The sequence below is a fragment of the Acetatifactor muris genome (genome assembly GCF_024623325.1).
Taxonomy (GTDB): Bacteria; Bacillota; Clostridia; order Lachnospirales; family Lachnospiraceae; genus Acetatifactor; species Acetatifactor muris.
Map to the genome: position 1 here is coordinate 54,665 of NZ_JANJZD010000012.1, position 57,671 is coordinate 112,335.

Genomic DNA, 57,671 nt, shown 5'->3' on the forward strand with positions numbered 1-57,671 from the left:
AGCTGCCGTTACAGACAGCTGCATAATATACAGGGTAAAAGCCTGTTTATTGGTCTTGTTATAAGTTCTGCTGTTTGACGGCTCTGAACTGAATTCTCACATAGTCTACTATCCAAAAGTCATTCTGATAAAGCCTGTTCCGCAATCTGGAGACGGTATCTGAAATAATTTCTTCTTCTAATTCTTTTTCTACTCCTTCAAAAGGCTTTTTTACAAACATGCGGATCCAGTTTGCAAGACCATCCGATCCATTTTGTGGTGTAGGTCTGTCAAAGAGCGCAGCATATTCTATCTTGAAGCCGGCCTTCTCAAGCATCGGTGCATACTGACCGATCGTGGGGAAATAGAATACTCTTCTATATACAAGTCCACGCTCGGAAAAACACTGTTCCAGTGTTTCATGGACGGCTTCCGCGCACCCGGAGCCGCCGAATTCGCAGACCAGCTCTCCGCCCGGGTTAAGGTTGCGATAGATATTTGACAGCATTGTCTGCTGATTCTTTTCATCGATCCAGTGGAATACAGCGTTTGAAAAAATCACATCCACCCCTTTCTCCAGATGGAAGCTGACAGCATTTCCCTGGAGAAAGCTTAAATCAGGATGCTCTTTTCTGGCCAATCGGAGCATTTCTTCCGAGTCATCTATTCCCGTTACGATGTATCCCCGCTCGGCAATGTGGGCGGTAAGAGAACCGTTGCCGCAGCCCAGGTCTATTACGCGGCTTTCCGGCTGCTTTGTGATCAGATCGATCACGGCTTCTCCATAGGCAGGGACAAATGAAAAGTTTTCCTTATAATCTGCGGCATCCCAGCTGATATTTGGCATGGCGGCATCCTCCTGAATATCTGAATTGTGTATATATCAGATTATAGTATGTTTGCCTGCCGTTTACAATGGGAAAATGCGTTTAAAATCGGGAGATCCCTGTCCTGTTTTTACTTCATAGGTAGTTTGACTATGTTGACATCAAAAGTAAAATGAGTATAATGAACTAATGAAACCACAATTTTACCGGAAATGCAAATCAAAGTAAACCGGAGGAGAAGCACGATGAATTTACTGCCAAAAGTAAAGCATATGGAAGTGAGAGCTGGATTCCTGGCGAAGAAAGTGATTTGCCCTGATGTGGACGGCATGGACAGAAGGCTGGCAGCTGCACTGGAGAAGTTGCCTTGTGATGCGGCCGGTACAAAGCTGAAGATCCATGTTTCAGGCCATGGAGGGGAAGGTTATGAACTTATTATCGGTGAGGCGTATATAGAAATCAGTGCAGAAAGCTCTGCGGGGGCCTTTTATGCAATTCAGACCCTTCGTCAGCTGCTTCGGGAGGAGCAGGTTCCCTGTCTGCAGATCCGGGACTGGCCTGATTTTGCTTATCGGGGATTTTATCATGATGTGACCAGAGGCAAGATTCCCAAAGTGGAGACCATCAAAAAGCTGGTGGACAACATGGCTTATTACAAGATGAATTCCCTGCAGCTGTATGTGGAGCATGTGTTTGAATTTCAGGAGACGAAGGCGCTTTGGAAGTCTGCCGGATATTTGACAAAGGCTGAGATGCAGGAGATTGATGCATATTGTCGGGAAAATTTTATTGATTTTGTTCCTTCTCTGTCCACATTCGGGCATCTGCATGATTTGCTGGAACAGGAACAGTATAAGCATCTGCGGGTGTTTCAGGGAGAGGAGAGGCTTCCGAATTTCTGGGATGCCAGAATGCACCACCATACGATTGACCCTTTGAATCCGGAAAGCTTTGAGGTGATAAAGAGCCTGATTGACCAGTATGCGCCCTGCTTCAGCAGCGAGTATTTCAATATTTGCTGTGATGAAACCTTCGATTTGAAATGCTATGGTGAGAAGGGGTATGATGTGGGACGGCTCTATGTGGATTTTGTGAAGAAAATCGTCGATTATGTGCAGAAAAAAGGTAAAAAGGTCATGATGTGGGCGGACATTGTATCGGAACATCCCGAGACAATCGCGGAACTGCCGGATGATATCTGGTTCCTGAACTGGCATTATGGCGACGATGCGGAAGGAATCAGGGAAGATGTTGAGAAATTCTCAATGTCGGGAAAATCCCAGATTGTCTGTCCCGGAACCAGTTCCTGGAATCGTTTCTGTGAGAAAACAGATCGGGCCGAGATGAATATCACTCAAATGATTGGAAATGGTTATAGATGTGGCGCCCTGGGAGTGTTGAATACCAATTGGGGGGACTGGGGAAATATAGGCAGTCTGGAGCTGGGAATGTACAGTATGGTGCTGGGGGCAGGGAAATCCTGGGCAGCGGATACGGAGCCGGACAAGGCTTTTTATGGAATGGTCAACAGCCTTTTATATGGAGCGGAAGACGGTGTCCGGGCCTTGAAGGCGGTCAGTGCGTTACAGGATCGGATAAAGTGGACTCAGGTATGTAAGAATTATTTTCTGCATCGCTATAACAACGGGGAAGGTATGGAATTTCTCTCCGGGGATGAAGTGCAGGCAATTCAGAGGGAATATCTTAAGATTTCCGGGGAATTGAGCGGGGAAAGCTGGGGAAATGATGAATATCGCCGGGAGCTGCTTCTGGCGGCGGAGGGCGTCTGTGTTATGGCAGAGCTGTCCGCAAAGCTGGCTGGATATGGACTGGAGCGGGTGAGCAATACAGAAGAATGGCTTTGCAAATATCGGGAGAAATGGCTGGAAAAGAACAAAGCCAGCGAACTGTACAGGATAGAGGAACTGTTTTTGTATTATGAACAGAAAGCATGCCGGGCTGTTTGACGGCATGCTTATTAAGGAGATGCGGCAGGAATCTGTGAGGAATATGGTGTACTGATGTGATATGTAAAAATAAGAAAAACAAAAGAAAATATCAAATTTCCTCTTGCCAAACGTGATAAATTATGGTAATATATCCTTCGTTAGGTTATCAGTTCGCTGGTAATCTCATGTCAGCAGAAAGAAGCCGGAAAGGCGAAAACAACGCGGCTCCATGGTCAAGCGGTTAAGACATCGCCCTTTCACGGCGGTAACACGGGTTCGATTCCCGTTGGAGTCATTTTTCCAAAGGCAGAGCATATAATAAATATAGAATAAGGCGCAGTAGCCAAGCGGTAAGGCGTGGGTCTGCAACACCCTGATGCACCGGTTCAAATCCGGTCTGCGCCTCTGAAGAACCCCGATTCATGCGGGGTTTTTTGTTGCCCTTTTTCCCTGCGCTGCCCATGTTTCCTTAAGTTCTCGTTCCTTTTTAAGTTTTTTCAAAAAATCTTCTTTTTTTCATAAACACCGTTTCAGACCGTTTAAAATCAGATAAAATCTTTTTATAAGGTGGTAAATAGGTGGGAAGGCATAGGTCTTACAGCTGGTCAACCAAATCATGCTTTCCACTGGTATCCGTATGAAGATATGTCTTGATAACGATGCTGTTATGTAGACAAAGCTGCTGATATAAGAGGAGTCGCCTCTCTCGGACAGCAGGAGCCGCTTCAACAGGACAAGGCGGGCACTGCTCCAGACGACGGAGCTGCTACGGCAGAAACTCCCCTCTGCGTTCATGATGCCATGCAGCAGGTTCTTTATCGTGGACAGTTTCCCGCTTGCCGTCTGCAAGTTCGGAAGGGCCCGCTACTGCCGCGCTTTCCGTGGCATCGGGGCGGACTATGGGATGTGCCCGTCCAAAAAGGAGACCTGCTTCGGCTATAAGGTCCATGCCATGGTTACCCTGGAGGGATATGTCATCGCATTCGAGGTCACGCCCGCATCCACAGACGACAGGGAGGGGCTGCGGGATCTGATCGATGGGCAGCATGGCCTGGTGGTGCCGGGGGGACAAGGGCTATGTCGGCGAGGCCCTGGCGGAGGACATGTCAGGACAGGAGATATGCCTCATGGCGCTCAGGCGCTCCAACAGCAGGACGGACTGGCCCAGGCCTGTACGGCAGCTGATATTCAGGTTGCGCAGACGCGTGGAGACTGTATTCTCTCAGCTGACTGAACAGCTGAATGCGGAACGTGTGCCTGCCAAAAGCTTCCAGGGGTTGTGCACACGTCTTGCGAACAAAATCCTTGCATATAACTTGTGCATGGTATTAAACAGCATCTTTGGCGAGGACTGCGAGCTTGCTCAGATAAAGCGGCTTGTCTTCTGATTCTCAAGGCATCAAAGCCGCTGCTTTTCAGGCATAGGGTATCTTTGCGCTTTCGGACGCTTTGGGTATTCCTACAAAGAATTAGCACAACAGGTTAAGTTATTTTTATGATGATGAGCGTATGCCTCAGGTAAAGTTAAGCTTGGAATATTTTTCTATTATTTCCTAAAGGATAGCACCAATGGAAAGCTTCTTGGCCTTTTTACAGAAGGGAAATATCGGTGTAATAACAGATGTGGAATTGAAATGCCAATAATGATTTTTGAACATGAGGAGGAAAGGAAGAACTTTGAAGAGTGGTTTTTGAGTGTTGATAGGGAGTTGAAGCAAAGTATACGATTAAAGGTTGAAGAAGACGCGATTATACAACATATTGTTAGAAAAGAAAAGCGGGATGCAAAACCGGAGCCAGGAGTAAAAGATGTCGCTCTTGCGTTTGCGCTGTATAAACGATGGAGAAAATTTTTACTGAAGAGTAATACTGTAAATTAACACGCATATTTGCGTTGTTATTTTGGGCTGTTTTGTATATAATAAAGGTTAGAAGGAGATGATGACTATGCCAAACATAAAACCAATATCAGATTTAAGAAATTATACAGAAGTGTTAAAAGAAGTAAGCACTAATCAGCCAGTATATCTTACCCGCAATGGCAGGGGGGCTTATGCCATTGTAGAGGTGGATGAATTGGACAGGCTGAAGGCAACGATAAAGCTTCTGGCTAAATTAGAGGAAGGAGAGCAGTCTGCTAGAGAAAAAGGCTGGTTGACAGCAGATGAAGTAGAGGCTGCACTGGGATTATAATATGCCAAAGCTAATTTATGCGCCTAAAGCATTAGATGATATACAGGGGATAAAAACATATGTTTCTAAGCAGTTCGGGGCGAATAAAGCGAAGGCTTGTATCAGAGACATTACATCAACGGTTCGGCAATTAGAAATATTTCCGGAAGAGGGCCTCTGCGTGGAAGATTTGATAGAATATCCAACAGATTACCGCTACTTGGTTGTAAAGCCTAACTATGTTTTTTACAGGATAGAGGACGATATAGTAAGAGTCATTCGTATCATAAATGAAAAACAAGATTTCTTGCAAATATTGTTTGGGATTAGCAGTATTTCTGATGAGGGTGAGGAGTATTGGGATAGAAATGAATGATACGAGAAGTGAATGGATGTTTGAATTCTATCAGCAATAGTGTTGGAGGTATATTATGTCATTGTTTTGTGAGCATTCTTCTCTTGTAACGGAAAGTGATGTTGAGCAAAAATTTCTATACCCATTCCTTACTGAGAAAGCACCTATGGGCTTATCGTTAGAAAACTCTGAGATTTTAACGAAGAGCAGATTGCGGATTTTGCCCTGTGGAATGAGGACTGGCTGAAACAGTATATCGAATTAAGAAACGGCGTGCCATCCCATGACACCATACAGCGAGCCATGGGAATGATACGGCCAGAGAATTTACAGCAGCTTCAGCGCAAATGGCAGGAGATGCTGGAGAGCAATGAAAGAGAAAAGCTGAAAAAGATTATCTGCGTGGACGGGAAGACCATGCGTTCCAATAAAAGAGAAGGAGCAAGGCCATGCCATATTGTATCGGCATGGAGCAGGGAAGAGGGATACTGTCTGGGACAGAAAGCAGTGGAGGAAAAGAGCAATGAGATAACGGCGATTCCCAAAGTGCTGGAAAGCATAGAGATAAAAGGCCAGGTTGTAACGATTGATGCAATAGGGACACAGACGGGAATCGTGGAGACAATACGGAAGAGAAAGGCGGACTATGTACTGGCGGTAAAGGGGAACCAGGGGAATCTGGAAACCGATATACGCGAATATTTTGAAGAGGCGCAGAAATGTGCAGAGCTAAAGAAAGGGAAAGGATATAAAAAAACAACCGAGAAAGCGCATGGCCAGATAGAGATAAGGGAGTACTATCAAACAGAAGATATAGGGTGGATGTACCGGAAAAAGGAGTGGAAAGGGCTGAAAAGCATAGGGATGGAGAAAAAGACCATCCGAAAGGGAGAGACAAAGAAAGAGGAACATGGGTATTATATCAGCAGCCTTATGGAAGATATCGAGCTGTTCAGTCGGGCAGTAAGAGGACACTGGGCAGTGGAAAGCATGCACTGGCATCTGGATGTGACATTTAAAGAGGATGCCAATACCACACTGGACAAGACAGCGGCCCAAAACCAGAATATCATAAGGAAATGGTGTTTAAGCATGTTAAAATTATTAGAGATAAGGGGAACAAAAATGTCGTTAAGAAGAAAGCGCTTTAACATAAGTTTCGCGCCAGCCCAGTTTATAGAGGAACTGCTAAAAATTTAAAAAAGTAAGAAATATATATTGGGATGGGGTTAGACATTCATGCGTATGTCGTGCACAAGAGGCTGAAAAACATTGCTTTCAGCCCCATGTAATGCTATAATCTGTTTGGTTTAGAAACTGACTGCCCCATACAATAAGGTGGACTTAAGGTGGTCATGAGGATTAGAGGAGCAACAAAGCCAGTGTGGATGCGGCGTTGCGGGTCTGGCGGCATACGTCTGCAACACCCTGATGCACCGGTTCAAATCCGGTCTGCGCTTCTGAAGAACCCCGATTCATGCGGGGTTTTTTTGTTGCCCTTTTTTCCTGCAATGCCCATATTTCCTTAAGTTCCCTGACGGAATGATATTTCTGAAGGAAATCATGGTATAGTGTGAGAAGAACTTTCAATCACTTGCAGCAAAAGCTACCCGTTGTAACATTTCGCGGACATTTGCCTGCTAAACTATAGTGAATAATCGGCCATTCCCTACATCCATCCGGGCATTCCATAACACATGCCTCTGGCGGGGCTGGCGGACTATCGTCCGATAAGGTATAAAAATATAAAGGAGTGGGATATGAAAAGGATTTTGCTGGTAGAAGACGACGCCCTTTTAAATAAAACGCTGACCTACAACCTGATTTCTGAGGGTTACGATACCGTATCAGCCCTGAATGCAGGCACAGCGGCCCGGTTACTGACCCAGACGGAATATGACCTGGTACTTCTGGATATCAACCTGCCGGATGGCAGCGGCTATGACCTGTGCAGGCTCATAAAGCCGGAGAATCCTGACACGCTGGTGATTTTCCTGACGGCCAATGACCAGGAGAGCGACCAGATCCGGGGGTATGAAGTGGGGGCGGTGGATTATATCACCAAGCCCTTTTCCATTGGGGCGCTGCTGCGGAAAATACGGGCAATGTTCGCCATGCTGGAACACCGTGGGTTTACAAAAGATTTCTATGATGACGGCAGGCTGTTTCTGGACTTTTCGCAGCAGTCCGCCTCGCTGAATGGTAAATCCCTTACCCTTACCCCTATGGAGTATAAGATGCTGTACCTGTTCTGCAAAAATCCCAAACAGATCCTGACCAGGCAGCGGCTTCTGGAACGACTGTGGGATGCGGATGAAAACTATGTGGACGAACACACCCTGACTGCCTCCGTCAGCCGGATACGGGGCAAGATTGAGGCTGACGGCGATACTTATATCAAAACGATTTACGGGATTGGGTATCAGTGGATGGGAGGCGAGAGAAAATGAGTCTGGGGCGGATCTCTGTAAAAAAGATATTCCTGCTGACCTGGGTTGGTATGGCGGCTTCCATGCTGGCTGTCTGTGCCGTTCTCTTATGGATGACAGGCGAGAGCTGGGTGTTGATCGGCGGCGGGCTGCTGATGCTCTGTGCTCTTGCCTGGATGTTCCTTCTGACAGTTGTTTTCAGTAAACGGCTTTCCTTATTTACCAGGGAGCTGTGCCGGGCAATGGATCAGATGATAAGCGGAAGCGGAGAACCGATGCATACTGCGGACAGTGAAACACTTTTTGCCCGTATCGGCTACCGTCTGTCCCGTCTGTACGATATCATGCAGGAGAGTAGACGGAAGGCAGATGAGGAACGGCAGGAGCTGCAGATGCTGGTGTCGGATGTCTCCCATCAGGTGAAGACACCGGTGGCAAATCTGAAAATGGTGACGGATACGCTGCTTTCAAAGTCTGTCACAGAAGAAGAGCGACGGGAATTTCTGCAGGGCATCCGGAACCAGACGGACAAGCTGGAATTTCTTTTTCAGGCCCTTGTGAAGACCTCCCGGTTGGAAACCGGGGCAATCCGGCTGGAGAAGAAAGAGGCCCCGCTGATCGATACGCTGGCTTTTGGCTTAAGCGGCATTGTATATGCGGCGGAGAAAAAAGATATTTGCGTAACGGTGGACTGCCCGGAGGGTCTCCTCCTTTCCCATGACAGCAAGTGGACGGCGGAAGCCGTGTTCAATCTGCTGGACAATGCGGTGAAGTATACTCCAGCCGGCGGGAGTATCTCTGTATCGGTGGCACAGTGGGAAATGTATGTGGAGATCAAAGTGGCCGATACTGGCAAGGGTATTTCCGAGAGCAATCAGGCCGCTATTTTCCGGCGCTTCTATCGTGAGGAAGAAGTACATGAACAGCAGGGCGTGGGTATTGGCCTGTATCTGACCCGCGAGATCGTAACGAGACAGGGCGGCTATATCAAAGTGGTTTCAGAGCCGGGCAGGGGTTCGGAATTTTCCATTATGCTCCCTATAAGATAACACATGGCAGACGGACATTCCCGGTTGTCCTGGGTAAATTTTTTTGCAGCAGTATGCCGACAGAGCTGTCAGTGGCAGGTTTTCGGCTGAAATGTCCGGGCTTTGTAACATTTCAGCCGCATTTTTTATGCCGCCTCGGACATTTCTGTGACATTTGGATTTTATAATGTCCGAAGAACGAAAGTTCCAAGAGCGAAAGCTTTTTATTGACAGGCAAAAAGCCCTGGAACACCACAAGGGTATATCTGCATGTCCTGAAAAACGGGATAGAGATAAGAAAAAGGAGCATCTGATTATGAATGTATTACAAGCAATCGATCTGAAAAAGTATTATGGCGCCGAGCCAAACATCACCCGCGCCTTAGACGGCGTCAACCTCTCTGTGGAACAGGGAGAATTTGTGGCGATAGTCGGAACATCCGGCAGCGGTAAATCCACCCTGCTTAACATGATGGGCGGGCTGGATACGCCCACGTCCGGCAATGTCATTGTCCGTGGGGATGAACTGGTTAAAAAGAATGATGAGGAGCTGACTATCTTCCGCCGCCGCAATATCGGTTTTATCTTCCAGAACTATAACCTTGTCCCGATCCTGAATGTCTATGAAAATATTGTCCTGCCTGTGGAGCTGGACGGCGACACGGCGGATGAGAAGTTCATGGACGAGATTGTGAGGATGCTGGCGTTGGAAGATAAGCTTCACAATATGCCAAACAACCTTTCCGGCGGACAGCAGCAGCGTGTCGCCATCGCCCGCGCATTGATTACTAAGCCGGCTATCATCCTGGCTGACGAACCCACCGGAAATTTGGATTCCAGGACCAGCGCCGATGTACTGGGACTTTTAAAGCGTACCGGCATGGAGTTTAACCAGACCATTGTCATGATTACCCACAACAACGAGATTGCCCGGCTTGCTGACCGGATCGTAAGGATTGAGGACGGCAGGATTGTGGAAAACAGCACCGGTACACCGGATGCCCAGAGCATTTTCGGACGCAGGTCTTTAGCGGCCGGAAATGACTCTGCCGGAAATGGTATCCGGTGTACCGGTGCGGAACTGAAATAGGGGGGTGGCAGACTATGACATGGCCTTTTGAGAATGATACCAGCGCTGTCATTAAAAAATTAGCGTCTGCTCAATTAAAGGAAGAGCGTTTGAAGAAGATTTTTACGATTATTGCAATTTCATTGGCAACATTTTTGATGTCGTCTGTATTGCTTCTGGTTTCCGGAATTATTACAGTGAACCAAAATGGAGGAAATAACATAACAGGGTCTTATCATGCGCTTATTTCCGGCATAGAAAAAGAACAATATGAAAAACTGTCTGATGATGCGCGTGTGGATTTATGCGGATTCACAGCTTCCATTGGCAGTGTGAAATCCGGAAATGACCGCCTTAATATTTCGTATTCCAACAAGGATGCACTTACATTAAATGGGCTGTCTGTTGACCAGGGGAAAATGCCGGAGAAAGCGAATGAAATCCTGATTGAACAGGAATACTTAATCCGGCAGAAGATAAATGCAGAAATTGGAGATACCATCCGACTGCCAGACCCAGACAAGGTTGGGGAAACATCCTTTCTTATAACAGGATACCTGAAAACAGGGGCCAAAGGCACTGACCGTTCCTTATATGCGGCTATGGTTTCTGAAGAATACTTCTCAGAAATGGATGGATGGAATCACTTTTCACCGGCAGTAATGCTTCGCGTAAATTTGGATGCGGACGCTGGGGATGTAAAAAACTTAATATCGCAGATAGCTGCTGACGCAGGCTGTAAAGCGGCTCCTTCTTATAATGAAGCGTATTTGAATCTTAGCCGGCCTTCGGCATTGATGGTCATGGCGGCTGTTGCCGGGCTGCTCGTTATCGTAATCGCGGGTATTTTGGTAATATACAACATTTTCTATATTTCCATCATCAACTCAATTAAAGAATATGGACAGCTCCGCACAATAGGGATGACGGCAAAACAGATTCAAAGGCTTGTTCTCAGGGAGGGGACTTTGCTGATGCTGCCTGCAATTCCGATTGGACTGATTGCGGGAATTGCAGTGGCTTATCTTTTGATTCCATATGGATTTGGATTATGGAATGTGCTATGGATATGCCCGGTTGTTATTGCGTTAACCTATGCCACTGTGCGCATGTCCATCAAAAAACCTGCTAAAACAGCAGCGGCCGTTTCACCCATAGAGGCTTCCCGCTATGAACAAAATAAGGGGCCTAAATGTAGACACAGGCAGCGCAGGCTGACGCCGGGGTCTTTGGCAGTGAATCAGGTTTTGCGATATAAGAAAAAGAATATACTGACAGTCGCCTCTCTTGTCCTGACAGTCGTTCTGCTGTTAGGTTTATCCTCTGTCCTTTCTTCTATCAATGCAGAAGATATGTCTTTATCCGGATTTGCAAGAGGACAGTTCGTTTTAAGAATCTCGAATCAGGAGCTGATGGAAAATCCTTTGGAGATTTTGCAGGAATCCAGTCCCTTTACGGAGGAAGTGGAAAAAGAACTCTTGCAATTATCAGGTGTGCAAAAGATCATAGACGATCAGCACCTCCCGGTTTCCTGTGATCTGCAGGCTCTGGAATCAGATGCTGAAATGGTAGGATTTGAGAAAGCAGATATGACTTTGCTGCAAAGCTGTCTCTTAAATGGAAACCTGTCAGATTATGGGCAAATGGCATCTGAAAATCAGATGGTTATTGGCAGGCCGGGGGACTTTGAGAAGTATTTTGGTATTCATCCAGAGGCCGGCTCGTCTGTAACGCTGAAGATTTTTGATGGGCAGCATACGGAGAACCTGGAATTTGAGATTGCGGCAGTCCTTGACGAAAGTAAGATTGGAAATCATGGCGATAAAATAGATATGCTGTTATTGCCGGTTGATTCCATGCAAAAAATCGCACACAGCAATTTGACATATCAGTATGTGATTCGTGTAGAGGATTCTTTGGAACAGCAGGCAGAAAATGAAATAGACCAGATTGTATCAGATAACCCGCGGCTGAGTGTGGATTCACTTTCTGCTGCCATTGCCCAGAATGAAAACTTCCTGCAGGGAACACAGTTAGCCCTTGCAATAGCCATTGTCCTAATTGGTTGTTTTTCCGTGATGAATTTGTTGAATACAACTTTGACGGGAATTATCGTAAGGCGCAGGGAATTTTCTCTCATGCGTTCCGTGGGAATGTCCCAAAAACAATTATCCGTGATGGTTCATAAAGAGGGACTGATCGTAGTCGGCATGGGACTTGTATTATCTGTGATAATTGGCGGAGGAATTGGATATGTTCTTTGCTCATTTTTGAAAAACAGCCTGATGAGCTATTTGAATTATCAATTTCCATTTGGTATTACAATCTTGAATTGTGCGGTTATTATTTTATGTAGTGTGCTGATTACAACAGGGGCCTTAAAGCAGCAAAGCAAGTCATCCATGATGGAAGCTTTGCGATAATAGAAGGAGGTGGCGTACCATGACATGGCCTTTTGAAAATGATACCAGTATAGTAGAAAAGAAGTTGGCAAACCGCAGTATGAAAGCGGACAGGCGCCGAAGCGTTTTTATCATTCTTACCATTGCCCTTGCAGTCTGTCTGATGGGAACCCTCTGTTTTATCTACTCGGCGCAGCAGAAGAAGACACTGGACAATATCCTGGGACAGTATCAGGCCGGCTGCGGGGGGCTGACCAGAGAAGAGGTCACAGGGCTTGCGGATACGGGCAGGTTTGAAAAATGGGGATATACAGCCGATGCCGGCTCTGTCCGCCATGAGGACAGCGTTTTGAACGTCAGCTTTGTAAGCCCGGAGATGATGGACCTGATGGGATACGGCAAAATTGCCGGGGCTTATCCCCAGGCAGAAAATGAGATCTGTATAGAGCGCTCTTTTTTCGGTTATTTTAACCTTCCGGCAGAAATTGGCCAGACGGTTACTCTGAACCTTGGCGGCGGTGAGAGGCTCTATACCGTCACTGGCATTCTGGAATCGGAGAGCAGCAGCCGGATTTTCACGGTCTGGATTCCGGAAATTGCTGTGGACACAGGCATCCACCAGGCGCCTTATGAACTGCGGTTCCGTTTTGAAGGGAGCCAGGTAATGGAGCCGGAAAAACTTCGTGCAGACATCGAAAGGTTCTTCATAGAAATGGGAATACCGGCGGATCGGACCTTTTACAGTTCCAGCTATTTTGGAATGGTGGATCTTTATCTGGGAAGCGGAATGGAGATTTATGTCCTGTCGGCGCTGATCGCCGTACCTGGTTACTGGTCCTGGCGTGACAATATCCGGTCTGCAGTGGTCATTCTGTTTCTGATTTATGGAATGGTTCTGGCTGCCACCAGAAAGCCCTTATCTATGGCAGGAAAAGTATCTGCTATTGAAGCCGTCCGGACCACTGCCTATTCCGGCTATCAGGGACGCAGTATTTCCGGACAACTGCACCGCCGCCTGAGCATAACAAGGCTGGCGCTGATGAACTTCTTCCGGAACCGCAAAAAGGCTTTTGTGACGGCTCTGTCCTTAAGTCTGACAGGGATTCTGCTTCTGTGTATTTCCGCCTATGCAAATTCGGTGGATGTAGAAGAAATGGCCCAGTCCCAGTTTGGAGACAGGAGCCAGTACCTTTTACAATATGAAGACTATGCAGGCCGGGAATTTTATGAGATGCAGAAAGATAATCCTTTGGGACAGGATCGGCAAAAGAGCTTGCCTCTATTTTGAACGTGGATTACGTCACGGCATACAGCATGGCCTGTGTGGAAATTCCTGCCATCAGCGAAATCCCGGGCAACCGTGAGCATGAGCCCTTTATCGTCAGGGGAATTGACCGGGAGGATATGGCGAAGATGTATGCCGATGGAGCGGTTCTTGAGGGAACTGCAGATTACCGGCAGCTGGTGGAGCAATGCGGCATTCTGGTCTGCCCGTCAGGCGGAGCGCTGAAAGAGATTTACAGGACAGACTATCAGCTGGGGGATACTGTTACCGTTTCCTGTTACAACGGACAGGGGAAGACTTATACCGTGATGGGTATTGTGGAGAATGTTCCGATCTGCAACACGGCTCATTTCTTTATTCTGCCGGAGGAAGAACTGTCCGTCCTTTATCCGGAAATACCGGATTTTACAGGCTGTGTCAATCTCCACACAGAGCAGGACAGTGAACAGCTGCGGCGGGCAGTATTCGGCGCTGTGCCCGATGAACGGGTGGGAATCTCCAGCCTTTATGATCTGACGGCTGAGCTTCAGACCGGCATGCGCGGGGAGCTGACCCGGCTCTACAGTATCCTGGTTTTTATCTTTGTGTTTGCCCTGATCAATCTTGCCAACACGCTGATTACCAATCTTCTTACCCGCCGGCAGGAATTCGGCGTGTTCCAGTCCGTTGGCATGAGCGGCCGTCAGCTGTCCCGGATGCTGTCCTTCGAGTGTCTGTACTATGTGGGGATCACGCTGCTTGTGACCCTGACACTGGGAACTGTGTGCAGTTTGGTTGTGTGCAGGGTATTTGACCAGATTGGTTTGTTTGGGAAACTCACGTACCATTTCCCGGTGTTCCAGGTTCTTTTGTTTGCAGCTGCTCTGCTTCTGGTACAGGCGGTATTCTCGGTCTGTGCGGTCCGTTATACCGGAAGGCTTTCCCTTGTGGAGCGGATCAGGGCTGCGGACTGAATTCTGCCCTGGGTAAAATGCAGCCCTGTGTGATTCCGATGGAGGGATTGATAGATTTTTTATTCAGCATTTCACGGCAACAGACAAACATTTCACGGCAATCAAGTTGTTTTGGCATTTCCAACAGGATATAATAAAGTATTTGATACCATGATGATGAGGAGGTAACGCATTGATTCGTATTGCAATCTGTGATGATGAAAAACATATGTCTGATCATATAAGGTCTCTTGTTTCTGATTTCTTTCGTAAAAAGAACCGGGAGATCAGCCTCCGTATGTTTTCCGGCGGCGAAGAGCTGCTGAGCTATACTGGGCAGATCGATATCCTGTTTCTGGATATTCAGATGAAGGACATGGACGGTATGGAAACGGCAAGGAAACTGAGGGCGGATCAGTTCCGGGGCTTTTTAGTTTTTATTACGGTGCTGAAAGAGATGGTGTTCCAGTCTTTTGAGGTACAGGCCTACGATTATCTGGTCAAGCCGGTGGATAAAAAACAGTTTGAGAAGACCATGGAGCGCCTTTACGCTTCCATGCAGAATGCCAGCGAAGACATCCTGCTGGTGCAAAAGGGATATGAGGGGCGCATCATCCGGGAGGATGAGATCGTCTTCTGTGAGATCATAGACAGGAAAATATATCTGAACCTGACTTCCGGCGAGGTTGTTGACTATTATGAGCGGATTGAGAATCTGGAGACAAAGCTGGACAACCGTTTTTACCGGTGCCACAGGAGCTATCTTATCAATCTGAAGCATTTAAAAGGCTATAAAAACGGGACTGCCTGTATGGATAATGGCAAGGAGATTCCCGTATCACGGCTGCGGAGCAGGGAGTTCTCCGGCGTTGTTCTGCAGTATATGAAAAATATCTGAGAATTTTGCATATAGGGGGGCGGGCAACTTGGAAGCGTATTTAGATTTTTTCAATATCTACATCATGGGCGTTATCGATATGTCTTTCCAGTTCTTTTTTCTGGCTAAAATCCTGAAAAAGAAAGTATGGCCTCCGGTTTATTTCCTGTTTGGAGTATGTGCGGTGCTTGCCACTGAATTTGTATCAATGGGCACGATGACGGGCTTCGCGGTGCTTGTATTTCTTTTCACCACAGGCGGGATTCTGGTCTGCCATGTGGATGCCAAGTCTTCCCTTCTGTATGCGGCTCTGACCACGGAAATCCTGCTGCTCTGCTATGGAATCGTGCAATCCCTGATAGGTCTTTTGCATGCATGGATGCCGGATTTCTACTATCATACGGCGGGTATCGCAGCCATGTTGATCAGTGAGGCCGCGTCCCTTTTGCTGACCGGGTTTTGTTATTCTATGGTGTATCGCTATTTTTCCAGGGATGTTTTTTATCCGGGGGATGGGGCGCGTTCCTTTTATGCCGCAGCCCAGATGCAGCAGATGTTTCTGGTCTTCATCCCGATTCTGATGATATCTATTATGGGCCAGTACATTAACATGATTGCATTTGAATTTCAGTATATGGTCTTAGAAGAGGATGGAACTTTCAAGTATCTGTTCAGCCATTGGCAGCTGCTTGTCCTGCATCTTCTGGGACTTTTAAGCCTTTTTTGCATCTTGTTCTCTTATAAGAAACTACAGCAGAATTTCCGCCTCAGTAAGGAAATATCACTGCTGGAGCAGGAGGAGCATTCCCTGAACCAGTATGTGGAGGAGGCGAAGGCCCGTTACGACCGGACGAAATCCTTCCGCCATGATATCAGGAACCATATCGCAGTGGTAAAAAGGCTCCTGCAGAGTGAGAAACTGGAGGAAGCCGTAACCTATATGGAGGATCTGGACGATATGGCGGAAAAAATGTCATTTCCCTGCAGCACCAATAACCCGGTGGTGGATATTCTGGTGGGGAACAAGCTGGGGATAGCCAAAAGCATGGGGATAGAGGCGGACTGTTCCCTTCTTCTGCCCTATCCCTGCGACATTAAGGACATTGATATCTGCATTGTGCTGTCAAATGCCCTGGACAATGCTATCCAGGCAGTAAAAAGCCTGGATGCCGGGATGGAGAAATATATCCATGTATCCGGGCGTATCCAGGGGGATTTCCTGATGATGGAAATCCGGAACAGCTTTCATGGGAAAGGCACGCTCAAAAAAGGGACAGGCCTGTCCAATATCCATAAGGTGGCTGAAAAATATGGCGGCGCCATGAGCATAGAGACCCAGGGGAATGAATTTGTCCTCCATGTGCTGCTGATCCTTTCACAGCATCCAGAAGACATCCTGCGGCAAATGGATTAACATGTCTCTTCCTCCAGTCGAAAAAGGAAATGAAAGCTGGCTGCAAGGCGCTTGACAGTAGCAAATCGAAGGAGGAACATGATTATGGTAATGCAGGTGAATGGAAACTATGACCATTCCGGAACCGACTACGCGGAAAGGGTGAAGGAAAAACAGGCCACAGAGAGGGCAGAACAAACAAAGGAAGCAGAGAAGGCCGCAGAGGGGAAAAGCTCCGGCAAGCTGTCCCAACCACAGGATGAATACATCAGCAGCGAAAAATCGGGGAAAAAACCTACGGGACTGTACCGGGTAGAGCAGGACGGGAACGGCAACCGGAGAATTTATTTTGATGATCCGAAAACAGCACAGGAAAAAGCTGTCCATGCAGAGGGAAGAGAAGCCCTGAAGGCAAAGGAAGACCGTTCCAGGGAAGGCAAAAATGGAAAGGATCCGAAGGTAAGCGGGAACAGCCAGGGAGAGCCGGAGGAGAAATGTGTGGCAAATACGGATAAGGTTGACCGGGAAATCAAAAAGCTGAAAGAGAAAAAGCGACAACTGGAACAGCAGATTCAGTCAGCTTCCGGAGATGAGAAGAAAATCCGGGAGCTGGAGAAAAAGCTGGCCCAGGTAGAAAACGAGTTAAGCCAAAAGGACAATGATACCTACAGGCGTCAGCATGCTTCTGTATCAGAATAAAAGAGATTCAGTTTTTCCGTGTTTTCAATTTCTTAAAAAGGATTGTGGCAGTTTTGCGTATAAAACAGTGTGCGGAACTAAAATAAGGAGAGATGTGTATGCATACGAAAACAATGGAAGGCCTTGCAGGGGCAAGCATGAGTATGAAACTGATGAATACACCGATGCGTGTCTATAAGGAAGCAGAGCGTAGAGGAGATACGGCTGTCATGGAGCGGGCAATGGGGTATGCCAGTGACTTTGCAGATGAGGCAGAGGACTACCGGAAGACAACCAAAAAAGGAATGAAGGAGGATGCAAAGGAGGCAAGAGAAAAAGCGAAAACAGAGCAGGAAAATGCGATTCAAAAACGCAGGGAACAACGAGAGGAATTGGAAAAGAGGATAGCGGAAAGCCGGAATGAGGATACGGATACCGTCAGCATCAGCGAAAGCGGGAAGGCCGCATTAGACGGGAAGTCTGATCTGGCTCAGGCTGGCACGAACGGCAGCATATCTACAGAGGAGACAGCGGATGATATTAAAAAGGAGCCTGTAATCTATACTATATCAGGAGAAGCGGCAGGCTCCGAACCTGGTGCAAGTTTTTCTGCATCTGTATAGAAAATGCAAAATAATCAAGTGGGAACAAACAAGGAAAAGGCGCTTTTGCTTCTGGTACAATAAATGTGCCAGGGCAGGAGCGCCTTTCTTCTTGACGCTGGAAGACCTGCCAAGGCGGATTCTATTGCAGATTCCCCTGTTTGCATTCCTGGCTGTACGCTCTTATTGCAGGCATGCATGGAATTGAACAGAATTTACGCTTGCCCTCACGATCCGGGTGTGATAGAAATTTGGCCATTTTGCGGCGGTTTTCAGAATGCCCGGACATTTCACGTCATTTAGAAAACCGTCTGCGGCAAAAAGGTTGCCCCGGTGTTTTGGGAATGCTAAAATTAAAATTTATAGGAAAGAGACAGGAATGGGATAGGCTAAAACAGCATACAGGGATATCTGGACCAACTTTACAAGCCTTTTTGTGCTGTTATGTATCATCAATACTGTCGTTTCTGTTTTTCAGAAAAAGAAAGGGAAAGGGAAAAAGGAATGACAGAGGCTGTCAATAAATGGATTCCGATTTTTGCAGGATTACTTCTTATACTACGCGGTCTGCTTTGGATTGTCGATGGAAAAAAAGGAAACAAGAGAAGCTATCCTTTTGGCATAGCCGCCATTGTGGTAGGAAGCCTCATGATCATAGCCGTGTTTTTAGGTTGATGGTTTCCATGTCATTTAGACAGGAACATAATACAAAACGGATTCTAACTTTTAAAAAAGTTTCTGTAAGAGATAATCGGGATGTGTATCGGGAGGATATGGAATGAAGGATAGGAATGAAACAATCATAGAAGCTATCATAAAAATGGCGGATGCTTTGTGCCCTGATTCTCTGGCCCTGATTGGTGTGTACGGCTCTGTAGCTACCGGAGATGAGCACGAAAAATCCGATCTTGATTTGCTGATTCTGATTCATGACGAAAAGGGACAGGTTCTGGCTGACGGATTTATTATAGATGATGTTGACATAGGATATGACCTTTACTGTACCAGCTGGGATATGCTTGAAAAGGATGCCCAGTGTGACCACGCACATTTGTCTAAGCTGTTGGATTCGAAAATCGTATATTGCAAGGATAAAAGCGCATTGGAAAGGCTGGATGAGATAAGAAGAAAGGCGGCAGAGCTGCTTGCATCGGATAGACGGTATGAGAAGGCCGACAATGCATATAGTGATGCAAAAAAGCTGCTTGCAGAGGTATATCTTGCACAATCCTTATCAAAAGCCAGAAGCTACGCAGGAGCGGCCATTGAGCTTATAGAAAATGCGGTCATGCTGCATAACGGCCAGTATTTCAGAAAAGGAACGAAAAGGGCTCTGGATGAGCTGAAACAGCTTGGACTTCCTTTTGATCTTGAGACGTCAATTCTTGCCGTTATTCAGGCGGAAACAGTGGAGCAGATACGGGCAAGACTGACGGAGGTTTTCGTTTTGACAGAGGGGTATTTGCAGGTTCCGAAGAAAAAGGAACTCCCTTCCGCAGAAAATCTGCGGGGCACATATGAGGAAATATATTCTAACTGGAAAAACAAAATGGCTGAGGCGGCAGGCAGAGACGACGTGTATTCTTCCTTTATGAATTTATTGTCTTTACAGTGGATGTTCTATGAGATTGCAGAATGCATCGCAGTGGATGGCTTTGAAATTATGGATAAATTTAACCCCAAAAATCTGGAAGAGAATGTGGATGTCTTCCATCAGGCTCTGAATAAGTATCTTGCAGAATATGAAAAAGTGGGAATTCGTCCAAAGCATTTTGAGAGCATAACAGAATTTGCGGAGGATTACAACAAAGAAATTTCTGAAGAAATATAAAGAGAAAGCGGGATTTGTGTAAAATTTTTTGTATCGTAAAGGGCAATTATGATGGCAGGCTACACAAGTAAGCTGAAAATCACAGCATGGGTTTCTGCTGTATATGTTTTATCGTTTATATGCTATGTACCTACATTGCTAGAACAAAACGGAATTATCATTCCCAATATATTGTTATACGTAAAATACTTATATGTGTGCATCCCCTCGATAGCTGCTGTTTTTCTGCTGATTTGCGGGCAGAATGTCAAGGTGTACTTTTTACAGATGTTTTCAGGGAAAATAACGGCCGTAAAAATTCCAGTTGACAGGAAGCCGCATATGAAAAAGAAATTGGTGCTGATGGAGGCAGCTATATATGGTAAGAAACATAAAATGTAAACCAACTAATATATGCATGATAATCTTTATGCTTTGCTTGTCTGTAAGGTTTGTGGAATACTTTTTAATTGAAACAGATAAAACAGCTATTGGAGAAAATGTGCTCCATAAAGTCGTTGGAATTATCTTTTTGGCGCTGGCATTGAAACAGATAAATCTTTCATGGCGTGATATTGGATTTCAAAGAAACAGTTTTGTAAGCGGTATTTTGAAAGGCTTGTTATTGGGAAGCGTGTGCTTTGCCGTTTCTTTTGGATTGGAATTGGCGATTTTTATTCTGCAGGGCAATCCCGCACATTTGGAAATCTATATCAGCAGCTTTTCTTTAACTGGCTCGCAGATGAAAAATACAGACTTCGTTTTCTTTCTATTATGCGTACTGTTCAATATCGTCAATGTATGGATGGAGGAGGGTGTTTTCCGCGGTCTGTTCCTGAAAACGCTCTCTGAAACAAAGCCATTTATGCAGGCGAATTTTATTGCAGCATTTTTATTTGGTATCTGGCACATTGTAATGCCCATCAGAAGCTATGTGAATGGCGAAATGTCGTTTGCGGCAATGCTTCTGATGGGGATCGGTTATATTATCCTTGCCGGGATTATGGGAATCAAATGGGGACTTCTTTACCGTATGACAGGAAATTTATGGGCAGGGCTTGGCGACCATTTATTTAATAATACCGTTGCTGCCAATATGCTGCATGTGGTTTCGCGGGAGGGCGCAGACGAACTACAGATTGTCCGGATTATGGCTGCACAGATTATTTCCTTCGTTTTTGTGTTGATGATTCATGCTTATCGAACTACTAATGTTCGATAAGATATTATTACAAGAACAGAAAAGGAAATAGATAGAAGCCTGGAAGGAATGCTTTGAAAAGGCGTGAAAATTCCCGTTGTGGGACAAAGGAGGAGAAATTCAATGAACGATTTAAAGGAATTAGGAAAACTGATGAAAGAGCACCCTGTCATTATTGTTGTAACATTGGCGGCCATGGCGGTAGGCGCTGGTTTGGGAGCGGTCGCGTTTTATCAGGGGTGGTTAGGATGAAGGAAGCGGCAAACAGCGGAAAAGGAAAAACGCTCCTGATTTCAGCCGGCATAGAAATCATGCTGATTATCTGCATTACGGCAGCGAATCTCAATCCAACGCCCATACTATATTTTGTTTTTTACAATCTTCTGTATGGGTTGGTATGCAGCCTTTTCATTCCCCTGTACTGTTTGTATAAGGAAAATGGAGTACCAGCTTCCGGCAGCGTATTGGCAGAAGCAGGTTTCAAAAAGCCGGGCATACGGCAATGGGTTGTTTTGGCGGTCTTTGTGGTATTTTCCGTTGGAGGACAGCTTATCCCGAAGATGGCTGTGGGTGAGCAGATTCCATGGCGTTTGCTGCCTATGGGAATTGCGCCGCTGATCATGACCACGTTTTTTGAGGAATTTTTATTCCGGGGATTTGTGCAGAGCCGGATTGACCGGCAATTTGGATGGGTATCGGCAATTCTGGTTTCCGGGGCAATGTTTTCCCTTTACCATTTGGGCTATCCGGGATTCCGCACCTGGGAGGACATTCTTCTGCTGTTTGCAGTAGGGATCGGATTTGCAACCGCATACAAACTATCTGGTAATAACCTGATTGTATCCTTCTTCGTGAACCTGCCAAATGCTTTTGTTACTTACATATTGAAATATGAGCAGTTCCCCGTTATGCGTGTCAGTTCTAACATAGCGGCGGCTGTCACATTGGTGCTGATTGTGCTGATTCTTTTATCATGCTATCATTGTGTGCGCTCCGGCGCACATGGAGTCAGAAGTTGACACGGTGCCTTTCCGGGTCAACATTATATTGAAATGCAGATCAAAGGAGACAATAGAATATGGAACTTGTAAAACTGACACACGAAAATATGGAAAAGGAGCACATCTGCTGCGCAATCTCCAATAACAAAGACATTCAGGTTATGTCCAAAAAGAACTGGCTGAAAGACAGGCTGGACGAAGGGCTTGTATTCTTAAAAGGCAATGTCCGTGGAAAATGCTTCATTGAATATATCCCTGCAGAATACGCATGGGTGCCCGTGGAGGCGGAGGGCTATATGTACATTGACTGCCTGTGGGTATCCGGGCAGTTCAAGGGGCATGGATACTCGAACCTTCTGCTGGATGCATGTATCAGGGACAGTAAAGCGAAAGGGAAAAAGGGGCTTGTGATCCTGTCCTCCAAAAAGAAAATGGGATTCCTCTCCGACCCAAAGTATATGGAACATAAGGGCTTTCAGACAGCGGATACAGCGGAGCCTTATTTTGAGCTGATGTATTTGCCTTTTGAGGAGGATGCCGCCCTTCCCCGTTTCCGGGACAGCGTGGGCAGACAAGAAGATATGCCGGAAGGATTTGTGCTGTATTACACAAACCAATGTCCCTTTACGGCGAAGTATGTACCTATACTGGAGGAGATGGCAAAGGCCAGGAACGCTGCGTTCCAATCCGTACATATCCAGACCAGAGAGGATGCGCAGAATGCCCCTTCGCCCTTTACGACATTTTCCCTTTTCTATGACGGGCAGTTTGTGACACATGAAATCCTGTCGGAGAAGAAATTTGATAAAATCTTAACAGATAAAGGAGTGTGAAAAATGATTCAATTAGTCAGACCAACAGAAGAACGGAAAGAAGAGGCAGTCGAATTCAGAAAGGAATTTTTTGATCATGGGGAATTCGTCATTAACGGAAGTGAATTATTTGATAAGACGGAGGATTATATAGAATGGTGCAGATCCATAGACGCAAACACGAAAGAGGAAACGGTGAATCCCAATTGGGTCATAACAGACACATTCTTTGCCGTTGATGATCGGGATAGAATTGTGGGAATCATTGATTCCCGCGGGCAATGAGCCAAGCGGATGCGCAAGCATCCATTTGGCGAATGCCGCGAGGGTCAACAACCCCACTGCTTGTAGCGGGGTTGTTGACTTAAGGCATACGCTGAACGACTTCCTGAAGGATCTGGGTCATTGCGGTTACAGCGTTCGTCCGTCAGAGAGAAGAAAAGGCTTTGCTACGGAAATGCTGCGGCAATTATTAGAGGTTGCCAAAAAAGCGGGGATGAACGAACTGTATCTTTCTGTGGAAAAGAAGAATGAACCTTCGGTAAAAACAATCACCCGGAATGGCGGCGTCTATCAGCGCAGCTTTGAGTATGACGGAGAACAGGCGGATATTTACAGGATCGCTTTCAGAAGACAGGGAGGTAAAAAGCATGCGTCATATTTATATTAGAGGAATTATTGGACTGATCTGGCTGGCTGCAGCCATTGTATGCGGGATATCGGGGGACTTCCCGATGATGGGGCTTTACATAGTTTTAGCGGGCGCCTTTCTGTATTCCGCATATGCGGCATGGAAAAAAGAAAAGGACGGCAAAGGGGGGAGGTAAGATGGGAGAAGCGCTCCTGACTGTGAAAAGCTTAAGCGCATGGTACAATGCTGGCTCAGAAAAGGCATTGCGCCAGCTGCTGATTCCGGGCACGTTAAAGCGTGGGAAAGTAAGGCACAGCAACGAGAAAATGATACTTTCGGATTTTTCTTTTGCGCTGGCCGAGCATGAAGTGGCGGGGTTGATCGGGCTGAACGGGGCCGGGAAGACCACATTTCTGAAGGTGCTCTCCGGTCTGCTCCCCACCTTCCGTTCAGAGGGTATCTGCTTTTGCGGTTCCCCTGTGGATTTCCGGAAGCAGGATTTTAAGCTCTGCCGCTATACGGTGTTTGCCGAGGACAATTCGTTTTCGTATTTTACTTTCCGGGAATACATGGCCTATGTATGCGCCGCCTATGGGAAAGAGGTTCCTGATGTGTCGGAGCTGATACAGGGATTCCATTTTGAAGAATATACGGACACCCTGTTAAGGGAGCTGTCAACCGGAAACCGGAAAAAGGCATTCCTGATCACGGCCTTTGCCCTGAAACCCAGGCTGCTCCTTCTGGATGAACCGGTGAACGGGCTGGACTTCCAGAGTACGGAATACCTGTATGAGCAGATTTCCGGATATAAGGAGCATGGAACCGTGCTGTTTTCCTCCCACATCCTGGAGAGCATCACGCTGACTTCTGACCGGGTATTTGTCCTGGAGGACGGCAGAATCCGGCAGACCTTTGAACGCGGGCAGATTAATGCCGAAGATATCCGGGAGGCTCTGCATGATGAAAATGACAGGTAGAGCCTTTGCCAAAAAGCTGTTTGGGGCAAACTATGAGCGGCTGCCCCGGACTCTTTTCATGGAGGGAATCGTATTTTGGGGACTGTACATTGCCGGCTTTCAGGTGCAGATTGCATCTTTTGTCCGAATCCTGATGATCAGCGCCTTTACCGCGGGTGTGATGTGGCAGGCCCTTTCTTCCAAAGATAACGAGGTGGAGCTTAGGGCTATGCTGATGCTGCCCCATCGACGCCGGGAGTTTGTTTTCTCCTATGTGGGGGTGCTGGGCGCCTATACGGTTCTTACAAAGACTGGGCTGCTTTTCGCGGTTCTGCTGGCCGTTTCTGCCTGGAAGCCGGTGGAACTGGCGGGAATGATCCTCTGCATGATCCATGGGGTCCTTATGGCTGCCGCGGTTTATTCTGTGAGAAAATACTGGTATGTGGGCGGGCTGTGGGCTGCCGGCATTGTGGCCGCAATTTTATTCATGACAATATATGACACCGGAATTCTGCCTCTGAATTCTGGTGTAGTAGACTCGCAAAGCGTGGATTCTATAGCATTTGGAAATGAGCTCCTGGTTGGCCTGTTGCTGCTTGTGAACAGTCTGTTTGCCATTCTGATTTTATGGAGGGTTGACGGATATGCCTTCTATCAGTGGGAGAGCAGGAAAAGCCATGTGGTTCGGCAGCGGAAGAGGGCAGCGCTTTGGCGGTATTTTTTCCGGTATCTGAGCTGCCATAAGAATTATCTGCTCAATACCGCTGTGATGTGGTGCGTAGCCCTTGCACTGCCCTGTTTCTTAAGAGAAATGGCCGGTCTGTCCGTGATTCCGGTTGGGTTTGCGATTCTATCCTTAAATACGCCTATCTGTATCCTGCTGTCCTGTGACCCTGATCTGGAGCAGACAGTCCGTTTCCTGCCCGGGCAAAGCCGGCGCTTTTGCATTCCATACTGCCTGTTTATCTTTCTCTGTAATATGGCTGCGGATGCGATATTCCTCTGCAGCTGGCAGATACAAATCGGCGGTGTCACCGTCCTGATGATTGCGGGGGCTGTCTTCTTTGCCCTGCAGAGCGCGGTGCTGTCTGTGCTGCTGGAATGGCTTTATCCCATCCGGGGCTGGAAGATTGAAAGCGACCTGTGGCACCATCCGCGGAAATATGTGGTTCCGGTGGTAATGCTCCTGCTAGCAGGGGCAGTCTCAGCCTGTCCGGTGCTGCTGCCTGTGCTGTTGGGCTTGCTGGCTGCAGAAGCCGTAGGTTTTCTTTTCCTATGTTGGAGGTAGCGTGCCATGAAAATCTTATTGGTGGAAGATGATATGGAAATCAGCGCCATGTTAAAAAGCTTTTTGCTTATAGGGTTTCGCCTGTCGCGGCAGTCAGCGGAGGTTCCCAGCTGACACCGCACAGCCTGACAGACAATCTGCTGGTGGGAATGCCTGGGGTTTCAAGCGCCGGTTGAATTTAAAAAGCAGAGATGATATGATGATATCATAACGAACAGGGAGGCAGAACATGAGGCAATATGAAACCTTTGAACTGACATTTACGGGATCGGAACCGGAGGGTTCCAGAGCACTGGTGGATTTGCAGGCAGAATTTACCCTTGCGGGAGAGACGAAGAGAGTGCGGGGCTTTTATGCCGGGGGTGGCGTCTATAAGGTTCGCTTTTATCCTTCCGCGGCAGGCGGCTGTAGCTGGAAGGTATGGGGCACAGTGAGCGGAGCGGGAGAGGAATTCTGCGAACCGGCGGTTTCTCACGGAATGGTCCGTGCGTCAGGCAGACATTTTAAATATGACGACGGTACCTGGTACCGGCCTTTCGGCACCACGGTATATGCGCTGGTGCATCAGGAGAGGGCATTGACAGATACTACTATGGAGACGCTGCGGAAAGCGCCGTTCAATAAGGTTCGATTCTGCGTGTTCCCGAAGCACTATGATTTCAACCACAATGAACCGGAATCTTATCCTTTTGAGAAAACGGACGGCAAATGGGATGTACATAAACCGGTGGCTGCTTATTGGGAGGCGCTGGAAGCGCGTATCAGGGAAATGGATGCCATGGGAATTCAGGGAGATCTGATTTTGTTCCATCCCTATGACAGGTGGGGTTTTTCCCGGTTTTCAATGGAAGACAGCTTTGTATACCTGGACTATCTCCTGAGGAGACTCTCAGCCATGCCTAATCTGTGGTGGTCACTGGCCAATGAGTATGATCTGATGCCCAATTACAAATGGGAGAACTGGGAGGAATTCGCCGGATTTGTCGCGGAGCATGATCCGTACGGACATTGTCTGAGCAATCACAATTGTATGGCTTACTGGGATTTCACGCAGAAGGAAATAACCCATTGCTGTATTCAGGATGTCAATGTGAATGAAGTGCCGGAACTGTGGGAGAGGTACGGCAAGCCGGTGGTTTTTGACGAATGCCGCTATGAGGGAAATATCATTCACGGCTGGGGCAATATTTCCGGAAGGGAGCTGGTACGGCGCTTCTGGACAGCGGTGTGCTGCGGCGGATACTGTACCCACGGGGAAACCTTTTACAGTGAAGACGAAGTACTGTGGTGGGCCAGGGGAGGTGTGCTGAAGGGAGAAAGTCCTGTCAGAATCGCTTTCCTGAAGGAGATTGTGGACTCTCTGCCGGGGCCGTTGGAATTTATGGGCGAGGGAAGCGGCGGCTACACCGAGGGACAGCTGCTGGCCATGAAGGAAAAGGGGGCTTCGGAGGAATTCCGGAAGAGCTTCTTCCTGACGGCCATGCTGAATATGCCTGAAAAGCAGGTGAAAGCTTTTCTCACAAAAGAGCGGGTGGCGTTTGGACACTGCGGACAGGAAGCTTATCTGAAATTCCTGGAGAGGCAGTGCGCTGCAGTGACAAGGATGAATCTGCCTGAGGAGGGAAGGTATCGCGTTGAAATAATCGATACATGGGAAATGACCAGGCAGACTGTGATGGAAAATGCATGCGGCAGTGTACAAATTGACCTGCCGGGCAGAGAGGACATGGCGGTACTGGCCATAAGAATGGGATAAGCTTAAATTTGAAGAGGTTATGACGCAAACAGGTCATAACCTCTCTGTATTCTTACATCTTGCCGGAATTACGGCTTACGGTCAGCAGTTTCTGGCGCATCTCATCTTCGATGCGGAGCAGTTCCTGTTCCGCACTCTTTCTCCTGGCACGCCCGTCTTCCTGAATCTTCATAACCTCGTCCAGGGTACTGATCAGTGTCTTGTTGGTAGCGGTCAGGGTTTCGATATCCACAATGCCGCGCTCGCTTTCTCTGGCGGTTTCAATGGTTGCAACCTTGAGAGTCTCCGCATTCTTTTTCAGCAGTGCATTGGTCATATCCGTGACTTCCTTCTGGGCTCTGGCGGCCTCGGTGGAGTGGTTCAGGCCGATGGCAATCACCATCTGACTTTTCCACAGGGGAATGGTATTGACCAGAGTAGACTGGATTTTCTCCGACATGGCCGTGTCGTTGCTCTGGATCAGTCGAATCTGAGGAGCCATCTGCATGGAGATGGTTCTGGTCAGCTCCAGATCATAGATTTTCTTCTCAAAACGCTCACACATGGAGGCATAATCATTGGCCGCCTGAGTATCTTCCGGAAGTCCGCTCTGTTCCGCCTTTGCCAGGAGCTTTGGAAGCTCTACGGTTCTGGCCTGTTCCAGCTTCTGCTTACCTGCCAGTATGTACATGGACAATTCCTTGAAATAATTCAGATTCAGCTCATACATTTTGTCCAGCATGGCGGCATCTTTCAGCAGAGTAATCTGATGATCTTCCATCACCTTACAGATACGGTTGATATTACCTTCTGCTTTGTCATATTTTATTTTCAGATTTTCCAGCTTATTGCTGCTCTTTTTGAAAAATCCCAGGAAGCCCTTTTCCTCTTCCTCGTTATTGAAATCCTTCAGTTCAGAGACTACACCTGCCAGCATCTGACCAATTTCCCCCATATCCTTGGTGCGCACATTGTTCAGCGCATTTTCGGAAAAATCGGCGATTTTCTTCTGACTGCCGGCACCATACTGCATGACCAGCTGGGTGTTGGTAATATCAATCTGAGCGGCGAAATCATTCACCATTTTCTGTTCTTCCGGGGTCAGAACTACTTCCGGCACTTTCGTTTCCGCTTCCTTCACCGCAGGCATTTCCGGCGCGGAGGGTTCGGCTGCCGTAAAAGGCTCAAAGGTCAGCGAAGGTGCTTCCTTCAACATTTCGTCTAAATTATCGCTCATTTGGTTTCCTCCATTTTGATTTATGATGTATCAGGACTCTCTGCCCAGAGCAGCGAACTCCATTTCTCTTGTCAGTCCTTCCTTGGCCAGCATTGTCTTCAATACCTGGGCGTCTGTGGTGGCATCAAATACCGCATCCTGGAACAGCGTGTTCAGAAGCTCGCGAAATGCCTGATTGATGGTATCCAGCGTATTTTCAATCTCTGATTTGGCCTTCAGGATTTCTTCTCCCGGCGAGCTTATCCGGTCAAATTCTTCATAGGCTTCTACCAGTTTCAGAGTGGTGGGCAGATAATAACTCATCAGCTTGTGCATTCGATGCATCTGGTCCGGATGTTCCCTGACGCTGTCGAAGATATCTTTCAACAGGTTTTCCAGACAGAAAAGCTTGGCGGAAATGACTTCTCCGGGAATTCTGTCGTTCAAATCCCGCAGCTTGCGAATAAATCCCATTCCCTCCGATATCATGGTCTGCAGTTCGGATTCCTGTTCGCCGGACACCCGGGGCGAAGCCTGTGCCGGGGATTTGGGGGCGGCATTTTGCATTTCCAGAGCTTTTCGGCTCTCTTCTTCCCTGAGCCTGCGGCCATTTTCCGCCTCCAGATATTGTCTGTATACCACATCGTTTAACATAAAGCAGGTCTTCTGCTGGTCCAGATGGCCTTCTGGGAAAATTCCCAGAGCAAGCATTTTCTGGAGATCCTTTATGACATAATCCCTGCTTTTGCCGGTTCCCTTTGCCAGATTTTCAATTTCACCGTATACCCTGTAATCGCAGAGCTGAAGATAGCGTTCCGCCCGCCGAAGGCGCCTGCGCTGCCCGATACCGAACTGAACCATGCCGAAGAAGCCCAGCAGGAAAAGCAGATTGACAATCCAGCCGCCGAAGGTAGTTTCTCCTACAAGAAGGGCAACAAAGCGAAAAAGGGTAATCAGCCCGGTAATACCCAGACCGATTCCGCCGAACACCTGGTAGAGAACATTCGATACACTTCCCACTCTTTTGATTTTAATCAGGGGAGCGTGAAATTTTCTGAGTTGTGTCTGCTGCATATTCTGCTGCTTTATCTGTTTCCGGCGTTCCCTTTCCTGCGCCCGCTGCTGCCAGACAGGAACATTGTCAGGCGGCGGGGGCTGGGACGCAGAGGGATGTTCAGCGGCAGCTCCGCTTTTCCACTGTATGCCGTCAGTATTGATGGAGACATGCTTTCCCACCTCGTTCACAGCACTGGTGACTGTCTGGGAGACCAGCTGATTCAGATGCTTAAAATCTCCGCTCTGCAGAGCGTCCGCCAACGCGCCTTTGAGCTGCTCGCCGGTGTTGTTCCAGTTTTGATTATTGCTCATATACTAATCCTCTCAGGAACTGTCGGAAACTGTCTGTGCACCTGTACTTATACAAAAGCTTTGACGCTTCCTTACTATTCCTAAAACATGTACTTGTACTCCCTGTTTATTATTGCACAACATGCCCCGGACCGCAACAATTTCTTTGATGATAAAAGAGAAACGCCATGGAATTTTATCTTGGCACTGCAGGGGACTGATGATATAATGACTTTATTCATGGCAGGGAACGGCCGAACGGCTATTCGGCTCTGAAAATCTTCTTCCGGGCCAGGAGAAAGCAGGCCAGGAGGAACACACAGAAAGCGGCTTTCGTCAGACGATAATGGCTGTAGGAATCCGTGATCTGCCGGCACAGTGCATCCGAGAAGATGAGATAGGACTCCTCCGGCGAAGTGGCGATATACACCCGGGCCCGGGATGGGACGGAACTGATACCGGAAATATTATGGAGGGAAGCAATATTTTCGTCTGCAAAGAAATCACAGGGACTGTACTGATGCTTAATGACGCCTCCGCTGCTGACCGTTACACTGTCGATGCATAAAAGCTGCTCTGTATTGGGAAAGTCCAGCCGCAGGCCGGTAATGTGACCATCCAGGGAGGGATCCAGATTAAACTCCACCATTTTCCGGTCATAATCAATTTCGGAAGTCTGGTGCTGCCCCAGGCAGAATACATCCATGGCATCGGTAGAATAGTATAAGGTGCAGTGATCACCGGCTATTTCTTCAAAATAGATGCGGAGATACAGACTGGATGTCCGGGAAGGGAGCAGGATAAAAGCTGTCATGAGGACGAAAACGGGAATCAGATATAATAATTGTTTCTTCATTGAAAAGGCAGGCTCCTTTATAAGTTTGGGAATAGGGATATTATAGTAGAGATTGACTGCTTTTGCAAGTAGTATAGCAGGGAGGACAGAAGATTGAAAAAAGAGAAAAGCGATTTACTTATCGTACTTGTTTTCGGAATTGTGCTGTCATATTTCACTTATGTTTATGTGACAGGCAACATACATGGAACCTACTCTGATTATAATGGGCATGCCTATGTCTATCTGCCCATGTTCACGAAGGAGACCTGGGTGGAAGGCTGGATGATGGTGCCCTACTGTATGTGGCATCTGATGACGTTATTTTTCAATAAGCTGCTGCTGATTCCACTGGAAAGTGCGGCGGCCTATACCACCTGTCTGTTTTCCCTGTTCGCCTATCTGACGGCGTACTGGATGGTGCGCAGGGTGACAGAAGCGGCAGGAAGTACCGACAGCTCCGCACGTGCGGCCATGATTGCCTTCGGGCTGTGCGTGGTGCAGGCGTTCCACTTTTACTGGCTGGATGAAAATGCAAAATTCTCCATGAACCCGCTGTACAATCCTACTTATATGTGTATGCGTGGATTTTCACTGCTCTGCTTCTGCCTGGTCTGTGATATCTGGGGACGCCAGAAGGACGAAAACTATCGGGGCATTTTTTTCCGGGTGGAGAGAGGGCTGAAACGGTATTATATTTATCTGACGATTGCATTGTTTCTGTCAGCCATGGCAAAGCCCACCTTTGCGGAAATGTTTATTCCTGCCGTGGGGCTTGTGATGCTGGGAGAGCTGGTGACAAGGCTTGTGCGGAAGGACGGCAGCGCGGCTCCCTATTTCAGACAGTGTGTGACAACCTTACTTTGTGCAGTGCCTACACTGCTCTATATTCTGATGCAGTTTCTGGTTTACTTTATATGGGGAGGAAGCTATGGCGGAGGCGAAGGTCTGGTGCTGACAAAGTGGCTGGAAGTCTGGAGAATGTTCACCCAGAATGTGGGGCTGTCTGTGGCCTGCAGTATGGCATTTCCACTGTTTATGCTGTTGATTGACGGTCGCTGGTTCGTGAAAAACGACTGGGGCAGGCTGGCACTTACAGGGTATCTGGTGGGCTTCCTGGAGGCAGCTCTGCTGGGAGAAGGCGGGGAGAAACTGACCCACGGAGATTTTCTGTGGCCTATGATGTCAGGGATTCTTCTCATGTTCACGGCATCCCTGATGCGGCTTCTGGTGCTGGAGCGGACTCAGGCAGATACCAGGGGGAAGAAGATCCTGCTGGCCGCCGCCTGGTTCTTATTCTGCATTCATGTGTTATATGGGATACCGGCTCTGATTTTGTTCCTGGTATGAGAGGATGGTTCACTTATCAGCCGGTTCAAACAGATTCTCCCTGGTAATGTTGCTCAGCCATCTGCCGCTGCGGTAATGCCTGATTACCCAGGGCCACTTGGCAAACTCATCGGTGCACAGGAGAAAATACACCCACATGACGGGAAGCTTCAGCACGAAAGCTGCCAAAAGCCCCAGAGGGACGGCGTAGCACCACATATCTATAATGTCACAGACAAAGCCGAAACGGCTGTCTCCCCCTGCGCGGAAGACGCCTGCAATCAGGGTGGTATTTACGGCAGCCCCCATCACATAATAAGTATTGATGAGAAGCATATACTTGAGATAATGCATGGCCTGGTCCGTCAGATGGGCATAGCGCAGCACCAGGGGAGTGGCGCAGAGAACGATGATTCCGCCTATGGCTCCGGTAATCACCGTGAGCTTCATCAGCTTTCCCGCATCCGTGCGGGCTTCTTCCAGTTTGTTCTCTCCGATTACATTTCCCAGAAGGATACCGCCGGCACTGGCCATTCCAAAGCACAGTATCGTGCCGAAATTTCTCACTACAATCACAAAAGAATTTGCCGCCACCGCATCTGTTCCCAGATGTCCGATGATGACAGAGTAGACGGAAAAGGCCACACTCCAGGCAATGTCGTTGCCCAGCGCCGGAAGCGAGAGCCGGACAAAATCGGAGAACAGGATCCTGTTCCTGATAAAGAGAGCGCGCAAATCCAGCTTGATTTCTCTGCTGCGGAAAGAAACCGCAAAACATGCCGCCAGCTCCACCAGCCTGGACAGAGATGTGGCAATGGCCACACCCTGCGCGCCCAGCTTCGGCGCGCCGAAAAGGCCGAAGATGAAGACTGCATTCAGCAGGATATTCAGGGAAAAGGCCAGCAGGTTCAAGGCTGTGCTGATCATGACCTTTCCGATGCTTCTGAGCACGGCCAGATAGACTTCCGTGATTCCCCAGCACAGGTAACTGACACTCATAAAGCGGAGGTAGGAAGCGCCGATGGATATCAGCTCCGAATCATTGGTGAAAATGTGCATCATGTTCTCCGGCGCCAGAAGGGCCAGCCCTGCAAAAAACAGGGAAAAACCCAGAGAAAAGCGCAGTGCGATGCCCTCGATTACCTGGATGGCCCGCATGTCTTTTTTTCCATAATATTGGGCACAGAGCATGGTGGCTCCGGTGCCCAGTCCATAAAATACCATAAAAAGCACATTGGCATACTGGGAAGCCAGGGAAACCGCCGATATGGAGGATTGCCCCACATAATTCAGCATGATGACATCCGCGGAACTGACGGCGGCGCTCAGCAGGTTCTGGATGACGATGGGCAATACCAGCCTGAAAATTCGATTGTAAAAAGGATCATTTTTCCATGATGTTTTCATAACACGCCCTCATCCGGTCTTCAAGATGTCTGCCCATTTCTTTCATCTGCACAGGCTTTGCCTTGCATACTTTTCTGTCATAGGTATAGAGACCGTTAGTCTCATCCTCCACATCGCTGAGCTGGGTATAAATGCAGCCGCAGACACCCTTTGGGATATTGTCCATAACCATCTCCCCATACAGCGCTCTGATTCTGGCTGTCAGTTCCTGACTGTCCGCACATTCTCCGTAACCGAACTGATTGTATTTCGCATAGTAATGATTCGGTATGCGATAAGAATAACCGCCGCATTCCGAGATAAGCACAGGCCGTTCCGGCTTCTCAGGAATCATCAGCTTTCTGAAATAAATGTGCTGGCTGTCAAAGTCACTTTTGCTGACAGGGAACCAGCCGGAAGCTGTGTCATACAGTCTTGTTGGGTCCAGAGCCCTGGCCCTGTCATATATGGCATCTCCGTCAAACTGTCCCCAGCCCTCGTTGAACAGCGTGTAAGCGATGACACTGGGATGACTTTGCAGATGCCGGATGGTCGCTTCCATGTGCCGGACAAAAAAGTCTCTGCGCTTTTTCCTTCCCCACAGTCTGCCGTTTCCTTTTTGAAAGATGCCGATGGTGGGGAGAGCCGTGTCCTTTATCCAGGAATAGAGGCCGCTGTTCACCATGTCCTGCATGACCAGCATTCCATGGACATCACAGTAATAATAGAAGCATTCCGGTTCAATTTTAATATGCTTTCTCAGAAGATTAAAGCCCAGCTCTTTCATGCGGAGAATATCCTGCTGATAGTCTTCTTCCCTGGCCGGGAGATAGATACCGTCGCAGAAATACCCCTGATCCAGGACACCGTGCAGGAAAATCGGTTCGCCGTTCAGACATATTCGGGGTATCCCGTTCAGCATTCTGGTCTCCACGGTGCGGAGGCCGAAATAGGAGGACACGATATCTTCGCCCATGGTGACTGTAATGTCATACAGACAGGGATGCTCGGGGCTCCACAATACCGGCTGATAGGTGCTGCCGTCTGCCAGCTGCAGCTGACTGAGATTGATTTCCAGCTCCTGGTTCTGGGTCCGCACACTGTAGAGGCTGCCGTTGTGGAGCTTGACGGTGACGGAGATTCCTCCCGGTTTTGGCGGGGGATCCTGCTGTGGGAAGGCTTCCTGCCCTGTAATGCCTTTCGACTGTGCGTCCGTGGTTGGACCGGCTTTCTGCTGCAGCGTGGCAGAGGCAGATTGCCTGAGCGGTTCACCGATGTGTGGAATATCTGCATTGTCATGAGAAGAAACAGCAGTATCCGCACTGCTTCTGACATGGATATGTACTTTCTCTGTGTCTGCAGTGATATCCAGCCCTGTGATATATACTTCCGGCACATACTCCAGCCATACATTCTGCCAGATGCCGCTTACCGGCGTGTACCACATACCACCCCGGGCTTTCCGCTGCTTTCCGTAGGGATAGCGGGGAGAAAGGGCATCTGTGGCCTTTACCAGAAGCTGATTCTCACCTTCCTGCATTGCATTGGTAATATCGAAGGAAAACGGCAGATAACCACCCTCATGCTTTCCCAGATAAAGACCGTTCAGGTATACCTCCGCAATTTGGTCTACCGCGCCGAAGTGAAGGATAAGCCGTCTGCCCTTTTCTGCGGGAGGCAGGATAAATTTTCTGACATATTCCAGATGTCTTCCGATTGGCCCCTGATAACCGGACAGCAGAGACTGGGGCGGAAAGGGAATCAGGATTTCCTTTCCGTTCAGAGTCCATTTTCCGTTCAGGCTGCGGAAACTGGTCCGGCGCATCCGGGGACGGGGATAACCGGCCCAGATTTCTTCTGTCTGTGTGCTGCTTTCGGCATTGATATTCCTGCGGTCTGTATTTTGCGGTTCAGTTTCCTGACACTTTGGCAGAAGCCCGATGCTGGTAAGCAATTCCCTGCCGGACTGACTGAGCAGGAGATGATGGCCGTTTCTCATCATCCGGAAAATCAACCACAGCAGTATCAGCAATCCCGCCGCAACTGCAAAGGCAGCAGCGTAAATATTCCGGTTTGGCAGGAAAGAAGCGGTGCCGTCAGAATTGATAATCTGTTCGGCATCGCACAGAACTGCCGCACCGACTGCCGGTCCCAGAATGCCGGGCACCAACACCTGACCTATGATGCGGATTCCCTGAAAACGGCCGGCTTTCCCTTCCGGGATATGACTTCGTATCATGGCGCCAAAAACGGCCATTCCCGTCAGGTATCCGGTCATCATGAGGAGGGAACCGATAAAGACAACAGCTGTGCTCCTGCCCGTGTAAAGAAGGATGTAACCGGCCATAAGCAGACAGACGGCGGGAATTACGGAGGATTTGAACCCCAGAAGGTCGAAAAGTCTGCCGTAAAATGCGGTGATAACGGCGGCCATTACAATGGCGGGGGCCATTATCAGGACATAATCGGTCATCCCCAGTGTCTTTTCATAATATAAAATCAAATAGGGCATGAAAATATTGATGGAGACGCCAAAGACCGCAAAAGCGCCTATAATGGCGTAGAGAAGAGGATTTTCACGCACTACAGAAGGGCGAAAGCTGTAGAAAAGATTTTCGCGGAAGCCGGCTTTGTCTTCCGGCAGAAGCAGGTTCTTTTCATCAATAAGAAAAAATCCGGACACGCCGATGAGCGTGACGGCGATACCGACGATGAGATAAATGGCAGTCCAGCTTTCCGCCTTGTCCAGATCAAAGACGGAAAAACCGCCGAAAACCACCAGGATGGCAACGAGAGGCATCATGGAATTGACGCCTTCTATTTTGCCCCGGTTGGAACTGTCGCCCCAGTCCGTCATCCAGGCGTTAAAGGAGGCATCGTTGGCAGAGGAACCCAGAAAAGTCATGACGCAGTCCAGGATTATCACCAGAGTGATGCCCAGAGATGCGGCCTGCAGGGCATTTCCGGCCAGAGGAGTCAGAAGGTCCATGCGCAGGAAGGCAAAGGCCAGGATGGAGATACCCCAGGCAAGATATCCGCCGCAGATAAAGCCTTTGCGTCTGCCAAGATAATCCGTCAGTGCACCCATGAATATGGTGGTGACTGTGGCGGCCACGGAGCTTGCACCTACCATCAGAGAAATGTCCGCCGCAGAGGCGTGGAACATCTTGTAGATGAATACGTTGAAATACATATTTTCAACTACCCAGGCCACCTGACCTATGAGGCTGAAAATTACCAGTGCCGTCCAGAATTTGCCATTGAAACGCTTCTCCATTATACCGCCTGTCCCTTTCTGTGAGTCAACTGTGGCTGTGATATCCTCACCAGTATAGCAGGTTCTAAGGGGCATTGCCAGAGTTAAATTCCGCGTTTGATTCACAAAGGTCGGGGTCTCTGCAATGGCTGCCAGGGTGTGCCGCCAGGGGCCGGGATTCCTGCAATGGCAGACAGGGTCCTGTCACCAGAGTCCGGACTTGCTGCAATGACTTACAGGGGGCCTGTTGCTAATGTCCAGATTCCTGCGGCAGGTCAGGGGGAAAGCAAAGGGACGGCAGAGGAGGCCGGTGGTTCTTTCCTCGGCGGGGTAACGCGCCGGTAAACTAAGCCTCAACTTCGACTAAAGCGCGAAAGTACCGCGCTTAAGTCTGCGTAGAGGCTGGATTTTACCTCTGCTAAGAGCACCCCTTGGTGCTTTCGGAAAGAGCCACCGGCCTCCTCTGCCTGTTTCTCTGCAGTTTAAACTGGCCTGGGACAGATATGGACGATTTCTTTTATGGCTGGCATGGCTCATGAGGGTCCAGTGCCTGATGTAGATATAGACTAAACTTTCTGGCATGTTTTGTGAAGTTTCAGTCTTCTGCGGCCATAAATTGGTCTGCGCTATTACACACTAAAACACGCGGAAAGACAGGCGGAGAAGGGGTGGAGGTTCTTTCCGACAGCACCCAAGGGGTGCCCTTAGCAGAGATGAAATCCACTGCCTACTGAAACTTGGGAGCGGTACTTTCGCTCCTTAGTTTCTGTTGGCAGTTAGTTCATCGGCGCGTTACCCCTGCCGAGGAAAGAACCTCCACCCCTTCTCCGACGTCCCTTCGCTTTAGGAAAAAGGTCTTTGCTGGTCCTTGCGGAAAAACCGGCTCTGGCGGAAGCCCCCTGCTGGTCCTTGCGGAAAACCCGGCTTTGGCGGAAGCCCCCTGCTGGTCCTGGCAGGAATCCTGGACCTGGCGGAAGCCCCCCTGGTCCTGGCAGGAGGCTCCATCTCTTGTGAACGAAACATGAATTTTCTGTGCAAAATATGGAATATGACAGGAGAACGTGGTATAATTTTGAACAATAAAACTATGGAGGAGAGAAGCCATGGAACAGGAATTCATTAAGCCCCCGGTAGAGGTAAGATACAGAGAAGAACTGGAGGCGCTGAAAAATACGGACACAGGAAATAAGCCGGAGAGCTGGCAGATGTCTCCGAAAGCGGTGCGGACATTCATTCTGGGAAGCTCGAAACCGGTGGTTTACGCAGGAAAAGAATACCACATAGAGAAAAAATACTTCGGCAACGATGCCCTGGTGGAACGATGTATTGTGACTTTGGCAGGCAACCGGGGACTGATGCTGGTAGGAGAGCCGGGAACGGCCAAAACCATGCTGTCGGAGCTGCTGTCCGCCGCCATCAGCGGGGTGAGCACCAATACCATCCAGGGAACCGCCGGCACCACGGAAGATATGATAAAATATTCATGGAATTATGCACTGCTTCTGGCGAAGGGGCCCAGCAGGGAAGCCCTTGTGCCATCCCCGCTCTACATAGGCATGGAGAAGGGAATTCTGACCAGATTCGAGGAGATCACCAGGACCCCGGCGGAGATTCAGGACAGCCTGATCAGTGTGCTCAGCGATAAAGTGCTGAATGTGCCGGAGCTGGGAGACAGCGGTTTCCTTTTTGCCAGACCGGGTTTCAATGTCATCGGCACCGCCAACACCAGAGACAAGGGTGTCAATGAGATGAGCAGCGCTTTGAAGAGACGTTTCAACTTCGAGACGGTAATGCCTGTAAGAGAAGCGGCCATGGAGAAGCAGATTATTATGAACGAAGTCAATAAACTTGCTGCAGAGAGTCATATTGCCGTGGAGGCTGACGAGGATGTGGCAGAGATTCTGGCGTCCACCTATCATGAGCTGCGGGAAGGTGTATCTTCTTACGGGCACCGAATTGATAAGCCGTCCTCGGTGATGAGTACGGCGGAGGCCGTGTCTGTGTATTATCAGGCCATGATTACAGGCTATTATTACGGGGACGGGACATTAAGCATGGACAGTCTGGTTCAGAATCTGGTAGGAGCCGTGTCCAAAGAGAACAAGGATGACCTGGAAAAGGTAAAAGGATATTTCAATACGGTAATCAGAGACAAGAGCAGCAAAGAAGGTGGCTTATGGAAAGAATATTACGAAGCGAGAAAATGGCTGAGATAATCCTTCTCCCTGTCCGCCATCACAGTCCTGCCTGCGCTTATCATATCAGCCGGACCATTGAAAAGATCCTGCCTTCCGTTATCCTTGTGGAGGGACCGGAAAATGCCGGGCCGCTGATTCCGGTGATGGTGCACGAGGAGACGAAAGCGCCCTTTGCCATCTATTATTCCTATCATGACGAGTCGGGAGTGCTTTCGGAGGAGAAGGAACGATACAAATGCTATTATCCCTTTCTGGATTACTCGCCGGAGCTGGCGGCGCTGCGGGAAGGGAAAAAGTACGGGATTGACACGGCATTTATTGATCTGTCCTACGGAGATATTCTTGCGGCCTCTCAGGCGGGCAAGGGCCTGCTGAAGGAGGAAGAGGAGAAAAGCAATTATAACGATGATTATCTGCTTTCCCGGAATGAATATTTGAAGCGGCTCTGTGAGAAGGCGGGGCTTCGCAGCTTTGACGAATTCTGGGAGAAATATTTTGAGTTGAACGGGCTGGCGGAGGAAAGCGAAAAATGGTTCGATAATCTGCTGACCTACTGTGCTCTGGCCAGGGAGAACACGCCGGAAGAATCTCTGGAGGAGGAAGGCTGTCTGGCCAGAGAGCGGTTCATGGCGGAGCGGATTCGGGAGTATGCCAGCCGGAAGGCGGGGACGGAAGAGATTGTTCTGGTGGTGACGGGGGGCTTTCATACGCCGGGCCTGCGGACTCTGCTGGGCGGGCAGACGGACGGTGCGGTGATAATGGCCTGTGGGAAAGCAGGCGGAAATGCCGGCTCGGACAGCGTCATTGCGGAGAACCGCTCTTCTGGGCAGGAAAAAAGCAGGAAAGCAGGCAAAAAATCCGGAAAAGAGGGGAGGAAGGAGGCAAATTCGCCGTCAGGCAGAGTTCCGGCGAAGGACCAGGGCGTCTACCTGATGCCCTATTCCATGGAGGCGGCGGATGCGTTGAACGGTTATGCCAGCGGAATGCCCTTCCCCGGTTTTTATCAGAAAATATGGGCGGGGATACCGGAATCGGATACGCCCTATAAAGATGCGGTTCTGGATTTGATTGTCTCATCCGGCAAGGAGACCAGGCGGAAGGAAGGCTATCTCTCCACTTACGACGAAATCTGCGCCTGTTCTATGGCGGACGGACTTGCGGGCCTGCGGGGCAAGCGGGAGCCGGGGGCCTATGAGCTTCTGGATGCTGTGCTGGCCTCCTTTGTAAAAGGGGAATACACCATTGCCACGGATACGCCGCTGCGGATTCTGCGGAAGCAGATGACAGGCCGGGCTGTGGGAGCATTGTGCAGCCAGGCGGATGTGCCGCCTGTTATACATGATTTTGAGGCCCAGTGCAGGAAATTTGGCATCAAGACAGGCTCTACCCTGGAGGCGGAATCCACACTGTCCATTTTTTCCAATAAGAAGCACAGACTGCAAAGTATGTTCTATCACAGAATGGTGTGGCTGAATACCACCTTTGCCAGGAAAATAAAGGGACCCAACCTGCAGCTGAAAAAGGACAGAAATCTCATGCGGGAAATCTGGAAATATAAATGGAGCGCTCAGGTGAATTCCTCTCTGATCGAGGTGTCCGTCTACGGGGCCACCATAGAGGAGGCCGCCATCAGCCTGGTGCGGGAGGAATTGAAAAAGGACCTGGGGGCGAAGGAGAGCGTGCTTCTGCTGACAAGGGTCTTCGAGATGGGACTTCGGGAGCAGATGCAGGCGGTTTATGACAGAGTTCACGAGCAGATGATGGGGGACACGGATTTCTACTCTCTGGCTGAGGCAGTGCGGTCGCTGCTGATGATGGAGGAGCTGGGCCCCTTGTACGGGACGAAGCTGGAATTCGAAAGTCTGATTCATTTGGGCTGCCGGAAAATGATTACGCTTCTTCCTTCCATGACGGGAATCAAGGACGAGGACCTGAACGGGTGCATGAATGCTCTGAAGCTTCTGTATCAGATTACCGGGCGGGACGAAGCCGCGTACGGACAGGAGAGAGAGAGCTACTTTGCGGTGCTGGAGAAGATGACTTATGACAGTGGGATTCATGCGGGACTGAACGGATGTATTCAGGGCATTCTGTACGGAAGCGGAAGAGAGACTGCGGAAGCGGTGGAGAATGCCTGCCGGGGGTATCTCAGCGGTACGAAGGAACAGTTGATTCACACGGCGCAGTTTTTCAAGGGATTGTTTTTTACAGCCAGGGACCTGGTATTTATCGGGGATACGTTCATCCGGATGCTGGATGAATTTTACGGCCGGGTGACGGAGGAAGAGTTCATGGAGCTTCTGCCGGAGCTTCGCATGGCATTTACCTATTTCACGCCCAGAGAGACGGATAAGATTGCCGCAGCGGCGGCAGGCCTTCACGGAAAGGGCGGGAAGGACATTCTGGAGAGGACGGAGGTCTATCCCGACTGGTATGCATATGGAAAAGAGACGGATGAGTATGTGAAGGCAAGGATGGAGTCAGTAAATTAAGGTATGTAAAATGAAGTGTGGAAGGTGGGTTTTATTGTGAAAAACATTATATGCTTTCATAATCCTGATGAAGCAAACGGATATTTAAGTAATTGGTATCTTTCGGATTTTGGTGTGAACGGGATTCGATATTCTTCCATGGAACAGTATATGATGTATCAAAAGGCATTACTTTTTGAGGATATGGAGATTGCAGCACAAATATTGGACACAGCTGATGTGGGAAAAATCAAAGCATTGGGAAGAGCTGTTAAGAATTATGAAGATATTTTGTGGAATGGTATGCGTCAGCTTATTGTTTATCAGGGATTACTTGAAAAATTTCAGCAGAATGTGGAGTTAAAAGAGAAGCTTCTGGCTACGCGGAATCATATATTGGCAGAATGTGCAGTTCAGGACAGAATATGGGGAATAGGCCTTTCCATGAAGGATGAAAGCCGATTTGATCTGAACAGGTGGAAGGGGCAGAACTTATTGGGTTTTTCCTTAATGAGGGTGCGTGCAGCATTGGAACACTCTTCCGAAAGGGAAGACAAAAAATGAGACAACATGCTTAGAGGATGGAAAAGGAACAAAGACATGGCTGACGAACAGGAGATTTTAAACCGGTGGAGACTCGTTCTCGGGAAATATGCCTCGGGGCAGATTGACTTTTCCGGGGATGGAGTGCAGTTTATGGATATGGAGAATGTGCTGGACTATCTGTATTCCAGAGAGTACGGCGACGAGCAGGAGATACGCAAGGAGCGTTCGGGAGGAAGCGAAGGCTCTCAGCTCACGGTGCCTTACTGGCTTCGGCAGATTAAAAAGCTGTTCCCGAAGCAGACAGTGGAAGTTCTGGAGCGTCACGCATTGGAAAAATACGGGATGACCGAGCTGCTCACCGACCCGGAGGTGCTTAAGAAGCTGGAGCCCAACAAGGAGCTTCTGAAGACCATTCTTGAGCTGAAGCACATGATGAAGGGCGAAGTGCTGGTGATGGCAAGGGAGATCGTGCGGAAGGTGGCGGAGGAGATCAGCAGAAAGCTGGAGCAGGAGATAAGGGTGTCCTTTTTCGGCCAGATCAACCGTAACGCCAGCAGCCCGGTGAAGTCGGCCCGGAACCTGGATATCAGGAAAACCATCCGGATGAATCTGAAGAATTATGATGCTGAAAACAGACAGCTGGTACTGAAAAACGTGTATTTTAATTCCAGGATGAAGAAATACAATCAGTGGCGGGTGATAATCTGTGTGGACGAAAGCGGCTCCATGCTGGATTCTGTGATTCACAGCGCGATTATGGCGGGGATTTTTGCCAGACTTCCCATGCTGGACACAAAACTGGTGATTTTCGACACCAATGTGGTAGATTTAAGCGGCTATGTGGACGACCCTGTGGAGACACTGATGAGCGTCCAGCTGGGCGGGGGGACCAATATCGCCGGGGCACTGTCCTACTGTGAGGGGCTGATTGATTTTCCTTTCCGTACCATGGTGGTGCTTGTAACGGATCTCTATGAGGGCGGCGGATATCAGCGGCTGTACAGTACCGCCAGAGGAATCATCGAGAGCGGCGCCAGACTGGTGGTGCTGACGGCGCTGGACATGGATGCCAATCCGAATTATGACAGAAACGCGGCAGCCGCGCTGGCAGATATGGGTGCATTTGTGGGGGCCATGACGCCGGAGGAGCTGGCAGGCTGGATGGGGAAGATTATCGTATGAGTAAATGGAGAGACAGACTGGCCGATGTGGACGACGAGTATCTCATCGGCCTGAGTAATAAGGGAATTGTGAAGCGGGCTTACAAGGATAAGGAGGAAGTTCCGGCCAGCATCGGAGCCATGGAGGAAGATGCTTCCGTAACGGTGGGGGAGGAGACTGTAACAGTACGTTTCCCTCTGGGCGACAGTAAATGCAGCTGCCCTTCCAGAAGTATGTGCAGACACATTGTACAGGCGATTCTGGTGCTGAAGGAAAGCTGCCAGAAGGAAGGCGGCGCAGGAGAAGGCGGGACAGAAGCGGCTGGGACGGGAGAAAGCGGGGCAGATGGACAGGAAGCGGCTGAGTCCCAGGAAGTTCTGACAGCACCTGCGGAGGCGCAGAATGGCGGAGATGCTGCAAATGCCGGAGCACAGGGATGCGGGGATACCCTGACTGCCAGGGAAGGAGGCAGCGGGGAGGATACGGCCGGATCGGAGAAAGCATACAACATAGACGATGCAGATGGTAAAGCACAGCAGAATGGAATCAATGCGGCGGAAAGACAGAGCCCGAATGAGAAGAAGCAGACCATACTTATAAAGGAAATAACAGAATACCCCTTCGAAAAACTGAAAAAAACCCTGGGAACCCGTGGATTTCAGACCTTTGTCAATCAGGTCACGGCAAAGCAGCGACCTGAAATCCGATATTCCTCGGTGATTACGGTAAAGCTGCCGGAATACACGGTAAAGCTGCTGTCGCCGCTGGAGTATTCCACCTGTACCTGCCACAAAAAGGAACTCTGTGTACATAAGGCGTCTGCCATTCTATGGTGTCAGCTGGAGGCAGGAATTCTTACCGGAGAGAAGCTTCTGGGTGAAATCGGGGCTTCCGGACAGGCCATTGACATGGAGAAAGGAAAGGAAGCTGCCGCACAGATGAAGGCTTATCTGGAAGAGCTTTTCGGCACGGGGCTTTCCAGAACGTCAGAGGATGTGCCGGAGGACCTGGAGCGGCTGGCGGTCATCAGTCATAATGCGGGACTGGCCAGATTTGAGGGATATTTCAGAACCCTTGCCGATGCTTACGGCAAATATTTTAAGCGAAATGCCGCCTTGAAGACAGAGGACCTCATGGCACAGATGACACGGCTGTACCGGCGTGCAACCTTGCTTTCACAGGCGAAGGATGCCGGTGCGGTGATGAAGCTTGCCGGGGAATTCCGGGCAGATTATCTGCCTGTGGGGAATCTGGATTTGATCGGAATCGGCATGGAGCATTTCCAGAATCAGGCAGGTTACGCGGGAGAGACCATCTATTTTCTGGAAGAAAATTCCGGAAAGTGGTATACTTATACCAGTGCCAGGCCTATGTTCTACGATTCGGGACGGCGGGGCCGCTTCACGGAAAAAGGCCAGGCCCCCTGGGGAATCAATACTACCATGGAAAATCTGCTGAACCTGCGGATTCACTTAACCGGAGCAAAATGTGACGACAGGATGCGCCTTTCCTCCAGTCAGGAGACCAGGGGAGAGATTACGGGCGAGCAGAAACTGCGCACTTCCGATGTAAAGGGATGGTATTACAGGGATTTCGAAAAGCTTTTTCAGGAACAGATAGGAAAGCAGCAGACAGGGTGGCTTTTTGAACAGAGCACTTCCGGGGAGGAAGCGTCCGGCGGCGATGGTGGAAACAGCGGGGGCAGTACCCGGAAAGGTATGGAGCTGGTATTCGTCCGTCCTGCTTCCTGTGCGAAGGCAGAATTCTCCCGGACAGGACAGCAGCTGACTTTACCGCTTTATGACCAGGCGGGCAGAGAAGTTCTGGTGGAGGTCACTTATTCCAGACAGGAATCTTCCACCATCCGGTATCTGGAGAGAATTTCGGAGAAGAAGCTTCCCTGCTTTCTGGGGAAACTATACCTTCGAGACGGCCGACTGCGGATGTATCCGGTGGACCTGCCGGAAGTGGAGGAAGACGAGGATGCAATAACTGCAGGCCGTGAAGTGGCAATCGGCCTGGCGGACGCAAGTCAGGACAGTCAGAAGGAAGAGGCAGATGCGATGTCTGTGGGGGAAGACAGTACGGCAGTAAAGGCTGGCCCGCACCAGGAGGCAGAAATGGATAGTCAGGCCGAGACCGTGATCTCCGGCCGGAAGCCGAAGTACCAGGTGGTGGAAGAGATTTCGGAGGAAGTGAAAAGCCTGATGGAGGACCTGTACCAGAGCGGGTTTTATACGGTTCATGACAGCACTTTGAAGGATATCGGGAAAGCTGCGGAATTAACGGAAAGCTATGGCATGAAATGCTTATCGGGGCTGCTCTCAGAGCTGAGTCAGGAAATCGCCGCAGGGCGTCATCGGATGAAGCGCCAGAACGGACGGATGGCGGAGCTGTATACCGACATAAATGAGTACCTGTATCTCTGCAGGCAGAAAACCGCGTATGATCGGGGATGGGATTACTATAAAAGTGTGTGAAAGCTGAGGTGACGGACCTTTGATTCTATATCATGCAGGTAAAGAAACTGTTGAATTTCCAGAAGTACGCAAGACAAGGTATACAAAAGATTTTTCATGGGGATTTTACTGTACCAATAATTTTGAACAGGCGGTTCGATGGGCCAATCGGGGAGCAGGAGAACCGATAATTAATTACTATTCATATGAACCGGTTGATGGAGTGTCTGTATTAAAGTTCGATAATATGACAGATGAATGGCTGGATTTTATCGCAAAATGCAGAAGCGGAGGGACACATCAATATGACATTGTGGAAGGACCTATGGCAAATGATACTGTATGGAATTATGTAAATGATTTTCTGACAGGAAGAATAAGCAGAAAGCAGTTCTGGGCATTGGCAGAATTCAGATATCCCACACATCAGATCAGTTTTCACACTTTGTCGGCATTGAACTGCCTGATATTTGACAGGAGCGAGATCATTTATGACAGAAAAGGAAAGAAATGATTATTTTTATGTATGTTCCTTAATTGAATATACGGCGCGCCAGACGAAGAACAGACGGCGTGTAATAACGGAAGCACTGGGCAGAGAGGGAATTGAAAAGCAACTGCATGATGCGGAAGTCAATCACTGCCTTTCCTTTGAACAGGTGAGTGATGAGATAATAGAACAATATGAAATCCCCGGGGGAGATTTCGATACGATTACAGAATGTAAATATACGGTTCCTGGCTTTATGGACATCGGGAAATTGTATAGTATTATGATTGAAGATTGCGCGGTGCCTGGGAAAGAGGTGGAGGAGCTGCTGAAAATATTTAACTCTTTTATCAGTGATGAAATATCGGAATTTCAGACGGACCTTTATTACCAGAACCCGAGTTATCTGGAGTGGTCTTACAGGGAGGGGCATTTGCTGGACTGATTTTTCAAATACGCGCCAGGAAGCGCAGAACAGATATAAAATTAAATTTCAGGAGGAGAACCATGATTAATCCAAGAGACCAACGTATCACTAAAATGGTAGAACTTTTCGAACAGATGAATCTGTTCACGGCGGATGAGCTGACCCTGATAGAGGATTATCTCACCGGCGCCGCAGAGGAACAGGAGCTGGAGAAGCTGACCTTCCGGGACCTGTCCGGTGTGCCGCAGGATGTGGTGAATGCCATGGTTTCACTGTTCACGGATCTGGTGAACAAGGGCAGGGAAGAGAAGGAGAAGCTGGCCAATATTCTTTTTACCGCGGGCCAGTCCACCAGCAGCAATCTGTTTCCCAGCAACTATATTTTCTTTAACAAGAAAGAAACAGTGAACATGGAGATCCCCAAAAAGGTGACGCTTTTTGCTGAGAGAGCAGGTATGAATGAATACCAGATAAGCCGTTATTCCATACAGAAAATCATAGAAATTTCAGAAAATACTTCCGAAAATGTGAGAAAGGCTCTGGAGTATCAGAAAAGTAAACTGGACAACGGCAAAGTGCTGGTTCTGACGACTTATTTCAGGATGAAATACAGAAATCTGAAGCTGGTAGAAAAAGGAACAGAGGAGAAAAACGGCGGAATTCTGGCCGGCGTGAGCAAAATCCTGGGCGGTAAAAGCAGTGAGAAGGAAGAGGTCGTACAGATTGATACAAAAGACATGGAGCTTTTGAAGCAGTATGAAGACATTCTGGTGAGCAGTATCTGCAACCTCTACAAAAAACAGATGCCCCGGCTGGAGCTGGATGAAATCACCAACGCGGTGAATAATGACAGAGTGGATGGCAGAATCCTGAAAATGGCCCATGCCAATCTGCCTGTGGACCGTTTTATGCTGTGTATACTGGGAGGTACCGCTTTTGTCAATTATAAGCAGTCTGTGCGTCTGAAAAATGTGCTGAAGATATGTATTGCCGCCAATCCAAAGGAAATGCTGAATATTATGGACAACATGGATTTGCGGGGAGAGCTGAATCAGAACGGCGGAGACTATGACGAGGCATTTGGAATCGACAGCAGAAAATATATTATCTGGGCTGCGGAGAAGATGAAGACAGGGATTCTGAACGCGCAGTTTAAACGGAACAGAGAAGTCTATCTGGACTGTATGAATGCTGTGGATTTCGACGCTTATAATCGGATGAATGCCGTCATCCAGAAGCTGGATCCGTCCCTGTATAATGCGAAAAAAGCCACGGATATTCACAAACAGCAGACAAAGGTCATTGATGCCATTCTGCAGGTGCTGGATCCGGCTGTGAAAAATGTCGCCGGAGATTATCTGAATGGTACGACAGAGATTGAAACTCTTTATGCTTATGAGGATAAGCTGGAGCTCACCGGTTACCGCTGGGGCGGAAGGCACTGGAATATACTGCAGAGCTACCAGAGAGGCTATGGGTATGACGAGCTGAGCGACCGGTGTGAAGCGCTGCTGATGCTCTGCGGCGGTTATGCCAATACCGGCGGCTTCCGGGATGGCACCAATATTAAGACGGAGAATGTGGAACGGACTTTTGCGTCTGTGAATGCCAGGCATCTGGGGCTGAAATACCAGCTGAAGGGGTATGCGGATGCCTATGATGCATTTTATCTGGACAGGTGGAAGAATACTTTTGAAGCCGTGGGGAAGAAGATTTTCCTGGGATATCTGCAGGAGCGGCGTGAGGAGATGACAGCGGCCTTCCAGGGAGCAGGCAGTACCGGAAGAGTCTTCGGGCTTCTGGTGCTTTCCGAAGACAGGAAGGCGAATAAGGAAGCCATTCTCAGCTTTTCTCAGGACAGTGCGAAGACGGTGAAGGAAGCCCTGCTGAATATTTTGTATCAGGAAAAGGCCTGGGAGGAGGATGTGAAGAAGCTGCTTTCCTCTAAAAAGGCGGGAGAGCGGGAGATTGCTGTCCGGGTACTGACAGAGTGGGATAGTAAGGCATACCAGGAGATTCTCACGGAAGCGCTGGAAAAGGAAAAGAACGGCAAGGTCCGGACGCTGCTGGAAACTGTGCTCCATGTGGGCGGCGGAGAGTCGGAGAGCGGCAGCAGGACCCTGACCCGGGAGGATCTGGTAAAGGAGGCCCATAAGGGCAATAAAAAGCGTGGTCTGGCCTGGGCTTATGAGACACCTTTCTCCAAAGTACATACAAAAGCGGGAGAAGAGGCGCAAGAAGAATACCTGCAGGCCGTTCTCCTGAGCTATTCCTCCATGTCGCCCTGCGGGGTAAGTCCCAGTGCTGCTGCGCTGGCGGAGACGTTGGATGAAAAGGAGCTGGCGATATATGTCAATGAACTGTTTGACAAATGGATGGAAGCGGGGGCGGAGTCAAAGAAGCGCTGGGTGCTCTATGCGGCGGCTATCCACGGCGGAGATGAGATTGTGACAAAGCTTCATCACCAGATTCAGGAATGGCCTCAGGCGGCAAGAGGTGCCATTGCATCCGAGGCGGTACAGGCCCTTGCGTTGAATCCGAAGCCTCAGGCCCTGCTGATTGTGGACGGCATCTCCAGGAAGTTCAAGTTCAAGCAGATTAAGGCGGCGGCCGGAAAGGCGCTGGATTTCGTGGCTTCCCAGCTGGGAATCACCACGGAAGAGCTGGCGGACAGAATTGTGCCGGATCTGGGCTTTGATGAGAATATGGAGCGCTGCTTTGATTACGGAGAGCGGAAGTTTACCGTGACCATTACCACCGCGCTGGAAGTGGAAGTATTCGATGAGAGCGGAAAGAAGCTGAAGAATCTCCCTTCGCCCGGAAAAAAGGACGACGAAGAGAAGGCAAAGGCTGCCTATGAAGAATTCAAACAGATGAAGAAGCAGATGAAGGCCACGGTAAGCAGTCAGAAGATGAGGCTTGAGATGGCGCTGTCCACCGGGCGGCAGTGGAGCGTGGAGGCCTGGAAGAATCTGTTTGTGAAGAATCCGGTGATGCACCAGTTTGCCACGGGATTGATCTGGGGCATATACGAGGACAGGAAGCTTGTGTCTACATTCCGATACATGGAGGACGGTTCTTTCAATACAGAAGATGAGGATGAATTTGAACTGCCCGAAGGCGGGGAAGATTCCTCTCAGTATATCGGCATTGTGCATCCCATTGAGCTGACGGAGGATACCCGGAAAGCCTGGAAGGAGCAGCTGGAGGATTACGAGATTACCCAGCCCATCGAACAGCTTGACAGAACGGTATATTACAGGACGAAGGAAGAGGAAAATGAAAAGAGCCTTGAGCGTTTCGGCGGCTGTATTGTCAATGATCTGTCTCTGGGCGGAAAGCTTCAGACGCTGGGATGGTACAGAGGTTCCGTACAGGATGCGGGAGGATTCTACAGCTATTACAGAGAGGATAAGGAGCTTGCCATGGGGGTGGAGCTTCATTTCTCCGGCAGTTTTGTGGGTGGACAGAACGAGGATGTGACTGTGTATGAGGCCAGATTCTATAGTCTGGAAGGCACGGTGGTGAATGAGAAGGGGGAAGTGGTGCCGGCAGGGATTCGACGGGGCAGCTATGTGTATGACGAGGCGAATGATCAGAATTCCTGCTTCCTGAAGGAAGTGCCGGAGCGGTATTTCAGTGAAGTGGTTCTTCAGCTGGCCAAAGCCACCGCTTCCAGCAAGGAGAAAAATGTGAACTGGAAGTCGGTGCGGTAGAGAAATATAGGGGGAGGGTTGGCATTGCATTACGATTGTCTCATTATAGATGATGAAAAAATGCTGGCGGACAGCACGGCGGAGTACTTCAATCTGTTTGGCGTCAGCACGGCGGTTGTGTACAGCGCCGGGCAGTGTCGGGCATTTTACCGGGAGAACAGTGCCAGCCTTCTGCTGCTGGATATCAATCTGGGGGATGGCAGCGGATTTGCGCTCTGTAAGGAGCTGCGCGAGAAAACGGAGGTTCCCATTCTGTTCGTCTCTGCCAGAACCAGTGACGATGATAAAATTGTGGCGCTTCATATCGGAGGGGACGACTATATTCAGAAGCCCTATTCTCTGGGAGTGCTGCTGGCAAAGGTAAAGGTGGTGCTGAATCGTTTCGGAAAGCTGGAGTCAGAGCCGGGAGGGAAATCAGACAGCAAATACGTTGATAACCGGCTGACAGTGGATTTTAACATGCGGCAGGTGTTGGTGGAAGGGGAGTCAGTGAAGCTGACTTCGCTGGAATTCCGGCTGCTGTCCTATCTGATCAGAAATGAGAACCGTGTGATATCAAAACAGGAGTTGTTCGAAGAAGTATGGGAGGATAAATTCACAGGCGACGGGACGCTGAATGTGCATATCCGCAGGCTCAGAGAGGCAATTGAGCGGGAGCCGGGCAGACCGGAATACATCATTACGGTCTGGGGAGACGGCTATCGGTTCAGCGGGCAGAGGGAATGAAGAAATCGGCGGCACATGTCCGGATACCGTTCAGGAAGTCTGACTGTCAGGCTGATGTGGAAATGAGGAGAAAATGAAAATACGTGCTTTTCTTGTCTGCCTGCTGTGTGTACTTGCGGCGGAGGCAGTGCTGCTTTTCTTTTTTGCCTTTCGGCAGAGAGACAGCGGACAGGATGCTGTACTGGTCAATGATGCGGTATGGTCCGTACAGCAGGACTGGGAGGATATGCCACATCATGAGAATCATACCGGGCTGGATTATGTGGTTCTGGACAGGGACGGTGCTGTCCTGTACAGGACGGGACCCGGGCTGAGCGAAAGCCTGAATGCCGCGGTGCGCCACAGGGATACAATACTTGACATTCAGACAGACAATGAGCTGGTGGGCAAAATTCTGATATACAATGATGCTTCCCGGATATTCCGGGAGGAAAGGCAGTCGGTTATTCTCTTCATAGGTACAGCCATGCTGATACAATGCGGAATATGTGTGGGATATCTGCTTTATCTGAATCACAGAGTGGCCAGGCCCTTTCGTCAGCTGAGTGGATTTGCGGAGCGGGTTGCAGGTGGCAACCTGGATATTCCCCTGAAAATGGACAGACAGAATCTCTTCGGTGCGTTCACGGAGAGCTTTGACCTGATGCGCACAGAGCTGAAGAAGGCCAGGCGGGCAGAAGCAGCGGCCAACGCGGAGAAGAAGGAACTGGTGGCAAAGCTCTCCCATGACATCAAGACACCTGTGGCAAGCATCAAGGCTGCCTCCGAAGTGGGGGCAGCGATTGCGTCCCAGGAGAGAATCCGGGACAATTATCGGATGATTATACAGAAAGCAGATCAGATCAATACACTGATCAACAATCTGTTTACTGCTACTCTGGAGGAGCTGCAGCAATTGCCTGTGAATCCGGAAGACATCCGAAGCGATGAACTTGTGCCATTGCTGGAAAATGCTGATTATCTGCACAGGGCCGCGATTCCCGCTGTTCCGGACTGTGTTCTGTATGCGGATAAGCTGAGGCTGCAGCAGGTGTTCGACAATCTGTTTGCCAATTCCTACAAATATGCTGACACCGAAATCGAGATAACAGTGGAAGACGATGGACGTTATCTGACGGTAACCATGCAGGACGCCGGCGGAGGTGTGGGAGACGACGAACTGCCCCTTTTAAAGGAGAAGTTCAGACGGGGCAGGAATGCGGAGAATGTGGAGGGAGCAGGACTGGGGCTCTATATCTCTGATTATTTTCTAAAGGAGATGCAGGGGGAACTGCTTGTCGGAAATGGAGAGAAGGGCCTGCGGGTGAGCATCAGGATTGCGCTGAGCGGCCGGGGGACAGCCCACGATGCAGGGTGAGTGCAGGTCACCTGTCCCGGCGAAGATTTATGACAAAGCTTATAAGAAACAGCCGTCTGCTTTTCAGGGAGCAGGCCGGCTGTTTTTATATTATAAAGTGTCCGTCCTCAGATGGAGGGGGAAGAGATTTAAGAAATCTGTAAGGATTATCTAAAGACTGTTAAGAATGAAAAAGGTAAAATGTAACATGCACAGGAGACAGGTGCAGAAAGGCATGGTTACTGAATATGAAAGAAATTTTGTTGAAAACCGGGCGATTAAGCAAAACTTTTTCCAACGGAGGAGTGATGCAGCATATTCTGAAGAATATTGACCTGGAACTTTACCGGGGAGATTTTACCGTGATTATGGGAGCCAGCGGAGCGGGGAAATCCACGCTTCTGTATGCTCTGTCGGGAATGGATACACCGTCTCTGGGGACGATTACCTTTGGAAATGAAGTGATTTCCGAATACAGCCAGGACAGACTTGCCATATTCCGCCGCAGACACTGCGGCTTTGTCTTCCAGCAGATTTACCTGATTGACGGTATGTCGCTGATGGATAATGTGCTGGCGGCTGGGATGCTTGTAAACAGGAACAGAAAAGTGATCCTGGACAGAGCGGAGAAATTGTTCGAGGCGGTGGGAATTTCCAGAGAAATGCAGAAGAAATTTCCCACACAGATTTCAGGAGGAGAGGCCCAGCGGGCGGGGATGGTCCGTGCGCTGATCAACAGTCCGGAAATTCTCTTCGCGGATGAGCCCACCGGGGCATTGAATTCCAAAACAGGACTGGATGTACTGGATACCTTAACCGCGTTCAATGAACAGGGCCAGAGTGTGGTGATGGTGACTCATGATATGCGTTCCGCCAGGAGGGGCAACCGTATTCTGTATCTGAAGGATGGCATGATTCTGGGGGAATGCAATCTGGGGCGCTATCAGCATGGAGATCAGGAGAGGCATGAGAAACTTTCAGGCTTTCTGCGGGAGATGGGGTGGTAGCATGGTAAGAATTGCAGAAGGCTGGATGAAGAGTGGAATGGGAAGGGGTATGGACAGAATATGAGAAAAAGTTTTTTGCTTGCACGTTCTAATTTGAGGAGAGCGAAAGGGCAGGGGGCCGCTATTGTGGCGCTTGTGTTTCTCGCCGCTATGATGCTGAATCTGTGGCTTATGCTGTCCATGGACTACAGACAGAACTTTGACCGCAGCCATGACAGAATGAATGCGGAACATGTGACGCTTGCAGTGGATGGAGAGCTGACTGAGACAAAGGAATTTCTGACGCAGCTTCTGGAACAGGAGGAAGGCGTGGATACTTTTTTCCTGAGTGATTCCATGCATATGGTAGGCTCTTTCGATTACAACGGAGGAGAGGTGAATTCTGACCTGATTTTTCTGGAAAAACAGTCGGCTGTTTCCCGGCCGGTGGGAAGAGTGGAAATTCTGGAGGACAGTGGTGCGGAGAGCGGAATTTACATGCCTCTGCTCTATAAGTCAGAGGACATTTCCGTGGGAAAAACCGTGGAGATTTCCATAGGAAGCAATAAAGTTTCGTATACCGTATGCGGCTTTTTCAACAGTGTGATGGCAGGTTCTCATAACTGCAGTCTGTGTGCGCTGATTCTCACAGAGGATAAGTATGCGGAGCTGGAAGAGAAGGGATACGCGCCGAAGGCTGTATTGTGTTCTGTCAGGCTGAAGGAACGGGCGGAAAATGAGAATTTTGAAGCAATGATGAAAAATAAGGTGTCATCTCAATATCCGGCGGCCCGTATGGTCAGCAATTCCTATGCGCTTGTATCCCAGTCCCGCTATATTTCGCAGATGATCTGTTCGGGGATTATGAGTGCCATGGCTTTTCTTATTCTTCTGATTGCACTGGTGGTGATTGCTTCCAACATTGTCAATTATATTCAGGAGAATATGAAAAATCTGGGGGCACTGAAAGCCGTGGGCTATACCAGCGGCCAGCTGATCGGCTCACTTCTGATGCAGTTTGTGGGACTGAGTCTTGCCGCTGCGGTGGCAGGGGCAGGTATTTCCTATTGCCTGTTTCCCTATGTGAATGAACTGATGATTTCACAGACAGGCATTCCGTATTCTGTGCGGTTTCTGCCGCTGCCTTTTCTGCTTACGCTGATGATATCCGGAGGAACGGTTGCGCTGGCGGTGTGGCTGTATTCCCGCAGAATCAGGAAAATGGAACCTGTCACGGCATTGAGACAGGGGCTCAGGACACACAGCTTCAGACGCAATCCCGTTCCGCTGTCAGATACGGGAGCACCGCTGAACCTTGCACTTGCGTTGAAGACAACGTTTTCCGGGATGAAAAACAATATTACCATCTGTATCACCATGCTTGTTCTGTCGCTGGTGGTGGTATTTTCCGGCCTGATGATCAGAAACATGATGATGGATATGACGCCTTTTGTGAATCTGATTGTGGGAGAGACAGCGGACAGCTGTATCAATGTGACGGCGGACATGGAGGAAGATTTTCTGAAAGACATGAATGGCGACTCCCGGGTGGAAAAAATCTATCTGTATAATTCCGCGGAAGTGCGTCATGTGGACGGAGTGGCTCTGATTGCAACTTTTACAGAGGATTATTCCAAAGTAAATAATCAAAGTGTTGTGTTCAAGGGAAGATTTCCAAAGTATGATAACGAAATTGCCGTGGCCGCGAAATATGCAGGAGAAAAGGGACTGAAGATTGGAGACGAGATTACGATAACGGCGGAGGGAAAAGAAGCCTGTTATCTGATCACTGGTTTTACACAGATCAGCAACAACCTGGGTAAGGACTGTCTGCTTACCAGAGAAGGATACGAGAGGCTGGGAAAAATGCAGAGCGCAAGTTATTATCTGAATCTGGCGGAGGAGGTCAATATTGACGAATTTCATGAAGAAATGAAGGACACCTACGGCGATGGGGTGAATGCTTTGATCAATATCAGGACAACAGTGGAAGGAGCGGCTTCCGTATATGTGCTTCTGATGACAATGATTGTTGTGGCTGTTCTTATCTTGAGCGCAATTATTATTGCATTTGTCCTGTATCTGCTGGTGCGGACAATGCTGAACAGTAAAAGACGGGATTATGGGATTCTCAAAGCGTTGGGCTTTACCACGGGACAGCTGATCTTGCAGACAGCGCTGTCTGTTATGCCTGCAGCGGCAGCTTCAACCATTGTGGGCATGATTGTCGGAAGCTTTGCCATCAATCCTCTGACTGCTCTGTTCCTGAGAGGAATCGGCATTGTGAAATGTACCTTTGTGGTGCCTGTGGGATTGAATCTGATCGCAGGCGTCGGACTTGTGCTCTTTACATTCGGGATTGCCTGCGTCCTCTCATTAAAAATCAGGAAAATTACGCCCAGGGCGCTTCTGGCAGGAGAGTGAGCCGCCGGGAGGAGGCAGCCTGTGACCGGCCGTCTGCAGAGATAATACAGACAACAATGGCGGAGGACATGGGGGAAAGCCGCGCTGGAATTAGGAGATCGGCGGCAGCACCCTGCGGTATTGGGAGGGCGTCATACGGTAACAGGCAAGGAAGGTGCGGTTGAAAGTCTTCTGGCTTTCGAAGCCTGCCTCCTGCCAGATATCTGTGATATGGCAATCCGTGTCCCGCAGCTGCCTGGCCGCGTAGTCCAGCCGGAGCCGATTGATATATTCATGAAAGTTGCAGTGCAGCTTCTGGGTAAAAATGCGGGAGATATAATATTTGTTGAAATGCAGCTCCCGGGCGATTCGTTCCAGGGTCAGGGGCTCCTGAAAGTGCAGAGAGATATAGGAGATAAGCTGATAACCCACATCGGCATCTTCCTGTCTGTTTCGGGCGGTAAATTTCGCCTCCGGCATCAGATAGGCCAGAATCAGATTCAGCCAGGCTTCGCTGACAGTGCGGGATTGTTCCGCGTAATGCAGCATTCTGTCGAAGGCAAAAGGAATGTCAGGATTCTGGGTGCCGGAAGAGAAAAAGGGGCATTCGGGCTGCTGTTTACGGAAAAGCTGGTAGTATTCCTTCGCATGGGCCGGGGCAAAAATGCAGATAACAGCCATGCAGGAAGCCTCCGCCAGATAACTGTGCACCATATCCGGAAAGATGATGGCGGCTTCATCTTTCCGGATTTTTCTCGTCTGGTTTGAAATGGTGACTTCCAGAGTACCCTCCCGGATAAAAATCAGTTCCACCGCATTGTGCAGATGAGCCGGAAAGGTGATGTCTTTGCAGAGGAAACACTGGAATCCTACTTGTTTATTCTCATAAAACGGCCGCATATATGTGAATCCTTTCTGCTTCTCGTTACATTTTCCTTATTACAGATATTTTTTCAACTTGCGGGCGACAGTCTGAACATCAATGGGTTTTGCCAGATGGTCATCCATACCACAATCCAGACACTTTTGAATATCTTCCGAAAAAGCATCTGCAGTCATTGCAATGATCGGAATATCCGCATCGGCACGTTCCAGATCCCGGATGGCTCTGGTAGCTTCATAGCCATCCATCAGGGGCATCCGCACATCCATAAGAATCGCGTCATAATATCCAACAGGAGAGTTCGCAAATTTTTCAAAGCAGATCTGCCCGTTTTCAACCCAGTCCAAATCCAGCTCAAGCACAGACAGCAGCTCCCTTGCAACTTCCCAGTTAATCTCGTTATCCTCTGCCATTAAAATATGTTTTCCCTGAAACGCCAGGTCATTTTCTTTGCCGGCATCTGCAATTTCTTCGCCGGGAGTACCGGCAAGTACTTTCAGGGCGTCATACAGAGCGGATCTGAACAGCGGCAGGGAAATGAATCCGGTAATCCCCGCTGCCCGTGCTTCCGCTTCCATCCCGCTCCAGTCAAGGGCTGCGAGCAGCAGAGCCGGGCTGCTTTCCTTATACTTCAAACGAATTTCCCGGGCAGCTTCAATTCCATTCATACCCGGTAATTTCCAGCCCAGAAGGATTACCTGATAATCGTCGTTTTGTTGATGGCGGTCAGCGATCAGACCCATTGCCGGTTCAGCGCTCAGGCACCACTCGGCGTGAAGCCCCATTGCATTTAAGAAATGAACCGCACTGCTGCATAACCGCTCATCCTCATCTACAACCAGAACTTTCCAGGCGGGAAGAACCGGCTCAGCTTCCTGCTCTGCCGCCTTTGCCAGGTCAAGAACAACGTGAAACTCACTGCCCCTGCCCTGTTCGCTTTTTACGGAAATAGTGCCGCCCATGGCATCCACAATATATTTGGTAATTGCCATTCCCAGCCCGGAGCCCTCTGTTTTCTGTACGCGGGTATTGTCTTCTCTGCTGAAGGAGTCGAATATTTCCTTCTGGTATTCCTTTGACATACCAATG

48 protein-coding genes, 2 tRNA genes and 3 pseudogenes (1 of these 53 cut by a window edge) are annotated in these 57,671 nt (G+C 49.0%); 45 read left to right on the forward strand and 8 right to left on the reverse strand.

The window, feature by feature from the left end; all coding sequences use genetic code 11:
* Window positions 1-58: 58 nt before the first annotated feature.
* Entirely contained in the window at window positions 59-826 is a 768-nt protein-coding gene (locus NSB25_RS13025) for a class I SAM-dependent methyltransferase (protein ID WP_103240097.1), read from the reverse strand.
* Window positions 827-1,051: 225 nt separating this feature from the next.
* Between NSB25_RS13025 and NSB25_RS13030 the strand changes: the two genes are divergently transcribed.
* The 32 genes and pseudogenes from NSB25_RS13030 to NSB25_RS13180 all read left to right on the forward strand — a co-directional run bounded on the left by NSB25_RS13030 (window position 1,052) and on the right by NSB25_RS13180 (window position 27,432).
* Window positions 1,052-2,773, forward strand: coding sequence for a family 20 glycosylhydrolase (locus NSB25_RS13030; protein WP_172455125.1), 1,722 nt, complete (start codon window positions 1,052-1,054; stop codon window positions 2,771-2,773).
* A gap of 205 nt (window positions 2,774-2,978) precedes the next feature.
* Window positions 2,979-3,050, forward strand: a tRNA-Glu gene (locus NSB25_RS13035).
* A 38-nt stretch (window positions 3,051-3,088) separates the two neighbouring features.
* Window positions 3,089-3,160 (forward strand) — tRNA-Cys (locus NSB25_RS13040).
* A 307-nt stretch (window positions 3,161-3,467) separates the two neighbouring features.
* Window positions 3,468-4,143 (forward strand): annotated as a pseudogene (locus NSB25_RS13045) (IS982 family transposase); the annotation flags it as partial.
* A gap of 246 nt (window positions 4,144-4,389) precedes the next feature.
* On the forward strand, window positions 4,390-4,635 hold the full coding sequence (locus tag NSB25_RS13050) for a hypothetical protein (protein WP_103240095.1): 246 nt from the start codon (window positions 4,390-4,392) through the stop codon (window positions 4,633-4,635).
* A 67-nt stretch (window positions 4,636-4,702) separates the two neighbouring features.
* On the forward strand, window positions 4,703-4,948 hold the full coding sequence (locus tag NSB25_RS13055; protein ID WP_103240094.1) for a type II toxin-antitoxin system prevent-host-death family antitoxin: 246 nt from the start codon (window positions 4,703-4,705) through the stop codon (window positions 4,946-4,948).
* 1 nt (window position 4,949) lies between these two features.
* Window positions 4,950-5,303, forward strand: a complete 354-nt coding sequence (locus NSB25_RS13060; protein ID WP_103240093.1) for a type II toxin-antitoxin system RelE/ParE family toxin — start codon at window positions 4,950-4,952, stop codon at window positions 5,301-5,303.
* A gap of 189 nt (window positions 5,304-5,492) precedes the next feature.
* Entirely contained in the window at window positions 5,493-6,482 is a 990-nt protein-coding gene (locus NSB25_RS13065) for an ISAs1 family transposase (protein ID WP_146040050.1), read from the forward strand.
* Between the two features lie 560 nt (window positions 6,483-7,042).
* Window positions 7,043-7,732: a response regulator transcription factor gene (locus tag NSB25_RS13070; protein ID WP_103240162.1), complete on the forward strand. Its 690-nt coding sequence runs from the start codon at window positions 7,043-7,045 to the stop codon at window positions 7,730-7,732.
* The gene (locus NSB25_RS13075) at window positions 7,729-8,760 is read left to right on the forward strand and encodes a HAMP domain-containing sensor histidine kinase (protein ID WP_103240091.1); all 1,032 of its coding nucleotides are present in this window, start codon (window positions 7,729-7,731) and stop codon (window positions 8,758-8,760) included. Before NSB25_RS13070 ends, NSB25_RS13075 begins: the two co-directional genes overlap by 4 nt.
* A 295-nt stretch (window positions 8,761-9,055) precedes the next feature.
* Window positions 9,056-9,718 (forward strand): annotated as a pseudogene (locus NSB25_RS13080) (ABC transporter ATP-binding protein); the annotation flags it as partial.
* 200 nt (window positions 9,719-9,918) lie between these two features.
* On the forward strand, window positions 9,919-12,231 hold the full coding sequence (locus NSB25_RS13085) for an ABC transporter permease (protein ID WP_242982434.1): 2,313 nt from the start codon (window positions 9,919-9,921) through the stop codon (window positions 12,229-12,231).
* Between the two features lie 19 nt (window positions 12,232-12,250).
* On the forward strand, window positions 12,251-13,498 hold the full coding sequence (locus NSB25_RS13090) for an ABC transporter permease (protein ID WP_242982433.1): 1,248 nt from the start codon (window positions 12,251-12,253) through the stop codon (window positions 13,496-13,498).
* A gap of 2 nt (window positions 13,499-13,500) precedes the next feature.
* Window positions 13,501-14,448: an ABC transporter permease gene (locus tag NSB25_RS13095; protein WP_242982445.1), complete on the forward strand. Its 948-nt coding sequence runs from the start codon at window positions 13,501-13,503 to the stop codon at window positions 14,446-14,448.
* Window positions 14,449-14,620: 172 nt separating this feature from the next.
* Entirely contained in the window at window positions 14,621-15,325 is a 705-nt protein-coding gene (locus NSB25_RS13100) for a LytR/AlgR family response regulator transcription factor (protein ID WP_103240089.1), read from the forward strand.
* A gap of 28 nt (window positions 15,326-15,353) precedes the next feature.
* The gene (locus NSB25_RS13105; protein WP_103240088.1) at window positions 15,354-16,718 is read left to right on the forward strand and encodes a sensor histidine kinase; all 1,365 of its coding nucleotides are present in this window, start codon (window positions 15,354-15,356) and stop codon (window positions 16,716-16,718) included.
* Window positions 16,719-16,802: 84 nt separating this feature from the next.
* Window positions 16,803-17,396 (forward strand): hypothetical protein, encoded by a 594-nt coding sequence (locus tag NSB25_RS13110; protein ID WP_103240161.1) that lies wholly within the window; start codon window positions 16,803-16,805, stop codon window positions 17,394-17,396.
* 98 nt (window positions 17,397-17,494) lie between these two features.
* Window positions 17,495-17,998 carry a hypothetical protein gene (locus NSB25_RS13115; RefSeq protein WP_103240087.1) on the forward strand — a complete coding sequence of 168 codons (504 nt, stop codon included), beginning with the start codon at window positions 17,495-17,497 and terminating at the stop codon, window positions 17,996-17,998.
* A gap of 379 nt (window positions 17,999-18,377) precedes the next feature.
* Window positions 18,378-18,485 (forward strand): annotated as a pseudogene (locus NSB25_RS29220) (DUF6608 family protein); the annotation flags it as partial.
* Window positions 18,482-18,652: a hypothetical protein gene (locus NSB25_RS13120; protein WP_172455124.1), complete on the forward strand. Its 171-nt coding sequence runs from the start codon at window positions 18,482-18,484 to the stop codon at window positions 18,650-18,652. The pseudogene NSB25_RS29220 and the gene NSB25_RS13120, both read left to right, overlap by 4 nt.
* 103 nt (window positions 18,653-18,755) lie before the next feature.
* Entirely contained in the window at window positions 18,756-19,808 is a 1,053-nt protein-coding gene (locus tag NSB25_RS13125; protein ID WP_103240086.1) for a nucleotidyltransferase domain-containing protein, read from the forward strand.
* A gap of 48 nt (window positions 19,809-19,856) precedes the next feature.
* A complete protein-coding gene (locus tag NSB25_RS13130) occupies window positions 19,857-20,189 on the forward strand; it encodes a hypothetical protein (RefSeq protein ID WP_242982432.1) in 333 nt (110 codons plus the stop codon).
* Window positions 20,167-21,009 (forward strand): CPBP family intramembrane glutamic endopeptidase, encoded by an 843-nt coding sequence (locus NSB25_RS13135; RefSeq protein WP_103240085.1) that lies wholly within the window; start codon window positions 20,167-20,169, stop codon window positions 21,007-21,009. The genes NSB25_RS13130 and NSB25_RS13135 overlap by 23 nt, the downstream gene beginning before the upstream one ends.
* 102 nt (window positions 21,010-21,111) lie before the next feature.
* Entirely contained in the window at window positions 21,112-21,240 is a 129-nt protein-coding gene (locus tag NSB25_RS13140) for a hypothetical protein (protein ID WP_257479260.1), read from the forward strand.
* Window positions 21,237-22,007, forward strand: a complete 771-nt coding sequence (locus tag NSB25_RS13145) for a CPBP family intramembrane glutamic endopeptidase (protein ID WP_103240084.1) — start codon at window positions 21,237-21,239, stop codon at window positions 22,005-22,007. The genes NSB25_RS13140 and NSB25_RS13145 overlap by 4 nt, the downstream gene beginning before the upstream one ends.
* 59 nt (window positions 22,008-22,066) lie before the next feature.
* Window positions 22,067-22,822 carry an N-acetyltransferase gene (locus NSB25_RS13150; RefSeq protein ID WP_103240083.1) on the forward strand — a complete coding sequence of 252 codons (756 nt, stop codon included), beginning with the start codon at window positions 22,067-22,069 and terminating at the stop codon, window positions 22,820-22,822.
* A gap of 3 nt (window positions 22,823-22,825) precedes the next feature.
* Entirely contained in the window at window positions 22,826-23,086 is a 261-nt protein-coding gene (locus tag NSB25_RS13155) for a hypothetical protein (protein WP_242982431.1), read from the forward strand.
* 25 nt (window positions 23,087-23,111) lie between these two features.
* Window positions 23,112-23,471: a GNAT family N-acetyltransferase gene (locus NSB25_RS13160; protein ID WP_242982430.1), complete on the forward strand. Its 360-nt coding sequence runs from the start codon at window positions 23,112-23,114 to the stop codon at window positions 23,469-23,471.
* Window positions 23,452-23,628: a hypothetical protein gene (locus tag NSB25_RS13165; RefSeq protein WP_172455123.1), complete on the forward strand. Its 177-nt coding sequence runs from the start codon at window positions 23,452-23,454 to the stop codon at window positions 23,626-23,628. Before NSB25_RS13160 ends, NSB25_RS13165 begins: the two co-directional genes overlap by 20 nt.
* A 1-nt stretch (window position 23,629) precedes the next feature.
* Window positions 23,630-24,409, forward strand: coding sequence for an ATP-binding cassette domain-containing protein (locus NSB25_RS13170; RefSeq protein ID WP_103240082.1), 780 nt, complete (start codon window positions 23,630-23,632; stop codon window positions 24,407-24,409).
* Entirely contained in the window at window positions 24,390-25,676 is a 1,287-nt protein-coding gene (locus tag NSB25_RS13175; protein ID WP_103240081.1) for a hypothetical protein, read from the forward strand. Before NSB25_RS13170 ends, NSB25_RS13175 begins: the two co-directional genes overlap by 20 nt.
* A 229-nt stretch (window positions 25,677-25,905) precedes the next feature.
* Window positions 25,906-27,432, forward strand: coding sequence for a DUF5605 domain-containing protein (locus tag NSB25_RS13180; protein WP_103240080.1), 1,527 nt, complete (start codon window positions 25,906-25,908; stop codon window positions 27,430-27,432).
* 52 nt (window positions 27,433-27,484) lie between these two features.
* On the opposite strand, the gene NSB25_RS13185 is transcribed toward NSB25_RS13180, so the two are convergent.
* The 3 genes from NSB25_RS13185 to NSB25_RS13195 all read right to left on the reverse strand — a co-directional run bounded on the left by NSB25_RS13185 (window position 27,485) and on the right by NSB25_RS13195 (window position 30,830).
* Window positions 27,485-28,648 (reverse strand): toxic anion resistance protein, encoded by a 1,164-nt coding sequence (locus NSB25_RS13185; protein WP_103240079.1) that lies wholly within the window; start codon window positions 28,646-28,648, stop codon window positions 27,485-27,487.
* A 30-nt stretch (window positions 28,649-28,678) separates the two neighbouring features.
* On the reverse strand, window positions 28,679-29,995 hold the full coding sequence (locus tag NSB25_RS13190) for a 5-bromo-4-chloroindolyl phosphate hydrolysis family protein (RefSeq protein WP_103240078.1): 1,317 nt from the start codon (window positions 29,993-29,995) through the stop codon (window positions 28,679-28,681).
* Window positions 29,996-30,236: 241 nt separating this feature from the next.
* Window positions 30,237-30,830 carry a hypothetical protein gene (locus NSB25_RS13195; RefSeq protein WP_103240077.1) on the reverse strand — a complete coding sequence of 198 codons (594 nt, stop codon included), beginning with the start codon at window positions 30,828-30,830 and terminating at the stop codon, window positions 30,237-30,239.
* Between the two features lie 93 nt (window positions 30,831-30,923).
* On the opposite strand from NSB25_RS13195, the gene NSB25_RS13200 reads away from it, so the two are divergent.
* A complete protein-coding gene (locus tag NSB25_RS13200; protein ID WP_103240076.1) occupies window positions 30,924-32,159 on the forward strand; it encodes a hypothetical protein in 1,236 nt (411 codons plus the stop codon).
* A gap of 9 nt (window positions 32,160-32,168) precedes the next feature.
* Here NSB25_RS13200 and NSB25_RS13205 read toward each other — a convergent pair whose 3' ends face one another.
* Window positions 32,169-33,545: an MATE family efflux transporter gene (locus NSB25_RS13205; protein ID WP_103240075.1), complete on the reverse strand. Its 1,377-nt coding sequence runs from the start codon at window positions 33,543-33,545 to the stop codon at window positions 32,169-32,171.
* On the reverse strand, window positions 33,523-36,801 hold the full coding sequence (locus NSB25_RS13210) for an MFS transporter (RefSeq protein WP_172455122.1): 3,279 nt from the start codon (window positions 36,799-36,801) through the stop codon (window positions 33,523-33,525). Before NSB25_RS13210 ends, NSB25_RS13205 begins: the two co-directional genes overlap by 23 nt.
* Before the next feature lie 1,082 nt (window positions 36,802-37,883).
* On the opposite strand from NSB25_RS13210, the gene NSB25_RS13215 reads away from it, so the two are divergent.
* From NSB25_RS13215 to NSB25_RS13270, 12 genes are all read left to right on the forward strand, one after another.
* Window positions 37,884-38,996: an ATP-binding protein gene (locus tag NSB25_RS13215; RefSeq protein ID WP_103240072.1), complete on the forward strand. Its 1,113-nt coding sequence runs from the start codon at window positions 37,884-37,886 to the stop codon at window positions 38,994-38,996.
* A complete protein-coding gene (locus NSB25_RS13220; protein ID WP_103240071.1) occupies window positions 38,957-41,470 on the forward strand; it encodes a DUF5682 family protein in 2,514 nt (837 codons plus the stop codon). The genes NSB25_RS13215 and NSB25_RS13220 overlap by 40 nt, the downstream gene beginning before the upstream one ends.
* A gap of 36 nt (window positions 41,471-41,506) precedes the next feature.
* Window positions 41,507-42,013, forward strand: coding sequence for an NADAR family protein (locus NSB25_RS13225; RefSeq protein ID WP_103240160.1), 507 nt, complete (start codon window positions 41,507-41,509; stop codon window positions 42,011-42,013).
* A gap of 36 nt (window positions 42,014-42,049) precedes the next feature.
* Window positions 42,050-43,177 (forward strand): VWA domain-containing protein, encoded by a 1,128-nt coding sequence (locus NSB25_RS13230; RefSeq protein WP_103240070.1) that lies wholly within the window; start codon window positions 42,050-42,052, stop codon window positions 43,175-43,177.
* Entirely contained in the window at window positions 43,174-45,636 is a 2,463-nt protein-coding gene (locus NSB25_RS13235) for an SWIM zinc finger family protein (RefSeq protein ID WP_103240069.1), read from the forward strand. Before NSB25_RS13230 ends, NSB25_RS13235 begins: the two co-directional genes overlap by 4 nt.
* A gap of 19 nt (window positions 45,637-45,655) precedes the next feature.
* A complete protein-coding gene (locus tag NSB25_RS13240) occupies window positions 45,656-46,129 on the forward strand; it encodes a DUF3990 domain-containing protein (protein WP_306817603.1) in 474 nt (157 codons plus the stop codon).
* On the forward strand, window positions 46,107-46,550 hold the full coding sequence (locus NSB25_RS13245; RefSeq protein WP_103240068.1) for a hypothetical protein: 444 nt from the start codon (window positions 46,107-46,109) through the stop codon (window positions 46,548-46,550). Before NSB25_RS13240 ends, NSB25_RS13245 begins: the two co-directional genes overlap by 23 nt.
* 62 nt (window positions 46,551-46,612) lie before the next feature.
* On the forward strand, window positions 46,613-50,248 hold the full coding sequence (locus tag NSB25_RS13250; RefSeq protein ID WP_103240067.1) for a DUF4132 domain-containing protein: 3,636 nt from the start codon (window positions 46,613-46,615) through the stop codon (window positions 50,246-50,248).
* Window positions 50,249-50,272: 24 nt separating this feature from the next.
* Window positions 50,273-50,974 (forward strand): response regulator transcription factor, encoded by a 702-nt coding sequence (locus NSB25_RS13255; RefSeq protein ID WP_103240066.1) that lies wholly within the window; start codon window positions 50,273-50,275, stop codon window positions 50,972-50,974.
* Window positions 50,975-51,047: 73 nt separating this feature from the next.
* Window positions 51,048-52,331, forward strand: coding sequence for a HAMP domain-containing sensor histidine kinase (locus NSB25_RS13260; RefSeq protein WP_103240065.1), 1,284 nt, complete (start codon window positions 51,048-51,050; stop codon window positions 52,329-52,331).
* Between the two features lie 227 nt (window positions 52,332-52,558).
* Window positions 52,559-53,317: an ABC transporter ATP-binding protein gene (locus NSB25_RS13265; RefSeq protein ID WP_103240064.1), complete on the forward strand. Its 759-nt coding sequence runs from the start codon at window positions 52,559-52,561 to the stop codon at window positions 53,315-53,317.
* Between the two features lie 60 nt (window positions 53,318-53,377).
* Complete coding sequence (locus NSB25_RS13270) at window positions 53,378-55,720, forward strand: ABC transporter permease (RefSeq protein ID WP_103240063.1); 2,343 nt, start codon at window positions 53,378-53,380, stop codon at window positions 55,718-55,720.
* 90 nt (window positions 55,721-55,810) lie between these two features.
* Here the strand turns inward: NSB25_RS13270 and NSB25_RS13275 are convergent, their stop codons facing one another.
* Together NSB25_RS13275 and NSB25_RS13280 are read right to left on the reverse strand one after the other, a co-directional pair.
* The gene (locus NSB25_RS13275; protein ID WP_103240062.1) at window positions 55,811-56,599 is read right to left on the reverse strand and encodes an AraC family transcriptional regulator; all 789 of its coding nucleotides are present in this window, start codon (window positions 56,597-56,599) and stop codon (window positions 55,811-55,813) included.
* 39 nt (window positions 56,600-56,638) lie between these two features.
* On the reverse strand, window positions 56,639-57,671 hold the final stretch of the coding sequence (locus NSB25_RS13280; RefSeq protein WP_103240061.1) for a hybrid sensor histidine kinase/response regulator. The gene runs 1,550 nt beyond the window's last position; the window shows 1,033 of its 2,583 coding nt (coding positions 1,551-2,583); its start codon lies off the right edge, out of view; its stop codon occupies window positions 56,639-56,641.

Excerpts from the sequence above, each read along its gene's own strand:
- NSB25_RS13025 (WP_103240097.1), bottom strand. The coding sequence starts at position 826 with ATGCCAAATATCAGCTGGGATGCCGCAGATTATAAGGAAAACTTTTCA.
- NSB25_RS13030 (WP_172455125.1), top strand. The coding sequence starts at position 1,052 with ATGAATTTACTGCCAAAAGTAAAGCATATGGAAGTGAGAGCTGGATTC.
- NSB25_RS13050 (WP_103240095.1), top strand. The coding sequence starts at position 4,390 with ATGCCAATAATGATTTTTGAACATGAGGAGGAAAGGAAGAACTTTGAA.
- NSB25_RS13055 (WP_103240094.1), top strand. The coding sequence starts at position 4,703 with ATGCCAAACATAAAACCAATATCAGATTTAAGAAATTATACAGAAGTG.
- NSB25_RS13060 (WP_103240093.1), top strand. The coding sequence starts at position 4,950 with ATGCCAAAGCTAATTTATGCGCCTAAAGCATTAGATGATATACAGGGG.
- NSB25_RS13070 (WP_103240162.1), top strand. The coding sequence starts at position 7,043 with ATGAAAAGGATTTTGCTGGTAGAAGACGACGCCCTTTTAAATAAAACG.
- NSB25_RS13075 (WP_103240091.1), top strand. The coding sequence starts at position 7,729 with ATGAGTCTGGGGCGGATCTCTGTAAAAAAGATATTCCTGCTGACCTGG.
- NSB25_RS13090 (WP_242982433.1), top strand. The coding sequence starts at position 12,251 with ATGACATGGCCTTTTGAAAATGATACCAGTATAGTAGAAAAGAAGTTG.
- NSB25_RS13110 (WP_103240161.1), top strand. The coding sequence starts at position 16,803 with ATGGTAATGCAGGTGAATGGAAACTATGACCATTCCGGAACCGACTAC.
- NSB25_RS13115 (WP_103240087.1), top strand. The coding sequence starts at position 17,495 with ATGCATACGAAAACAATGGAAGGCCTTGCAGGGGCAAGCATGAGTATG.
- NSB25_RS13120 (WP_172455124.1), top strand. The coding sequence starts at position 18,482 with ATGACAGAGGCTGTCAATAAATGGATTCCGATTTTTGCAGGATTACTT.
- NSB25_RS13125 (WP_103240086.1), top strand. The coding sequence starts at position 18,756 with ATGAAGGATAGGAATGAAACAATCATAGAAGCTATCATAAAAATGGCG.
- NSB25_RS13130 (WP_242982432.1), top strand. The coding sequence starts at position 19,857 with ATGATGGCAGGCTACACAAGTAAGCTGAAAATCACAGCATGGGTTTCT.
- NSB25_RS13135 (WP_103240085.1), top strand. The coding sequence starts at position 20,167 with ATGGTAAGAAACATAAAATGTAAACCAACTAATATATGCATGATAATC.
- NSB25_RS13140 (WP_257479260.1), top strand. The coding sequence starts at position 21,112 with ATGAACGATTTAAAGGAATTAGGAAAACTGATGAAAGAGCACCCTGTC.
- NSB25_RS13145 (WP_103240084.1), top strand. The coding sequence starts at position 21,237 with ATGAAGGAAGCGGCAAACAGCGGAAAAGGAAAAACGCTCCTGATTTCA.
- NSB25_RS13150 (WP_103240083.1), top strand. The coding sequence starts at position 22,067 with ATGGAACTTGTAAAACTGACACACGAAAATATGGAAAAGGAGCACATC.
- NSB25_RS13155 (WP_242982431.1), top strand. The coding sequence starts at position 22,826 with ATGATTCAATTAGTCAGACCAACAGAAGAACGGAAAGAAGAGGCAGTC.
- NSB25_RS13165 (WP_172455123.1), top strand. The coding sequence starts at position 23,452 with ATGCGTCATATTTATATTAGAGGAATTATTGGACTGATCTGGCTGGCT.
- NSB25_RS13170 (WP_103240082.1), top strand. The coding sequence starts at position 23,630 with ATGGGAGAAGCGCTCCTGACTGTGAAAAGCTTAAGCGCATGGTACAAT.
- NSB25_RS13175 (WP_103240081.1), top strand. The coding sequence starts at position 24,390 with ATGATGAAAATGACAGGTAGAGCCTTTGCCAAAAAGCTGTTTGGGGCA.
- NSB25_RS13180 (WP_103240080.1), top strand. The coding sequence starts at position 25,906 with ATGAGGCAATATGAAACCTTTGAACTGACATTTACGGGATCGGAACCG.
- NSB25_RS13185 (WP_103240079.1), bottom strand. The coding sequence starts at position 28,648 with ATGAGCGATAATTTAGACGAAATGTTGAAGGAAGCACCTTCGCTGACC.
- NSB25_RS13190 (WP_103240078.1), bottom strand. The coding sequence starts at position 29,995 with ATGAGCAATAATCAAAACTGGAACAACACCGGCGAGCAGCTCAAAGGC.
- NSB25_RS13195 (WP_103240077.1), bottom strand. The coding sequence starts at position 30,830 with ATGAAGAAACAATTATTATATCTGATTCCCGTTTTCGTCCTCATGACA.
- NSB25_RS13205 (WP_103240075.1), bottom strand. The coding sequence starts at position 33,545 with ATGAAAACATCATGGAAAAATGATCCTTTTTACAATCGAATTTTCAGG.
- NSB25_RS13210 (WP_172455122.1), bottom strand. The coding sequence starts at position 36,801 with ATGGAGAAGCGTTTCAATGGCAAATTCTGGACGGCACTGGTAATTTTC.
- NSB25_RS13215 (WP_103240072.1), top strand. The coding sequence starts at position 37,884 with ATGGAACAGGAATTCATTAAGCCCCCGGTAGAGGTAAGATACAGAGAA.
- NSB25_RS13220 (WP_103240071.1), top strand. The coding sequence starts at position 38,957 with ATGGAAAGAATATTACGAAGCGAGAAAATGGCTGAGATAATCCTTCTC.
- NSB25_RS13230 (WP_103240070.1), top strand. The coding sequence starts at position 42,050 with ATGGCTGACGAACAGGAGATTTTAAACCGGTGGAGACTCGTTCTCGGG.
- NSB25_RS13235 (WP_103240069.1), top strand. The coding sequence starts at position 43,174 with ATGAGTAAATGGAGAGACAGACTGGCCGATGTGGACGACGAGTATCTC.
- NSB25_RS13245 (WP_103240068.1), top strand. The coding sequence starts at position 46,107 with ATGACAGAAAAGGAAAGAAATGATTATTTTTATGTATGTTCCTTAATT.
- NSB25_RS13250 (WP_103240067.1), top strand. The coding sequence starts at position 46,613 with ATGATTAATCCAAGAGACCAACGTATCACTAAAATGGTAGAACTTTTC.
- NSB25_RS13260 (WP_103240065.1), top strand. The coding sequence starts at position 51,048 with ATGAAAATACGTGCTTTTCTTGTCTGCCTGCTGTGTGTACTTGCGGCG.
- NSB25_RS13265 (WP_103240064.1), top strand. The coding sequence starts at position 52,559 with ATGAAAGAAATTTTGTTGAAAACCGGGCGATTAAGCAAAACTTTTTCC.
- NSB25_RS13270 (WP_103240063.1), top strand. The coding sequence starts at position 53,378 with ATGAGAAAAAGTTTTTTGCTTGCACGTTCTAATTTGAGGAGAGCGAAA.
- NSB25_RS13275 (WP_103240062.1), bottom strand. The coding sequence starts at position 56,599 with ATGCGGCCGTTTTATGAGAATAAACAAGTAGGATTCCAGTGTTTCCTC.